This window comes from Streptomyces sp. NPDC045967, from assembly GCF_056430495.1.
The window spans coordinates 55,586-111,430 of record NZ_JBWKLE010000012.1; the positions used below are offsets into that span (position 1 = coordinate 55,586).

Genomic DNA, 55,845 nt, shown 5'->3' on the forward strand with positions numbered 1-55,845 from the left:
TCCTGCTCGGCCGTCCGGCGGTTGCCCCGGCCTCGGCCGTCAGCGCCTCCGGACGGCTTCGACGCGAAGGGACATGTCGTGCGCCGCCCGCACGGCGGGATCACCGGCCTCCAGCAGTTCGGCCACGGTCCCAGCATCGGGGACGGCGAACCTGACCGTCTCAGGGGTCGTCCCCATGCGCAGGAGCTCAAGGCTCTCGTGGCACGCGGCCATCATGGCGTAGAAGCGCACTTCACGGTCGTACGCCACCTGGACGGCGGGCATGCTCCGTGCGTCGTAGTGCAGGGATGACACCGGCACGGCGTTGTAGCCGCGGGACACCCGCCCGAACCTGCCCGTGAGGGTGTCGATGTTCAATCCGTTCAGACCGAACGCGCAGTGAGTTCCGGCAGTTCCAGGAGTTCTGCCAGCCCGTTCCGCAAGTCGCCTTGGTACGGGGATTGCGGTACTGCCGGCCTGGACGCCCGGGCGGGACCCCCCGACGGAGCGAGGCGTCGGTGTCCGGGGCCGGCTGCCGGCGCGGCTTCCCTTCTTCAGTAGATATGCCGTTTACAGCGAATAGGTGACGGTCCGTGGCATTCGAGTGATTTCGGGACGGGCATTGCACGCAGCCGCATGCATACGAGACGACACTCGCCAGCGGGTCCCGTTGATCATCGCAGCGCGGGCGGACACCTTCGCCCCGGGCCCGGCCACAGCTCCAACCAGGCTGACAGAAGAGCCCCGAACCGGAGGTAGAACGCCCGTGGTGGCGAACGGAAACCCCACCGTCAGACGACGCCGGCTGGGTGCGGAACTGCGTCGGCTCCGGTTGGCCCGCGGCCTGACGAGTACACAGGTGGCCGAGCGCCTGATGATCTCCCAGCCCAAGATCAGCCACCTGGAGAACGGCCGTCGCGCCATCAAGCCCCGCGACGTACGGGACCTGTGCAACCTCTACGACGTCGCAGACCCGGAGGTCGTCGACTCACTGATGCGCATGGCCGGGGAAGCGGAGCAGCAGGGGTGGTGGGTCGCCTGCGGCGAAGTCCCGTACGCCGTCTACATCGGCCTGGAGACGGCGGCCTGCTCGATCCGCTCCTACGAGCCGCTGGTGATCCCGGGTCTGCTGCAGACCGCCTCCTACGCCGCGGCGGTCATCGAGGAAACGATCCCTCACGCCAGCCCCGGGGAGATCGCCCTGCGCCACGACATCCGGCTCCGCCGGCAGTCCCGGGCCCACCACCCCGCCCGGCCTTTGCGCTTATGGATCGTCCTGGACGAATCCGCACTGCGCCGCGTTGTCGGCGATTGCGAGGTCATGCGCGGACAACTCGAGCACCTGGCGCGGCTCGCCGCGCAACCGCACATCACCGTGCAGGTGATCCCGCACACCGCGGGAGCCCATCCGGGTGTGGCCGGGCAGTTCGCCATCCTCCACTTCCCGGACTCCCCGCGGACGGGAACGGTGTATCTGGAACGCTTCACCAGCGACCTCTACCTGGAGAAGAGGTCCGACGTCCAGCACTACACCACCCTGTACGAGCACCTCCAGGCACACGCACTGAGCCCGGACCGCAGCCGCCACTTCATCAACGAGACCGCAAAGCTCTATGCCTCGTGAGTCACGGGATCTCCCCCGCCGCCGGGGCGGCCGGGCCGAGGCCAGGCCGCTCCGGCTCTGGCATCAAGCCGGTCTCAGGTCGGCGGGCCCGCGGACCGCAGGAGTGGGCGGCCGGCTCCTCACCCGCCGGATCGGGGGCAGGGAGCCGGCCGCGGTGATCTGTGCCGCCGAGCCGGTCCGCCTCGCGCGCGCGGGGCCGGTTCAGCGGTGGCGGGTCACAGTGCCGGGTGGGCGTTCTTCAGGAGCTCCTGGAACTGGGCCGAGAACCACTGGCCCGAGAGGGGGGCGTTGGGCAGGGCGCCGGACATGCTGTTTCCGTTGCGCGCGTTGCCCGTGTACGTGGGATCGCACATGCGGTCGAAGCCCTTGCCCTCGTCGTTCGGGATCTCGGTGCTCGACCCGTCCGACTCGCCCGGGGGCTTCATCCACACGTACGCGTCGATCCCCGCGGCCGGGGCGGCCTTCGGCCGTTCGCCGAGCCCGGCTCCGGACTGGTTGCACCAGTTGCCGAGGTGGATGCGCCGGTCGTAGCGACCGCCGTTGACGTACGTGTCGACGTTCGTCAGCGCGCCGGGCCCGGTCGGCCGGGCCGTGCCGCCCCAGCCGTTGCGGGAGGTGTCGACCAGCATGCCGAGGTTGGCGTCGAAGCCGAGGGATACCAGCTTGGACCGCATGGCCTGGGCGTACGACAGCTCGTCCGTGTACCGGTTCCAGTCGACCCACTTCGACTGGCGCACGGAGGTCCCGTTGACCGAGTCCTCGATCCTGAAGTGATCCTCCTTCAGGGCGCTGTAGTTGGCGGTGTTCACGATGAACCCGTGCACCTTGGAGAGCGTGGACCCCTCGGCGGTGGCCGCCTGCTTGAACAGCTCCGCGGAGGCACCGAAGTTGTCGTCCCAGCCGAGCCAGCCGTGGTGGCCCGCGTCCACGTAGTTGTAGACGTTGGCGATCGACCCCAGCTTGTTCAGGGCGTAGCCGACGCCCTTGATGTAGTTGCCGTTGGCCTTCATCACGTCGCAGTTGGGGGTGGCCGTCGGGCGCCCGGAGACGTTGGTGACGAGGTTGGGCAGCGAGTCGATCTCCACCGTGGTGACGATGCGGAGCCCCGCGTACTTTGGATCGGCGAGGATCGCGGCGATCGGGTCGATGTACTGCGTCTTGTACCTGTCGATCTCGGTCGGGCCCAGCTCGCCGTTGGAGGCGAGCGCGGCGCAGTCCCGACCGGGCAGGTTGTAGATCACGAGCTGTACGACGAGCTCGCCGCTGCCCTTCTGTACCAGCGCCCGGTCCAAGTGGGCGCGCAGACCCATGCCGCCGTTCACACCCGCGATGGCGGCGGTGCGGTCCAGCCAGACACCGGTGGGCTGGTTGGACACCTTGGTGCCGCCCGGCTCGGCGGCTGCCTTGGCGGACCACTCGGGATTGACGTACACCTTGGCGCCGGCGTACGGGTTGTCGGCCTTGCCGCCCGACGGCGGCGGGGTGGTGGGCGGGGTCGTCGGCGGCTCGGTCGGCGGCGTCGCACCGTTACAGGTGACCCCGTTGAGCTTGAAGGTCGCGGGGACGGAGTTCGTGCCGCTGTAGGAACCGTTGAAGCCTAAGGAGGTGGAACCGCCCGTGGCCAGGTTTCCGTTGTAGGAGAGGCTCTTGGCGGTCACGGCTGTACCCGCCTGGGTGATCGTGGCGTTCCAGCCCTGGGTGACCCTCTGGTCTCCGGCGTAGGACCACTCCAGGGTCCACGCGGCGATCGGGTCGCCGGTGTTGGTGACGACGACGTTGGCGCCGAAGCCGGAGTTCCACTGGTTCGTGATCGTGTACTCGACCTTGCAGCCGGCGGCGGCGGCTCCGGCGGTCGCGGTCATGACGGTGGCGGTGGCGCCGGTCGCGGTGATCAGCCCGAGGGCCGCCAGCAGGGCGGTGCGGCTCGTGGTGCGGGTCGTTGTGCGGCTCATCGTGGGGATGCCTTTCAGTTCAGGGCGCGTAGGCGGTCGCGCAGCCCGGTGCCGAACGGGGTGGGTGTGCCGTCGTACGAGGTGATCAGGGCCGGACCCGAGGAGCAGTTCCAGGTGTTCCAGGTCCAGCCGAGGTAGGAGAGGGCGCGGGCGTCGAACCACGCCATGACCCGGTCGATGAACGCGTGGGCGCAGGTGTTCTCACCGATCTCGCCCGCGACCAGGGGGACCCGGGCGGCGACCGGGGCCAGGGTGCTGTCCCAACAGGTTTCGTTGACACAGGTGTTGAAGTTGTACACGTGCCAGGCCGCGGCCAGGTTCCCCGTCGGGTCGGTGGGGGCGTGGGCGAGCCACTGGCTCAGGTCGTTGGAGTAGGCGATGCCGGGCACGAGCACGACATTGCGTGCCCCGGTCGCCCGGACGGCGTCCACCAGGTCCTGCATGCCGGCGACCTCGTAGCCGATGCCCGGGCAGGTGCCGCCGTCGCGCCAGCAGCTCCACGCCTGCGCGGGGGTGGAGGTCGCCCGGTCGGGATACGGCTCGTTGAACAGGTCGAAGACGACCCGCCGGTCGTTCTTGAAGGTGTTCGCCACCGAGGTCCAGAAGGCCGGGGTGTACTGGGCGTCCGGCATCGGCTTCTGGCAGGAGGCGTGCACGTCGGCGCACCCCGAGGAGTTGCCGGTGTACTGGCCGTACGTCCAGTGCAGTTCGACGATCGGGGTCATGCCGTGGGCCAGGACCCGGTCGACCAAGCCCTTGACGGCCTGGATGTAGTTCGCGCCCCGGTATTCCGGCTTGATGTTGGCGTGGCCGAGCCAGCATTCCTCGTTGAGGGGGATGCGGACGGTATTGGCCTTCCAGTCGGCGATGGCGCGCACCGAGGCGTCGTCGACGGGACCGTCGAAGATGCCGTGCCCCTGGACGCACATGAACTCCGCCCCGGAGCGGTTGACGCCGAGGAGGCGGCGGATCGCGCCGTTCCGGTCGGTGAGCCGGTTGCCGGTGACGCTCAGTTCGGGCGCCCCGGAGACCGGGTCGGGAGGCTCGGTCGGTCCGGTGGGGGTGGGTGTCGGTGAGGTGGGTGTCGGTGTCGGTGAGGTGGATGTCGGGTCCGGTCGCGGGCCGGAGGTGCAGGGTGCTCCGTTGAGCGTGAAAGCGTTGGGCGCGGTGTTGGCTCCCGACCACGAGGCGATGAAGCCGGCCGTGACACCGGCGCCGGTGCCGAGGGTCGCGTTCCACGCCTCGTTCGCGGCCGTGACCGCCGGCCCGGTCTGGGACCACTTGGCGCCCCAGCCCTGACTGATGGCCTGACCCGCGGGGAAGCCGAAGCCGAGGCTCCAGCCGTTCAGCGCTGAACCGTTGTTGGTGACGGTGACCGAACCCTGGAAACCGCCGGCCCACTGGCCGACGACCGAGAACTCCACCGTGCAGACGGGTGCGGCCGCGGCTCCTGAGGCCGTACCGATGGCGGCGAACGTACCGCTCGCCATCACGAGCGCTGCTCCGGTGAGCAGCGCGGACAGACGCGGGGGGTGTCGCATGAGCGACTCCTTGCAGCGAGGGCGCGTCCTGATGACGCGCCGACTGACGGAATCGCTCCCACTGGTTGGGCCAGACCGTAGCGGCAACCGGCGCCAAGCAACAGAGGGGTTGCGGAATTTGCCGTCCGCATGGCTTCGACTCTTCGCACGCCTTGACGGCGTGAAGTCCGCCGAGGAGAGTGGGAGCGCTCCCACTGGTTCAGGACTTGTGCTCGGCTGTCTCGTATGCGCCTTCTGTCTCGCTGACGACCACGGAAACGAGGAACCCCATGAAGCCGGATCCTCCGCCCTGCCCCTCTGCGCAACCCCTGCCCTGGCGGCCGACGCCTTCGCCGCGCTGCCCGGCGGCACGGCCACCGCCCCGGTACACAACCGTCGTTGAGGAGATGGGGCCGTACCCGCGGTTCCCCGATCAGATCCGGGAAGCCCGGGTGGCACAGCGGTGTACCTGGCGCCTGGGCATCGGGCGCGACCGGAGCCGTACCGTCAGTACAGGCCCATGCGTCGGGCGGTGTCCTCCCCGTGCCGCATCCGCTGGTGGGCGTCTTCGCCGAGGGCGGTGAGCACTCCGGCGACGACCGTCTCGATCACGGCGAGGGTGGGAACCAGGCTGTCGTACGGGGAAGGGGCGGCGACCTGGCTGGGCAGGACCACATCGGCGTGGGTGGAAGCAGGCGAAAGCCACATGTCCGTGAAGAGGATCACCCTGCCACCCTCGGCCTTCACGAGTTCGGCCATCGCGGCCTTGTCCTGCTCGTAGCGCCGGTAGTCGAAGACGACGAGGACGTCACGCCGGTGGAGGGCCGCGAACACGGCGGTGCGTTCGACGTCGCGGTCGGGCAGGAATCGCACGTCGTCACGTAGTTGCATGAGGTGCAGGCCGAGGTACTGGGCGAACAGGTTGGTGAAGCGTCCTCCGGCCAGGGTGATGCGGCGTTTGCTGTCGGACAGCAGCCTGATGGCGTGCTCGAGGTCGTGCGGGGGCAGTTCGGCCAGGGTCTGTGCCACGGCGCCGCTGAAGACGTTGCTGCCCCGTTGGAGGAGGGAGAGGTCCTCGTCCGGTCCGCCCTTCCTGTGACCGTAGTCGGTGGCCTCGTACAGGGAGAGGGGGGAAGCGTTGCGCTCGTCGAGCTCGGCGCGCAGCGCGGCCTGGAAGTCGGGGAAGCCCCGGTACCCGAGCCGGTTGACGAAGCGCAGGACGGTCGGGGCGCTGACGGCTGCCCGCTCTGCGAGCACGGCCATGGTCTCGAAGCCCGCGGAGGGATAGCCGGCGAGCAGCACGCGCGCGACCTTGCGTTCGGCTGGGCTGACGTCGCCCAGCTTGTGGCGGATCTCGTCGGCGAGCGTGCCAGGGGCCATGCGCGGGTCTTCCTTCGGGGTTGGGCGGCAGGAGTACGAGGTGGCGGGTCGAGCCTACTGCCGCTGATCGGGGGTGGGGCCGGCCGGATTCCCTCCCGGTGTCCGGCCGGCCCGGTCGTCCGGGCCTGCTCAGGGCGGAGTCACTCCGGAGCGACGGCTATGCGCAGGCCGGTGACGGTGCGCGCGGTGGTTCCATCGGTGGTCCAGGCGACGAATCCGGCCGGCTTGCCGAAGGTCACGGTGTAGCGGGGTCCGTCTTCGAACGTGGTGGCGGTCGCCGTGTGCTGGGAGCTGCTGGCCGCGAGGGCGCGCGCGGTACTCAGGAAGGAGTACGGGACGCCTGTGGGGTTGGCCGCTGAATGGAAGACGTCGGGGTTCGCGGGGACGGGCGGGGCGGCGGTCGGTGTCAGGGGGCCCTTGTCGGGGGCGGGCAGGACGCGCCGGTGGTTCGGGTCGTAGCGGTCCGCGTCCGTGAGGTAGCTGTAGCGCGCTCCGGTGAGGGACCAGGCTCCGGAGGATGCCTTGTGGGTCCGGGCGTGGCGGAGGTCGAGGACGGCAACGCCGCGCGGTCCGAGGACACGCAGTCGCTCGTGCGGTGTGCCGGGAGCGTCGACGACGAGGGCGGTGTTCTCCTCCAGGGCGTACACGCGGTCGTGTCCGGTGTCGGCGGCGAGGCGCAGGGCCCTGCCTTCGCGGCCGTAGGCGCCGGTGTGGGTGTCGATCAGTCCCGAGCGCAGGAAGCCGAATCCGCCCTCGGGCAGGTAGCCGAGCCGGGTCGGGTCGTCGAAGTAGCCCGGGCTGCTGCCGTCGCGCAGTCCTTCGTACGAGTCGCCTCCGGTCACCATGTCGGCTCCGGCGGCGATCTGCGCTCCGGCACTGGAGCCGGATACGACCGCGCCGGCCGCGAGCTTCGCGCGGATCGCGGCGAGGACCTTCGAATCGGTGTGGGCGGAACCGTGGAGCAGCGTGGTGACGTAGCGGTACTGGTCGCCGCCGCCGAAGAAGAAGCCGGTCATGGAGTTGACCTGCCGGACGACGTCGTCGGAGTCGGCGTTGGCGATGTGGTCGAGGTCGACGGGGATCCACTGGGCGTCGGCGGCTCCGTGCCGCTCGAACAGGCCGGCGTAGTGGTTCCCGTTGCACTCCGAGTTGTTGCACGCGTCCGGATCGGCGGCGTGCGGATCCCGGCTGGCGGGGACCGAGGCAGCGGTGATCACTCCGATCTTCGCAGAGGCTCCGCCGGCCCTCTTGATGATCTCGCCGTAGATCTGGGTGTTGTCCGCCTTCAGTCCCCCTCCGACGAGGACGAGGGACCCCCGGTCGCCCGCATGGCGGGTGGTGTCGGCACCGGCCGGCGGGGCGAGGGCGAGGGTGAGCAGGAGCACGGTGCCACCCGCGAGCGAGGTGCGGCGGATTCCGGTCGGGACGTGCATGGGGTGCCTCCTGTGGATGGGGTGGATGGGCCGGGACCGCGGCGGCGCGGGCCTGCCGCGGTCCCGGGCGGGCCGGCAGCCCGCTGCGTGGGGAGGGACCGGGCTGCCGGAGCCGGGTCCCGTACCGGGCAAGGGCGCGATCACACCGGTACGGGACGATTCGGAGTCCTCATCCGGTGCGGCTGTCGCCGAGGTCGGTGATGAGGGACGCCAGGAGCGCGACGCGGACGGGAACGGTGGAGGCGTCCAGCCATTCCTCGGGGGTGTGGTCGGCGCCACCGACCGGGCCGAAGCCGTCCAGGGTCGGCACGCCGATGCCTGCGATGACATTGGCATCCCCCACGCCGCCGGTCACGGCGCCGCCGAGCGCGACCCCGAGGTCAGCGGCGATCTTCCTGGCCCGGTCGAACATGCGGCGCGAGGCGGGAGTGTCCTCCATCGGCGGGCACAGGTCCAGCTGCTCCACCGTGGCGGTCGTACCGGGTACGGCGGGCCGTGCGGCGGCGGCTTCGATCGCGGACCTGGCCGCCCCGATGCCGGCGGCGGTGGCCGAGCGCACCTCGACCCGCATTTCGGCTTCCGGGCAGACGATGTTCGCGCGGGTGCCCGCGCGGACGACGCCGACATTGACGGTGACGTCGTCCCAGCGGCCGTTGAGCGCCTGGAGGGCCACGACCAGGTGGGCGGCCGCCAGGGCGGCGTTCGCGCCGCGCTCCGGCTCGATGCCGGCATGGGCGGCCCGGCCGGTGACCGTCACCCGGAAGTCGGCGACGCCCTTGCGGGCGATGACCACGTCGCCGTTCTCCCGCGCGCACTCCAGGGCCAGTGCGTAATGGGCTCCGCATGCCGCCGCCTCCGTCGCGGGCCGACTCGCGGGTGAGCCGATCTCCTCGTCGGGGGTGGCGAGGAAGACGATTTCGGCGTATTGACGGGCTCCGGTCTCGTGAAGGATGTCCAGGGCGGTGAGTCCCGCGAGGAGGCCCCCCTTGTCGTCGCTGACGCCCGGCCCTCGCGCCATGCGGCCGTCGAGCGCGAAGGGCCTCATCGAGGCGGTGCCGTCCTCGAACACGGTGTCCAGGTGAGCGACGAGCAGGACACGCCGGCCGCCCTCGGCGACGGGCAGGTCGCCGCGCCTGCGGGCGACGACCACGTCGCCGACCGGCTGGCCGTGGAGGGGGGCCGGGGCTATCCGCTCGACGTCGAATCCGAGCCTCAGCAGCCGTTCCCCGGTCCAGTCGGCCATCCGGTTGACGCCTTCCGGGCTGTAGGAGCCCGAGTCGATGGCGACCAGCTGGGCCAGGTCGGCGAGGTAGCCCTCCAGGCGCGCCTCCGCGTACGGGAGCAGCTCGGTGGTGCGCAGCTGCTCCGGCGAGGGGGCGCTCACAGGACCTTGGAGAGGAACGCACGGGTGCGCTCCTGGCTGGGTTCGACGAGAACGTGGCGGGGATCCCCGGATTCGACGAAGACGCCGTCGTCCATGAAGACGGCGGTGTCCCCCACTTCGCGGGCGAAGCCGATCTCGTGGGTCACCACGACCATCGTCATGCCGTCGGCGGCGAGCCGGCGCATCACGTCCAGTACGTCCCCGACGAGCTCAGGGTCGAGCGCCGAGGTGGGTTCGTCGAAGAGCATGAGCTTGGGCTTCATCGCCAGGGCGCGGGCGATGGCGACGCGTTGCTGCTGTCCGCCGGAGAGCTGCGCCGGGTAGTGGCCGGACCGGTCTGCGAGGCCCACGCGTTCCAGCAGTTCGTGGGCGTCTTCCCCGGCCTGGGCCTTGGTGACCCCGAGGACGTTGACCGGTGCCTCCATGATGTTTTCCAGGGCGGTCATGTGGGGGAAGAGGTTGAAGCGCTGGAAGACCATGCCGATGTCGCGGCGTCTCGCGGCGACTTCCCTCTCCCGCAGTTCGTGCAGCCTGGGACCGTTCTGGCGGTAGCCGACGAGGTCGCCGTCGACGGTGAGTCTCCCGCCGTCGACCCGGTCGAGGTGGTTGATGCAGCGCAGGAAGGTGGATTTGCCCGAGCCGGAGGGCCCCAGCAGACAGCACACCTGGCCGCGTTCCACGGTCAGGTCGATTCCCTTGAGGACTTCGAGTTTCCCGAAGTGCTTGCGCACTCCCTGGGCGTCGACCATGGGGACGTTCAACGGACCGCCTCCTTGCTGTCCTGTTCGCCCTGCGCACGAGCGGGTCGGCTGAGCGCTCCGGCGAACATCCGGCGCAGTGGCGAGACGCTGCCGCCGCGCCCCGTGCCGCGGCCGTAGCGGCGCTCCAGCCACGCCTGCGGAACGCTGAGCAGGGTGACCAGCCCGAGGTACCAGAGGCTGGCGACCACGAGCATGGGGATGACCTGGTAGTTCTGCGCGTACACGGCCTGGATGTTGGACATCAGGTCGTGTGCCGAGATGATCGACACCAGGGCGGTCATCTTGAGCATGTTGATCGTCTCGTTGCCCATCGGCGGGATGATCACTCGCATCGCCTGGGGCAGCACGATCCGCCGCATCGTCAGGACCGGCCGCATGCCGAGGGAATGGGCTGCCTCGGTCTGACCGGTGTCCACCGACTGGATGCCGGCGCGGACGATCTCCGAGGTGTACGCGGCCTCGTTGAGGCCGAGGGCCAGCAGTGCGGCGACGGCCGGGGTGAGCAGGGAGTTCGTCTCGATCCGCAAGAACGTGATGTCGGTGAAGGGGACACCGATCAGCACGTACCTGTAGAGGGCGGCGGCGTACCCCCAGAAGATGATCTGCACCAGCAGAGGTGTGCCCCGGAAGAACCAGACGAAGAGCGAGGACATCCCGTACAGCACGGGATTGGTCGACAGCCGCATCACCGCGATCAGCGTTCCGAGGACGAGGCCGAGGGCCATCGACGCCGCGGTGAGCCAGAGGGTGGTGACCAGACCGGAGAAGACCAGGTCGGCGAAGAGGAAGCGGCCGATGATCTCCCAGTGGAGGTTGTCGTTCTGCGCCAGCGATCCGGCCACGCCCACGAGGGCGGCGACCGCCGCGAGAGCCGCGATCCAGCGGCCGTAGTGGCGCAGGGGAACGATGGTCAGCTGCTCGGGCGCCGTGCGGTCGGTGTCCGGGGGCGCCGTGGTGATGGCCAATTCAGTCCACCGCCGCGTTCTTCGTGGCTTCCTTGACGGCGATGGATGCGACACCGTACTTGTCGAAGATCTTGATGACGGTTCCGTCGTCGATCAGGGCCTGCAGCGCCTTCTGGATCGCGTCGCTGAGCTGCGGCAGCTTCTTGGAGACGGCGATCCCGTTGGGCGAGGCGCCGTAACCGCCCGCGGCGGCCGGGTCGTCGACGACTTCGAAGGCGTTGCCGTTGTCGGCGGTCTTGGCGGTCCAGCCGGCTGCGGGCTTCGTCTGGACCTGGGCGACGACCTTGTCGGAGCGCAGGGCGAGCTGGGCGTCGGAGTCCTTGGGGAAGGTCTGGATGTCGATCTCGGCCTTGTTCGCGGCCTTGCACTTCGCCTGGTGTTCCTCGAGCAGGTCCAGTTGGTTGGTCGCCGCCTGCACCGCGGCCTTCTTGCCGCACAGGTCGTCGAGGGTGGCGATCTTCTGCGGGTTGCCCTTGACGACCATGATCCCGGAACCGGAGACGGAGTAGTCGACGAAGTCGACGACCGCCTGCCGCTCCTTGTTGTCGGTCATCGCCGACATCGCCGCGTCGAACTTCCCGGCCTGGATGGCCGGCACGATGCCGTCGAACTTCTGCGGTGTGAAGGCGAAGCGCACACCCAGCTTCGCGCCGAGCGCCTGCCCCAGGTCGTAGTCGAGACCGGTCAGTTCGGGCTTGCCCTCGGTCACGAACATCTCGAAGGGGGCGTAGGGGACATCGGTGGCCACCCGCACCACGCCCGACTTCCTGATCTCCTCCGGCAGGGCGGCGTGGAGCGCCGGGTCCTTGGCGACCACGACTCCGGCGACGGTGGCGGCGGCGGGCGACTCGGCGTCACCGCCAGAGGCATCGTCCCCGCAGGCTGCGACGGTCATGAGGACCGCCACGGAGAGGGCGGAAACCCTCGACACGCGGCGGAGGGAAGGGCTTGGCATCACAGGTGACCCTCTCGGCAGATCGGCCGGCGACGACTTGGGGCGTCACCGTCTGACACGCCAGGAAATTACATGAGCGACTGATGATTGGCTAGATGTAACTCATGTTTCATGAATGCCGCGAGGCCGCGATGCGTCCCGAAGCGCTCCCATGCGGGACCTCTCACCTGCTCACCCACGGCAGCAGGTCGCCATGCCCGACCGAGTGTGGTGTTACATCTTCCGCAGCACACGATCGGCCTGTACTTTCCGTTGCTGCACGCCGCAGTGTCTGCTTCACCGCTTCGCTGCGATCCCCTTCACCGCTGCTCACGGAGGACTCATGCGTCCGCTCCGCCCCCACACCTCCCCCGCGTTCACCTCCGCCTCCCCCGCGCGGCGCCGACCCGCACACCGCATCGCCGCGTGCCTCACCGCCGCTCTGGCGGTCATCGCAGGCGGGTTCGTCCAAGCCGATCAGGCCGACGCCGCAGCCAGCCGCATCCGCCTCGGCAGCTCCGCGGACGCCAGCCGCACCACCTGGTCGGGCCCCGCCTTCACCATGAACGGGTCCGGTGGCATCGTCCCCGCCTCCATGGCCAAGGCCGTCGACGCCATCCGCGGCGGAACCGGCTCGCTCGACGTGGTGGTGCTGGCGGCATCCACACCCGGTTCCGGCAGCAGGACACCCGAGTGCGACGCGGTGATGCGCCTGAGCGGCATCAACTCCTGCACCACGTGGACGCTCACCAGGGCGAGTGACGGCAACAACACACAGGCCAACACCGACATCCGCAACGCGGAGTTCGTCTACTTCGCCGGTGGCGACCAGTGCACGTACGCGGCCTGGAAATCCACATCCCTCCGCGCCTCCGTCCAGTCGGTCGTCGCCAAGGGCGGCGGCTCGGGAGGAGGCAGCGCCGGTCACCACATCAACAGCTCCGTCGTGTACGACGCCTGCCGCGGCAGCATCACCTCCAGCGAGGCCCTCGCCAACCCCTACGACTCGTACGCGACGTTCACCACGGGCATGTTCGACTGGCCGCATTACGGTGCCACCATCAACGACTCCCACTTCGTCACCCGCGACCGCATGGGCCGCACCATGGCCTTCGTCGCACGTGCACTCGAGGACGGACTCACCCCTGGCGGCAAGGCCTGGGGGGTGGGCGTCGAAGAAGGCGGTTCCCTCTTCATCGACAGGAACGGCCTGGCCACCCTCTCCGGCGCCGACACCTACGTCGTCCTCGGCGACCACCAACCCGAGAAGGCCACCGCTGGACAGCCCCTCACCTACTCGAACTTCAAGATCTGGCGCTTGACCTCCGGCCAGACCTTCGACTTCAAGAACCGGCCCACCTGCGGTTACTACCTCAGGAGCGTCACCAACGGCGTCACGGACAGCAACCTCTACAGCGGCGCCCCCGTCACCAGCTGCTGAACACGGGGGGCGGCGGCTCGCCCGGCAAGGGGCGGGCCGCCGGCAGTGGTCAGGCGGCGGCGTTGACCGGCTTGGGCAGCAGGAACCGCCCGCGGCGAGCATGAGGAAGCTCGAGGCGGGCCAGTGCCGCTCGCCGCCGACGGTGAGCGGGTAGGCGATCAGCGGCGGAGAGCGGCATGCCCAGCGGGTCCAGCCGCCGGGCCGGCTTCTCCCGCGACTTCGGGACGTACCGCGGGGCTCACAGCACGGTGGCCAACCCGATGGGCAGGTTGATCAGGAGGGCCGACCGCCCGCCGACGACCGCGCTGCCCTTCGTCATGCGCCAGGAACCGCCCCATGGCACCGGCGGCATGGACCGGGCTCACCTCACGCGAGCTGGGCGGTGACGACCCCGTACGCGGCGAAGGCGGCGGCCGAGAGCACGATCAACCCGAGCCGAACGGCCGAGAGCCACAGGCCGAGGGTGCGCCGGCGCCCGGTGCCGGCCCGCGAGAGGAGGGCCGCAGTTCCTCCAAGTGACGAGACCAGTGCAAGCGCGGCCGTGAAGAAGGCCAGGGCCCTGGGAGACGTGGGCTCGGTGGCGGGGCCGTAGTCCTCCGTGATACCGGGCAGCAGCAGGCCCAGGGCACACAGCACGAGGGCCGTCAGCACCGTGGCGAGGAAGTCGAACGAAAGGGCGACGGCCCAGGCGACGGGCAGCCGTCGGGACGGACTCGGCATCTGGTGTACCGGCATGCGTGTCTCCGTGAGGTGTTGTCTGCGCGGCTGCACCCGTCGCTCATTCAGCTTGTTCGGCGGTTCCCGCGACGGCCGGACCGAGATCGGTGGGGAGGTGGCGTACCGCCTGGGCTACTGCTTCCTCGGCTGTGGCGGCCTCGTCGAGGACGTGGTCAGAGAGAGGATGCCTCCTCACGCGGTATGGGCTGCCGTTGTGTGACGGGACGATGGCCACGTGAGCGCGGAACGGGTGTCCCGTGCACGAGCTGAAGCCGAGCGTCCAGTGGCTGGAGAACACGTAGAGCTGTCGCAGCCGCGGTTCTGCGTGCGCCGCTTCCACGAGTTCGCCGAAACCTGTGAAATCCGGTCGCTCGGCCGCCTGCTCCCGCATCGTGCGCCACTGCCACTCCACCACTGCGGCCGGCCCGCGTTCGTGAGCTTGTGCGCGCTCGCCGGAGTGGAGGAACGGCAGCTCAGCCCGCAGGTCCATCAGGCTCCTGCCCCGCCCCCATGCCGCTCCGGCCCTGACGACATCCGCCAGGTCGGATGTCGCTCCGGTGATGAGTTCGACTCCGTGGCTCCAGCCGGAGACACCGAACCAGCGGCTCTCGGAACCGATGTGAACGGAGAGCGGCTTGCGCTCGGGGACCGACGAGGCGAGACCGGCCGAAGCGAGTGGGCCCCAGTCGCCGGGTACCACTGCGAGATCGACACCCAGTTCGGCCGCCAGCTGTTCCAACGCTGCGGCCAAGCTGCCCGCAGCAGCCAGATCGGGATAGAGGTCGGAGTCCATCTCCGCATTCTGCCGGGGCGGGGGTCAGATCGGAGCGGCGGGTTCTGGCGCACTTCCCGTGAAGCCAGGGTGCTGTTTCAGCCCAAGGTGGCCGGGGCCGGTCAGCGCTGCTCGGACGCAGTGTCCGCCTGGCGCTGTTCACAGTGCGCGCAGCGCTCGCGGCCGTCCCACATGGACCAGCCGAAGTCGGCGGGGGTGAGGGCATGGCCCTCCAACTCGTGGCGGACGGCCTCGCGGTAGGCCCAGACCGCGTCGAGGTAGGGATGGTAGATGTCGTGGAACGCGGGGCTCGAGATGCCGGCGCCCGCGGCGACGGTCCTTCGGAGGGCGCGGAGGCGTTCGAACATGGTCTGGCCCGTTCCCGCGATCCGGGGGCTGGCGTCGAGGAAGAGGCGCTCGCGCACCTCGTAGATGCGGGCGTTCGTCAACGCCAGGCGGCTTGCTTCCTCCAGGTCGGTCGCCTCATCGCCGTGCTGCGCGAGGCGGCGCAGTTCGGTGTGGGCCGCGCCTGCCGCGGAGATGAACTCCGTGTAGACGTCCCGACGCCGTTCCTGAAGGCCGCGGCGGTGTTCCTGGCGTGTGCGCAAGCGGTCGGCCAGCACCGTGCCCGCTATCGCGATGAGACCGCCGCCCAGTGTGGCGACCAGCGTTCCCCACTGCATCCGTGACTCCCCCAGTCGGTGTTCGGGAAGGGCGCGCCCCCGCGCCGTCCCGTCCCGCAGATCATGCCCGACCACCGCCTCCCACCATGCGCCGGCCACCGACATCACTCACCTTGCCGTGCCCGGCTCCGCTCACGCTCATCCGCTGCCGACAGCACATCCCTGCACAGCGCCATACCGGTGAACGGCGGCAGGGACGGATCGCGGGGGGCGTTTGACGGCAAGGATCAAGCACGCCTGGACACGCTCGCAGACACCGGGCAGGCCCCACTGGGATGAGAGAGAAGGAAAGAACGATGCGCCCCTTGAAATACACCGTCTGCATCAGGATCTCCCTGCCGCGGGAGCGGGTGGTCCAGCTGCTCGCCGACCCGGCACACCTGCCGAAATGGCTGCGGGGCCTGGTACTGCACGAGCCGCTGCGTGGGGAGCACGGGCAGCTCGGCGCCACGTCGCGGGTTGTGATGCAAACGGGCCGGCGGAAGATCGAGTGCATCGAGACCATCACACGTCGGGAACCGGCGGACCTGCGCGAGATCCGGCAGACAAGCGTCGTCCACTTCGACCGCGAGATCGTCGGCGAGGGCATGTGGAGCGCCGTGCGCGACCGGCTGACCGAAGCCGGCCCGGGAACGACGCTCTGGGAGAGCGAGAGCGAATACCGGTTCAACGGCTTTCTGATGAAGCTGGTGGGCATTCTGATGCCCGGCGCCTTCCGCAAGCAGTCACACCAGCACATGCGTGACTTCGCGGCGTTCGCCGAACAGGGGAAGGACGTCCGCGAGGCGACGGACTGAGCGGGTCGGGGGGCCGGGGGTCTCGCGCCTCCTACACGATCCGATCCTTCGCCGGACTGCCGGCACACCAGGCACCCGCCAACCGCGGCGCCCCGCCCGGCAGGCGGGCCCTCCTGTCCGCTAGTTGTAGTAACCGTCGACGTAGATGGATACCTTGTCGGTGGTTTCGCGATAGCCGGCGAGAGAGGAATTCCAGTAATCGACCGTGGACTGGGCTGACCACCAGGCTCCGTACGTCTGATTGACCGTACTCGAAACGGTGTTGCACTTGAAGGAGTCGCCGCTCTTCATCCACTTCATCACGACGCAGGTCCAGCCGCCGTAGCCGACTCCGGAGCTACCGGGGCCATAGGTGAGCGAGATATCGCGCACGTAGTGCTGCACAGCCGGGTTCGCGTGAATCATGTACACGGTCACTTGGCCGTTTGCCTGATTCATCAGCCCGTGACCGCAGGTCTGCATGGAGAGGCCGGGAGTGGAACTGGAGACCGCTTTGGTGAGGCACAGGGAAGTGCCGGCCTGGGCGGGGCTGGAGATACCGACGACAGCCACCGCGGTTGCTCCGGAAACTGCAAGGGAGGTGACGCTCTTCGCGAAGCGCATGAAGATCCCCTGATCGTGAGTGCCGTGCACGACGATGGCAATGGGTGCACCGTACCCAAGCGAGGGTGGGCACACCATAGCCCCAACATCCCTTCGTTCTAAGGGATTTGATCCGCCCACCCCCATCCGTGTGGGCGACGGGGCGGTCACGGAAGGTCGCGATCGCCGTGATCTCGGGCGGGCCCCCTCCCCCGCAGACTGCGTCCGGCACGCGAGGGTCACGTCGAGCGCCTGGCGGCGCCGCCGAGTCCGGGCAGCGCCTGGCGTTCTCGGCCGTCGCTGGCGACGTGGAACTCGACCTCGACCGGACGCAGGCGTACCGGTCTCCCGCGGACATTGAGCATCCGCGCCGTCGTGCGGTGATCAGGCTTGCCCCGACCGCAACCGACACCCGTCACACCGGCGTTCCAGCAGGACTTCAGGAGCTGCCGCGAGGAGGTTGCCGGATGCTCACCGAGGGAGACGAGGCCGGTCGCGGTGAGTGCGCCAGGCGGCGAGCACTTCGGCACGGCTGCCAGCCGGATGCCCGGCGTACCAGTCACGCAGAAAGCGGTTGAGCTCGAACTGCGAGCCGATCTCCTGCGGCTGGGCAGCGGCCTGGCGCGTGGCGTGCCAGTGGGCGACGGCATCTGCCAGGGTGCACCCGGCACCGTCGGCCACGAATGCCCGCATGGCGGCGTCGAAGTGGAAGGACCGGCCGATCTCGCGGCGGAAGTACTCACGCAGCACCTGGCTGCACCGCTGGCCCTCGGGAATCACCGTGGATCCGTTCACGGGCGCGGCGAGCTGGCGGCCGGTGCTACGCGTCCGGGGCGGCGCGACCGGCCGGGCGACCCCGTCCAATGCGGCCCGTAGCCGCTCCGTCAGTGCCGCCTTCCCACCGCCCCGCGGCACCCCGAGCTCGCGGGCAAGCCCGGTCAGCTCGGCCAGCGTCCAGTACCAGCGGGACAACTCGTCCCCGCTCAACGCCGCAGTCAGCTCCGGCCGCGCCGCAGCACCCGCATTCGAACTCATGTCCCCATGATAGGACGGCGGCCGCGGCCGGGAACGGGTCGTCGGACGGGCAACTCGGCACACGCCGCACGGAACTCGGGACATGTCTGGTCCGGTTCAGGGCCGTCAGCGGTTGTCCGCACAGTTCCGGCATCGCCGTCATGCACGTACAAGGTGACCAGCACCCACACCCGCACCGCCGGGTCCAACGCGGTGAACGGTCTGCCCTGCTCGTCGGTCCCCGCCAGGCGGCGGTGCATGCGCTCCAGGCGGGCGACCACACGGCGCAGCCCTTCACGGTGGGAGAAGAACAGCCGCTTCGGGAAGCGGCCACGGCGCCGGGTGCACCCGTCCGAGAGCACCCCGGGTCTTTGGAACACCGGCCATCCCATCCCATCCCATCCCATCCCATCCCATCCCATCCCATCCCATCCCATCCCTACACGACACCGGACTGCCGGAGAGGCACCTCAAGGGGCTCCGGGCCGGGTGGCCGGGCCGAGGTAGGCGACCAGCTCCGCCGTGCCGGGCAGTCCCGGCAGGGTGTGGCGCCGCCAGCCGGCGGCGTACCCGGGCGGGGGCGCGGACCCCCGTACGAGCACCGCGACGGGGCGGCTGCGGGCGGCGGCCGTGAGCCCGGCCGGGGTGATACTCGCGTCGTGGCCGCCGGCCTGCCGCGAGGCGCAGCCGGCGCGGAAGGCGATCCGTACGGCCTCCTCACCGGTGAGCAGGCACGGCGGACGGACCCCAAGTCGACCCAGTTCGGCGGCCACCGCGCCGAAGGCCGTCCGGTTCCTGCGGCTGCGCGACGCCGCGCCGTCGAGGATCAGGTACTGCACCCCCAGATGGGCGAGCAACCCCAGGGCGAGGACTCCGGCCGCGAGCGGCCGTGGGCGCGCGGTCCGGGCCAGCCAGGCCAGGCAGACGGCCGCCGGCAGCGAGAGCAGGGCGTAGGCGGGCAGCAGGAAGCGGGGGGCCGCGTATCCGACCAGGAACAGGTACGGCGCCGCCAGGCACAGGCCGGTCAGCGCGGCGAGGACCACGGGCGCGCGGGCGGCAGCGGCCCGGCGGCGCTCCCGCACCGCCGCCATGATTCCGCCGCCGACGAGCAGGGGAAGCAGGAACCACCACAGCGCGGCCAGGGGCCGGCGCAGCGGCACGTCGCAGGGGCGGCACAGGGTCCGCCCGGCCAGCGCCCGCGCGTGGTCGCCGAAGGCCGGGTTCCACCCGAGGTGGCCCTGGATCTCGCTGGCACGTGCGAGCCGGGGGAAGAGCCCGCCGTAGCGTACGTACGCCTCGATGATCCATTCGGCGCTGCCGAGGACCGCTCCCGCGGCGAGCACCAGGAACAGGGCCGGGCGCCGCCACGCGCGGACGGCCGCCGCGGCGAGGGCGAGCGGCAGGACGAGCCAGAAGGCGTCACCGGGCCGCATCAGCGCGACCAGCGCCACTCCCCCACCGAGACCGATCGGCGCCAGCCGGTCGGAGGGGTCACGCGCGGCCCTCAGGAAGCAGCCGACCGAGATCATCGCGCCGTAGGCGACCCAGAGGTTCGGCATGGCCTGCGGGCCGTAGAGCAGGGTGATCCACAGTCCGGCGAACAGCGCGCCGGCCAGGGCGGGGACACCGGCGGGCAGGAGCCGTAGCCACACCCGCATCGACAGGAACAGACCGGCTCCCGACAGCAGGGCGAGCCAGACGCGGAGCGCCTCGACCGATGAGGTCAGGACGGCCACGGGTGCCACCAGGAAGGTGATCCCCCGGGCGCGGGGGGCGCTGAAGAACGCGGCCGGGGCCTGGGGGCTGACCTGGCTTACGTAGACGGTCTCGTCCCAGCCGAGACCCGATCCGGGCACGACGAGGACCAGCTGGAGCACCGTGTACACCGCGGCGACGACGGCCGGCCAGCGCAGTTCCCGGCGGCCCACGGCGTACGGGGAGGGGCGAGGCCGTTCGCCGCGGGGGCCGGGTGCCACGGCGGATGTCTGCGTCATGTGCCGGACCTCGTCGAAGCTCGGGGCAGGGCGGGCGTCCCCGCCCACTGGGCACCACGCTGCCCCGGCGAGGGCGCCCGCGCCATCCGGGCTGCGGCACTCGGACCACGTGCCCGTGCTCACGCGCCGGCGTGCCTGCTGACGCGCTCGACCGGGAGCGTTGGCCGCCTACAGCGGACTGCACTGACCGCGCGGCGGGCCCGGTCCCGGTCCGCGTCGGTACGAGCCGGCTCCCGCCACGAGCACCTCGGCCGACGTGCCGCACCCGGTCGGGCATCCCCGAACCAGGACGCGCAAACGCCTACTCACGCGCCCACGGCCGATGGTGCTGCCCGTCACGGAGCGGCGGGGTCGCCACCCGGGTCGAGGCTCTCGAGGAACCGCCTTTGCCCCTCCAGGAATCCGTCCGCGAAGAGTGAGCGGGGCGCGAAGAGTGCCGTGAGCGTGATCTTGAGCTTCGACTGCTCGATGGACTGCTTGAGCAGTGAATGGGTCGCGTCGGGGTAGTGCTCGACCGTCATCGCGCCGCCTGCGTCCAGCACCCTGCGGTAGACGCGCTCGGTGTCGGCGGTGTCCACGTTCCTGTCGTGGCCGGCGAGGACCAACAGCACCGGTACGCCGCGCAGGGCGCGGAGGTCTTCTGTTGCGTCCGCGGTGTAGTTCTTGGAAATGAAGGCCCACCGGTCGGCGGTCATGCCGTCCGCGTCGCCACCCCTCGCCGTGACGTATTCCTCGAAGGTCGCGCGGCGTTCCAGCAGCCTCCGGGTGGTGTCGCTCCTCGCGATCGCCGCGTCCGTACGGGCATCCGACGCACCGTCGGCGCGCAGCTCGGCGAGGAGGTTGTAGCGGCCCTGCCGGAGCCAGTTGATCGCCGGAGAGACGGCGACGGCGAAGCTGACGGGCGTCTTGGCGGCGATTTTCGGCAGGACCCAGCCGGCCTGGCTGGCACCCCAGAGTCCGATCCGGCCGCCGTCGATGTCCGGGCGGGCGCGCGCCCAGGCGATGGCGGCGGCCGCCTCGTCGGCCCGGTCGTCCATGGACTGGGCGAGCCAGTTCCCGGGGGCGCCCGCCACGCCGGGCTTGTCCCAGGACAAGGAGGCGTAACCGGCCTTGGCGTTCGCCTCCCACAGGGGCTTGTACCCGTCGTCATGGGTGGCGTCGACGGGGCCGTCACCGTGCACGTACACGACCAGGCCGTGGCGGCTGCGGCCGTTCTTGGGCAGGGCCAGTACTCCGTTGAGGGTGTGCCCGCCGTGACGGATCACAACCCGCTGTTCGTCCACGTCGTACGCGTGCTGCCACAGCACCGCACCGGCGAGACCAGCCGCCGCGAGGAGGGCCGTGAGGAGCGACCACACGGTGATGCGGAGGCCGCGTCGGCGGAGGTGGGTCTTCGGATGCATGGATCGGACCGCCTCTGTTGGGATGAGGCGACACAAACTATCATCAGCGGAACGGCCGTCGGAAGAATGATAGATTTAGTGGGAAGGCAGCGAACGAGAGGGCAGGCATGGAACGGGATGGGACGGACCCCGGCACCGGACGGGTGACGCTTCGGCGGGGCCTTCCGGCCGGCGCCGAGCGGCGGGCGGCCGAGCTGTACTGGGAGGCGTTCGGCCGCAAACTCGGCCCCGCGCTGAACCCGCCGGACAAGGCGGTGCCCTTCATCGCCGCCCACCTGAACGCCGATCGCGCGGTGTGCGCCCTCCTCGAAGGGCAGCTCGTCGGCCTCGCCGGCTACCAGCTCGGGGGCCGCGCCCTCACGGGCGGATCGGCGTCCGCGGTGCTCGGGACGTACGGACGCCTGCGTGGGCTCCACCGGCTCCTGCTCCTCGCCCTGTTCGAGCGGCGCCCGGCAGCCGGACAGCTCGTCATGGACGGCATCGCCGTGGACCCGGGCCTCCGCGGCCGCGGGGTCGGCAGCCTGCTCATCGAGGAAGTGGCCGCCGTGGCGGCGGAGCAGCACTGCCGGGAGATCAGGCTGGACGTCATCGACGCCAATCCGCGGGCGAAAGCCCTGTACGAGCGGCGCGGCTTCACGGCCGTGCGGACCGAGCACACGCCCTACCTGCGCGCACTGCTGGGGTTCAGCGCGGTGACCACCATGCGCCGCGCCGTCGGAGCGGCCGGCACTCGAAGCGGTGGCGGAGTGGGGGAACGGTGAGCACCGAGGCGGAGGACCACGTCGAGGTCCCCACGCGCATGCTCGTCCACGCGCTGATCCGCGAGGACGGGAGTGTCAGCGCGGACGAGCTCTACACCGTCGCCACCACGCTGGGGATGAGCGACCAGCAGGTTCGATTGTGCGTCAAACGCCTCGTCGCCGAAGGCCGGTTCACGCACGAGGGCCGTGGCCGCAAGGCGGTACTGCGGGCGACCGAGGACACCACGCGCGCTCTGGCCCCCAACGCGGACTTCCTCCGGCACGCCTTCCGGCAGGACGACGGGCTCGCACCGTGGGACGGTGTCTGGCACCTCGCCGCCTTCGCACTGCCGGAATCGGCGCGCGCCGCGCGGGACGCCCTGCGCGAGACGCTCGTCCACCTCGGCGGCGCCCCACTCCAAGGCGGACTGTACGTCGGCGCCCACGCCTGGGAGCCGTACGTGGAAGAAGCGGCCCAGCGCCTCGGCGCCCACGGCGCACTGACCCTCCTCACCACGACTGACCTGCGCAAGGGCGACGCCCACGAGCCGGCCGAACTCGTCCGCCGCCTCTGGCCCCTCCCCGAGATCGCCGACCGCTACCACCGCCTCGGCCGCATCGCCCAGTCCCGCCTCACCCGGCTCACCGGTCCTGCCGGACTCTCCCCCGCCGCGCTCCTCACCATCGCCGTCGAGTTGGCCGCGGAACTGACCCGCGCCATGGAGCCCGATCCGCTGCTGCCCCCCGAACTCCTGCCCCGACCCTGGCCCGGCACCCAGGCCCGCGAGCTCGTCGCCCGGTGCTGGAAGGTCCTGTACGAACGAGAAGGCGGCGAAGGCCGCCCGGTCCTCTTCCGCCTGTACGCCGACATCACTCGAGAAGCGGCAGATCGGACGACGCGCTGAGGGCGGGGGTTCAGCGCCGTGGGGGCAGACGATGGAGCGTCACCTCGCCCACCGTCCCGGCGTCGACGGTCACTGTCATGAACGTGCAGAAGGGCTGTCGTCGGCGGTCCGTGGGCGAGCCCGGGTTGAGCAGGCGCAGACTCCCGGCGGCGGTGTCCCAGGGGATGTGGCTGTGGCCGAAGACCAACAGGTCCAGGTCGGGGAAGCGTGCGGCGCAGCGCCGCTCTCGTCCCGTGGCCGCTCCCGTCTCGTGCACGACCCCGAGGCGCACTCCCTCCAGCTCGGCGTGGGCGATCTCGGGGAGTCTGCGGCGCAGTCCCGGCCCGTCGTTGTTGCCGTACACGGCGATCAACCGGCGGGACCGGGACTCCAGCAGGTCGAGCGTGGGCTCATCGACCCAGTCCCCCGCGTGGATCACGGCGTCGGCCTCATCGACGGCGGCCAGGAGGGCTTGCGGGAGTGACCTGGCGCGGGTGGGGAGGTGGGTGTCCGAGGTCAAGAGGAGCCGCATGCGTCCCACGGTAGAACGCTGCGGCCGCGAGCGCCCCGATGAGGTACGCGACCAGCGTCCGCAGCAGAACGTTTTTCAGCCAATGGGAGCGGGGGGCGGGGCCTGGGGCGTGGACGTTCCCTGCTCGTTCGCACAGATGGGCGGCACCGCACGGCGCGGAGCGTCGTACGAGGCTTTCGGACGTGTCCGGATTGCGGGTTGTAGCGCCCGAGCGCCGATGTAAGACTTTGCTGAAAGTTTCAGAAAGCTTGCAGTCCGGCATCGAAGGGACGTGGTGAAGGTGAGGCGCGCAACCGGTTGGTACCGGACCGCCGCGGGGTTTCTGCTGCTCATGGGGGTGTTCGCAGCGACTCCTGCCTCGGCTGTGGCAGCGGAGCCGCATCCACGAGTGACAGTCGGCTTCGAAGTGGTGGCCCAGACCGAGTGGGGCGACACCGTCTTCGTGACGGGCAGCGCACCCGAACTCGGCTCCTGGTCGCCGGACGCGGCCGTACCGCTGTCCACCACCTCGTCACCGGTCTGGACGGCTTCCCTGGTCCTCGACGGAGCGGCTTCCCTGTCGTTCAAGTACTTGATCAAGAGGTCGGACGGGAGCGTGGTCTGGGAGCAGGCCAACAACCGTGCGCTGACGACCCCGTCCGACGGCTCCTCATTCACGACGCACGACACGTTCCGCGAGACGGCCGGCACTCCTGCGTCCGGCATCGCACCCGACTGCGCTGTCGCTTACACCTCATGGCGCTACACGGTCGTCGCCAGCCAGTGCGGTGTGCCGCTCCGCCTCCAAGTGGTCCACCAGAGCGGCACGGTCAGCGACTGCCGCTGGGTGGAGGCGGGCTCAACCGCCACCTTCGCCGGCTACGGTCCCGCCCGCGACCACGTGCTGGCCGTGAACCACTGCTGAGACGGCAGGGGCGGGCGGTCTACTCCGGGATGTCGGTATGGAGGCGGACGGTGGTGCCCTGGTCGGGGCTGGAGCGGATCTCGACCAGATCGCAGAGCTGGTGGGCGAGCCACAGGCCGCGGCCACCGATCTGCTCCGCGGTGGGGCGGATGCGGCCCACCATCACGTCCGGGATGTAGCCGCTGTCCCGGAATTCACAGATGAACACCGCCTCCTGTGCCCAGGTGCGCAGGGTGCCACTGCCCCCTCCATGGCGAATGCTGTTGGTGGCGATCTCGGTGACGGCGACGGCGAGCTTCGACAACCGTTCCTGCGGGATGCCGGCATCGGTGGCGCACTGGGCGACCTTGGACCGGACCGCGGCCAGGTCACCGTGGGTGTAGCCGACCTCTTGGTAGGGGTCGCAGGGGCCGGACAGGGCCTGGAAGGGGTACACGTCGCCGCGCAGATAGCCGTCGTTGTGCGAGGCGTGGTGCCCCTCCTGGCGGATCAGGGGGTGGCAGCGAGACAGCGACTGCAGGGCGTCCTGGTCCTCGTCGGTGGCGTCGTAGGGGCAGAGCATCGACCAGGCCGGGCTGTGTGCGAAGGCCCGGTTCAGCAGCCATTCGTGATGCTGCAGCTCCGAGAGGTGCGCGGCGCTGCGCACGGTGCGCCAAGCCGTTTCACCGATGCCTCGGACGGGCCGGCCCCCCTCACCGCGCTCCGCCATCCAGCTCGCCCAGGCGGCGATGTGACGTCCTGGGTTGGGACCGACGGTCGAGGTGTCCACGAAGGCGACGGCGCCCTCAGCGCCCAGCTCCTGCCGCAAGAGCGAAGTCTTCTCCGCGGGAACGGCGACCACCACCGCTTCGTCGGCTTCCAGCGCTTCGTGGATGTAGCCCAGTGCCCCGCTGAGGAACTGCTCCTCGCCGCGATAGGGAAACAACTCGTGCCGGAACTCCGCACTCGGGCGATCGGGCGATGTCGAGGCGGCGGACGGGTTCGAGAGCGGGTTCGTGCTCATGCGGCCATCACCACGGGCAGGTCGGCACCGGCAAAACCGGCCAGTTGCCAGCACAGGCGCACGGTGTCGTTGGCGCCTTCTACGATGATACGGCGATCGGGCAGGTGGCGGGCCGCATCGAGCAGGGCTTGCATGCCCGCGGCGTCGATCATCTCGAGCCGGTCGAACCGCAGCGTCACCGTCGGCGTGGTGCGTACCGCCGCCCGGGCGGCCGCATTGAACGCGAGGGCGCACTGAGAGTCGATCACACCGTCCACACTCCACATGTCAGTACCCGCGCAGTACATCCGGAAGGACGGACGCGCTGCACGTGTGCCCATCCCATGCGGATGCACACTCTCCACGTTCTCCAGCGCGGACGGGTCCCACTGGAGCGGCCTGAACGCGCACACCACCATGGCGCCGCTCTCCGCCGCGAACTCGTCCAGTCCGAGCTCCTGGGCGAGGAGCTCCTCGGCCGCCGCGAGTGAGGTGCGGGGCAGCCGCTCGGTAAGGACGCGGACGGCCCGGAAACCCTCGCGTTCTGCCGTACGCGCCTCGCGGCGCACGGCGGCCAGGACTCTGTCCGTGTCCGCCGGCCGGGAGCAATCGAGGACCACGGCGGCCGAGGGCAGCAGCCCGTCGCTGAAGGGGGAGGCACCGGACGTGGAGCCGATGGTGTCCACCACCACGAGCTTGTCCCCGTACAGCGCGCCATCGGCGAGGTAGGCCCGCGCTCCGTCGGGCAGGGCTGTGGCGGCGGAGCCCATGTGCCAGCAGATGTGATCGCCGAGCTCGACCTCGTCGAACGTCGCCAATTCCCGCGCCGCTCTCACTCCGCCCCCTTCCCACACCATTGCGGACACACAAGGTTACCGAGCCCGTCCGACAGTCACCGACCCGGCTCCACCCCGGCAGCGGCAACCGATCCACTCCACCCCCTGCCCCCGGCGGAGTGCACCAACCTGCCGGCCGACCGCCGGGAGGGGTGGTGTGAGTGATCGCCGACCGGTCGGCACGCACCGCATCGCAGGCTGCGAGGCCCGAGCTGATCTCTGGCCCGCGGTGGTCAGAGATCAGGCGGCGAACGGGTTGGCGTGGCCGGGCAGCTGCTGCCCCGGGCGGAGGAACCGCTGGTCGCCCCGTTCGTCGCGCACCGCGAGGAAGCCTGCGTCCGTCAGGCGCTGCGCGATCTTCTTGCGGCGGTACGCGCCCACGGTGAACGCCACGGTGACGAGCAGCGCGACCGCCCCGCCGGAAGCGACCGCCTCGACCGGCGACCTGTCGATCAGCATGAGGAGGGCCAGGGCCCCGCAGGCGAGATAACTCTTCACCTTCTGGCTCCGGTCAGCGATGTACAGGGCCATGACGTCGAAGGTGATGAGGTCCTTCAGCACGGCCACGGCAGCGACCGCTTCGGGGAGCGGTTTCAGCGAGCCCTGCTCCAGGCCCGGCACTGTCCCGCCGTTGCCCGCCCGTGGATGGGCGGTGATGGTGGCCGCCTCGCGGACCCGCGCTTCGGACTGCGGGTCCCGGTGCATCCGGACCTGGACGAGCGAGTTCTTGAACCCGGTCCTGTAGGCCGTGCCGTACGTGTAACCGTACTGCTCCGCCACGTGCGCCAGGGCGGCCGCCTTGGCAGTGGAGCCCTGGGGGGCGATCTCGACGGTGTCCTGCTGGCGGGCGATCTGCTGGAGCATCCCCGCTATGTGACGTTCTACGGACATCCTGTTTCCCCGCCCTCCGGGACCCTGCGCCCGGGCCCGACCGGCGCACAGCCTAGGGGGTGCGCCGGCCGTCGGAACACGCGAGGTCGCCCGGCGACGCCGCGGTCGCCCGGTGAAGGCCGCGGCGATGGGCCGCACCGGACGCTGTTCGAATCACGGGGCCTGACCGGCAGCATCTCGCGGGCCGTATGCCGTGTCCCCGGCCGGGGAGCGGGCGTTGCACAGGGCACGGTTCTGGAGCTGGGCGCGGGTGCACCTGCGTCTGGGGACAGGGTGCCGTTCTTCCCCTGTGCGGAACCCGAACCCGCACCGCTTGTTCAAAGAGATACGTCTATGTCCACCATGAAGAAGAGCTTCGCCATCGCCGCGACCGCGGCCACCGTTGTCATGGGCGGCGCCGGCATGGCTGCCGCCGACGCCGGCGCTCACGGCGCGGCGATCGGTTCGCCCGGCGTCCTGTCGGGCAACCTGGTCCAGGTCCCCGTCCACATTCCCGTCAACGTGTGCGGCAACAGCGTCAACGTCATCGGCCTGCTGAACCCGGCCTTCGGCAACATCTGCGTCAACGACTGACGCTCCGGGCCCCGCCGAGTAAGCGCCGGCGGCCTTGACTGTCCTCGACGCGTGAGCGCGGCGGCCGGACTCCTCCCCGGCCGTCCCGCTCACCACTGCGCCCGTCCCCGGGGGACCCGGGGGCGGGCGTCCTCATTCGTGGGTTCGCTCCCAACGGGAGCTGTAGTGCGGGAGCATGGAACATGCACCCGGACCCTGAGCCGAGAGCCGGCCCGATCGCTCTGATCACCGAATCCGACCACCACTGCGTCGTCGTGCTGCACGGTGACGTCGACGAGCCGGAGCACATGGAGCTCGTGGCGCTGGCCCTGGGCTCGGGTGAGCGAAGCGGCAAGCAGATCGTCGTCGACCTGTCGCGAGTCGGGTACACGCGCATCGACCTGCTCTACGAACTCCTCAAACCCGGACACCCGGAAGGGCAGTGGCCGTGGCTGTGCGGCCCCTTCAACCCACACCTCCGGCGCCTCCTGGAGGTCACCGGGACCGCCGGCATCTTCCGGATCTTTCCCACACTGGGCGACTGCACGAACGCCACTTGACCGTATCTCGTTCGTTCCGGCAGCCGTCCGGCGAACTGTCACGGCACGCCCGGACAGCAGAACGGCCCCGCCCTCAGAAGAGGGGGAGCCGTTTCAGCCTGCCGTGGGTCGCGTGGTTCAGGCGTGGCGGTGGTGTCGCTTGTTGCCCGTGACCAGTCGGTAGACGGCGAGGAGGATGACCGAGCCGATGATCGCGGCGATCCAGGTGGAGAGGTCGAAGAAGCCGTCGATGGAGTCGACGCCGAAGATGACCTTGCCGAGCCAGCCGCCGAGCAGACCGCCCGCGACGCCGATCAGCATGGTGATGATGATGCCGCCCGGGTCCTTGCCCGGCATGAGTGCCTTGGCGATGAGGCCCGCGAGCAGCCCTATGAGAATCCAAGCGATGATGCCCATGATGCGTCTCCTACCTCGATGTATAAAGTTGGTGTCAACGATCGTCTTCACCGTGGCGGGGATTCCAAACGTGCCGGTCTCCTGAAGTTCACGATGAGAGGCGCCGCCGCTGCGCGCAGTCCCTGCCGGGCCTCGGTCTCAAGCCCGAGGCGGTCGTCTGAGCAGGACGCTTCACGTCCGCCGGGCTGTGCCTCCTGCTGGGAACCCTGATCCTGGACTGCCGTCGCATGACCTGGCACGCAGTTTGCCGGCTGCTGCCGCCGGTTCCTGCTCCGTCGGGAAGCCACTCGCCTCGGAACGGCCCCTCGGTTGATCAGGGGCCCGATGTGATGAGATTTCACCGGTGTCGCCCCGGCCCGCTCCGTCGTCCTCGGCCGCCGAGGCATGCTGTGTGATCAGCTTGTGTCCGCCGGCCCCGTACCGGAGGCCGGTGGACCGGGAGTCCTCGGTGACAGGTGATGGTGATGGCGCCCACCCGCGCGACTGCTCAGATGCTCGTCAACCTGCTTGCCGCCAGTCACGTGGCGACATTGGAGTCGCTGCCAGCTCTGCTGCGCGAGTACACGCCGCAGGCCGGTCTGGAGCACGTGCACATCTACTTGTCCGATCTCCGCGAGGAGACGCTGCGCGAGATGACCGGCGAGGGACTCGACGCCGCCGAGGCGGGAGAGCAGCTGCACATCGAGAGCACGGTGGCGGGGCGTGTCTTCCAGAGCCTGCAGATCCTGCCCGGAGGAGGGGAGAACGGCAGGCGGTACTGGATTCCGCTCCTGGACGGCACCGAGCGCCTCGGCGTCCTGTCCGTCGGCCTGCGGACAGAGCCGGACGACGAGACCCGCACCGCGATGACCGCTCTGGCGTCTCTGGTCGGCTTGCTGATGGTCTCCAAGCGCGCCCACAGCGACTCCTACGCGCGCCTGACCCGTTCACAGCCCATGTCCGTCTCCGCCGAGATGCAGTGGACCCTCATGCCCCCGCGCACGTTCGCCGGGCCCCGGGTGACCGTCGCCGCCGCGATGGAGCCCGCCTACTCCACTGCGGGCGACGCCTTCGACTACGCACTGGCCGAGGACACGGTTCATCTCGCGGTCTTCGACGCGATGGGCCATGACACCGCGGCCGGCCTGACCGCCAACCTCGCGATGGCCACCTGCCGAAACCAGCGCCGTCAGGGCGCCGGTCTCGAGCAGGCCCGCGACGCCATCGAATCCATGCTGCTCGAACAATTCACCCGCGACCGCTATGCGACGGCGATCCTGGCCGACCTCGACCTTGGGAGCGGCCTCCTGTCCTGGATCAACTGCGGCCACCCGCCGCCCATCCTCATCAGGGCCGGCCGTTGGATCACCGCCCTGGAACGCCGCCCGACCCACCCCCTGGGGACGGATCTGGGCCTGCCCGTCGAGATCCACCGCGAGCAGCTCGAACCCGGCGACCGGATCATCTGCTACACCGACGGCATCATCGAAGCCCGCGACCGCTCGGGGCGGGAATTCGGCCTCGACCGGTTCGTTCAGTTCATCATCCGGCACCAGGCCGACGGCTTCCCCGTCCCCGAAACCCTGCGTCGGCTGGTCCACGCCGTCCTGGACCACCACGACGGACGGCTCGGCGACGACGCCACCGTGCTGCTCTGCGAATGGCACGGCCACCACCTGCCGCCCCTGGCCGAGGCCCTCGGCCCGCTGGCCCGCACGTGATCCGGTCGCAGAGGAACCGGAGCTCCTCAGCGCCACCGGACTGCCGGCTGGGGACCGGCCCCTGCGGGCGTCGGCCCGGGGTTCGCCAAGTCCGGTGAAGACGCCCGCTGTTCGTCCCTCTCGTCGTAGCGTTGCGTGGGAAGGGCGGGCGTCGAAGGGCGGGGACACGGTGACGGGTACGAGCGGGGAGGGTCGGCGACCGTACGCTCCGAGCCGGGAGGAGGTGCTGGCGGCCGTGGGCTGCCTGGAGCGGCCTTCGCCTCCGGAAGCGATCGCCGCGGCCGTCGACGCGATACGGCGTACGGAGGACGGGGCCGGCGACGATGCGGACCGGGCGCCCTGCGCCTCGGTGGAGGCGGTGCTCGCGCTGCTGCACGAACTGGAGCAGAACGTGCTGGTCAAGGCGTACGTCGCCGCATTCTGGGCGGCTCTCGGAGTGCGTGCGCAGGAGTCCGCAGATCAGGGCAGATTGTGGTGGCCGGTGGACAAGTGGCGAAGGGCCGCCCTGGCCACGGGGCGGCGGGACCTTCGGAACTGGAGGGACAAAGAGGCCCAGCGGGAGGAGGACCGCGCTCGTCGGGAGAACTCGCTGCGCAGCAACCTGGAGGCGGTGGTGGAAGCGAACCGCAGAATCGAACAAGCATGGAACCGCAACCCCGGCCCGGGGGCGAACTGACCCGCCGCACGCGCGCGGCCCCGCCCGCGCCCTTCGGCGGCCCGGTACCGCCCCCGGATGGGCGTTCGGTTAGGGTACCCTTTCCTTGCCGTGGGTCGGACCGGTGCCGCCGGGCGGAACCCGTAAGGCGGACAGCCGTAGGACCGGACAGGCCAGAGGACGGGGCGCACATGGACGACGGAGGCCGGGCTGGTGCGCCGTCGTGCGCCCGCAGGGATGGGACGCCGAGGGGAGTGACCGGCGCCGGGGCTCGCGGTGCGGAGCTCGGGGCGAGGCGTCGTGGATAGGATCGCGCTCACGGCCGGAGCCCTGTACGTCATCGTGCTGCTCCGCGCCGGGGGGACTTTCGCCGTCGGGTGGCTCGCCGGCGCCGGCGCCCGGCGCAGCAGGTTCGCCGAGCGGATCTCCTCGGCGAAGTTCCGGCGGGCCGAGCTGGCGATCCAGCGGTGGGGTGCGCCGGTGGTGGCCGTCTCCTTCCTGACCGTCGGTTTCCAGACGGCCGCCAACTTCCTCGCGGGCAGCATGCGCATGCCGTTGCCGCGCTACCTCCCCGCCCTGCTCGTGGGCGGCGCCGCCTGGGCGCTGATCTACGCGACTGCGGGGCTCGGCGTGCTCGAAGTGCTGGCAAGGCTCTTCGCGGAGCGGACGGCCCTCGGGGTGTCCGCCGTGGCCGTCCTCCTGCTCGCGGTGGGCGGGGTGGTGGTGTACCGGCGAAGGAGGGCGGCGCTTTCCTCCGGCGACACCGTGGCCGAGAAGTCCTGACCCCGAGCCCGGGCCCGAGCCGGTGCCGCAGTAGGCGAGCCGGGCGCGCGGCCCCAGTCCTCCCGTCGGAGCAGCGCGCCGAGAGCCCCCTCGGCCGCGATCGGCGGACCCGGTCACGCCTGCCGGCCTGAGCCGCCCGGGCCGGAGTTCGTTGCGGTGGACGGCGACCGTGTTGTCCTCGGCGCTGACGATGACCGCCAGTCCCGCACCCTTGCCGCCCACGGACCGGGGCCCGCGAAGGAGCCGCCTCGACTGTTCCGTGACGTCGACGACCCGCCGCCGAACGACCGCTGAGGCGATGTCGCGCGGGACACCGGGTGCTCCGCACGCGGGCCGTGCGACTTCGTCGTCACCCGCGGACGGAGCGCACGGAAACCAGCCGCGTCACACGCCTATCGCGCAGGCGTCGATCACTGCTACAAGTATGACGCTTCAACAACTCCTGATCCCCACAACACTTCAGGGAGTTCTTTGTCATGCGCATGCTAAGACGGGGCCTGCCCGTCCTGCTGACCCTCGCGGCCGCGAGCATCGGTCTGGCCCAGCCCGCGTCCGCCGCCGCGGCGGCCGGGGAGCGGTACGTCGCTCTCGGCGACTCCTACTCCTCCGGCGTGGGGGCGGGCAGCTACCTGTCCGACAGCGGCAGCTGTCAGCGCAGCAGCAAGGCGTACCCGTCCCTGTGGGCGGCGGCCAACGCCCCGGCGTCGTTCTCCTTCACCGCCTGTTCCGGCGCGACGACCAGTACGGTCAAGAGCGGCCAGCTGACGCCCCTCAACAGCACCACCACCCTGGTCAGCGTCACCGCCGGCGGCAACGACGTCGGGTTCGCGAACGTCATGCAGACCTGTGTCCTGCAGAGCGAGGCGACCTGCGTCAGCGCCGTCAACAACGCCATCACCCAGGTGAACAGCACCCTGCCGGGAAGCCTTTCGTCCCTCTACGGCGCCATCCGCACCAAGGCCCCGCAGGCTCGTGTCGTCGTGCTCGGCTATCCGCGCTTCTACCAGTTGAACGGCAGTTGCATCGCCGGGCTGAGCGAAACCGAGCGGGCGGCGATCAACCGGGGCAGCGACGCCCTCAACGGCATGCTCGCCAAGCAGGCCGCCAACGCGGGGTTCGCCTACTCCAGCGTCGTGGACGAGTTCACCGGCCACGAGATCTGCTCGAGCGCCGCCTGGCTCCACAGCGTCTCCGTGCCGGTCTCCAACAGCTACCACCCCACGGCCACGGGCCACTCCGGGGGCTACCTGCCCGCCTTCCGCTCCGCCGTGTGATCTTCACCCCGGCCACGCCCGGGGCCTTCCGCGCTCGGGAGTCGACGCGGGTAGACCCCGCCGTCGACGGCCGACCTCCCACACCCATCCGCCCCCATCCGCACCAGGAGAGAAGCACATGAAGCCTCCGCAGTCGCTCCTCCGCCCCCAGGCCGGCGCCACGACCGCCGGCCGCCCCCGAGGAAACGCCCTCCGCGTGGTGGTCACCGCGCTCGCACTCGTCCTCGGCGCGCTCTTCGCCCCGGGCGTGGGCGTCGTCGGCGGCGCGACCGACGCCCACGCGGCCACCAAGATCAGCCACGCCACCGCGACCTCGATGTTCCGCAGCTCCGGGATCACCTGGTCCTCCTCCGGCGGGTGCTCCGACCGCAACAACCCGACCTGTACGTCCTTCGAGCAGCTCAACCTCGCCTCCGCGAAGGGCGCCCAGACCCTCAAGAGCGCCAGCGGCTGCGCCCTGAACATCACCGGTGGCACCGAGACCGGCCACGCCGGCGGCACGTACTCGCACTGGAACGGCTACAAGCTCGACTTCAGCAAGTACACGTGCGTCGGGAACTACATCAAGAACACGTTCACCTACATCGGGGTGCGCGGTGACGGCGCCCCTCAGTGGAAGTCCGGCGCCGGCAACATCTACGCGGATGAGGGCAACCACTGGGACGTGACGTTCTACAACTGCGGCGGCTGCTGAGCCGGAACCCGCTAGCTGGCACGTGACGGTCTGCCGGTCTGCCCGGACCTCCGGTCCGGGCAGACCGTACGACGGCCGCTCCGCGTGCTCGGCCGGGCACCCTACTCGGCGCTGTGGACCCGAACCCCGCCGACGTACGTCTCCACGGTGCGGACCGCGTGCAGGTCGGTGGGGGCGACGGCGAAGGGGTCTCGATCCAGGACCGCGAGGTCGGCGAGCCGGCCGACGGCTATCACTCCGGCCTGGTCCTGGTGGTTCACCCAGGCCGAGCCCGCCGTGTAGGCGGCGAGGGCATCGGTGAGGGCGAGCCGCTGCTCGGGCAGGAACGGGGGGCGCAGGTCCGGCTCCCCGAGTTCCTCGGCCCACACCTGCCGGTTGACGGCGACATGGATGCCGTGCCAGGGGTCCGGACTCGAGACGAACCAGTCGCTGCCCGCCGCGAGCACCGCACCGGCCGCGTGCAGGGCGCCGAACGGGTACTGGCGCCGGCCCCGTTCCTCGCCGAGGAAGGGCAACGTCAGCTCGTCCATGGCGGGTTCGTGCGCCGCCCACAGCGGCTGCATGTTGGCGGCGGCGCGCAGCGTGCGGAATCGCGGGATGTCGTCGGGGTGGACCACCTGGAGGTGGGCGAGGTGGTGGCGCAGGCCGGTGTGGCCGTGCACGGCCACGGCGGCCTCGAGCGAGTTGAGCGCCTCGCGGACCGCTCGGTCGCCGAGCGCGTGGAAGTGGATCTGGAAGCCGTGCCCGTCGAGGGCGATCACGGCGTCGCGGAGCAAGGCGGGATCGACCATGGAGATCCCGGCGTTGTCGCCCGGGCAGCCGCAGCAGTCCAGGTAGGGCTCCAGCATGGCGGCGGAGAAGTTCTCCACCACCCCGTCCTGCATGATCTTGACGGTGCCGGCGGTGAAGCGTCGGCCCTGAGCGGCCTTCTCACGGCGGGCGAGGAGCGAGTCGAGCTGGCCGAGGTCCTGGTCCCGTTCCCACCAGAGCGCTCCGCGTACGCGCGCGGTCAGCGACCCGTCGGCGTCGCAGGCGAGGTACGTGTCGAGCGGATCGGGGAAGCCCGCGTACGCGCCGACGAGCGCGTCCTGCCAGCCGGTGATCCCGAGCGAGTGCAGCAGCTCCTGGGCGGCCAGGAGCCCGGCGCGGGCCTCTGCCGCCGAGGGCACGGGCGCGAGCGTCCCGACCAGCGACATGGCGCCTTCGTGCAGGACGCCGGTGGGCTCGCCCGCGGCGTCGCGTTCGATGCGGCCGTCCGCGGGGTCGGGTGTGTGCCGGTCGAGTCCGGCCAGGGCGAGGGCGCGTGAGTTGACCCACGCGGAGTGTCCGTCGCGGACCGGGAAGTAGGCGGGCCGGTCGGGGAGGATGTCGTCGAGCTGGTCGCGGTGCGGCAGCCCGCCGGGGAACGCGTCGAAGGACCAGCCGCTGCCCTGGATCCAGGCGGCCTCCGGATGCGCGGCGGCGTGCGCGGTGATCGTGTCGCGGTACTCACGGGCGGTACGGCCCCCGCTCAGGTCGCAGCCGAGCATGCCGATTCCGGCGATCACCGGATGCACGTGCGCGTCGGTGAAGCCGGGTTGCACGAACCGGTCGCCGAGATCGGTCACTTCGGTACGCGGACCGATGTGCTCGCGGATCTCCCGGTCCGTGCCGAGGGCGGTGATCCGATCGCCCGTGACGGCCATCGCCGAGATCCGGTGGCGTACCGGGGAGGCGGTCCAGATGGTGCCGTTGAGGAGGACGAGGTCTGCGTGGCGCATGTGCGGGCTCCGGTGGGTGACGACGAGTGGGTGGCGAGCGGGTGACGGGTGGGTGAGGTACGGGTGGCGGTGCCGGGTGGGGCGGGCGCAAGCGCGGTCCCGCCCCTCCCGGAGCGTGTGGTCAGCCCCCGGCGGGGGCCGGTGCGGGCGCCGGTCCGGGCGCGGGCGCGAGCGGAGCGGGTGGCTGCGTGAAGTAGGCGGCCCTGCGCCGGTAGCGGGTCCACAGGGCTGCGGGGACGCCGAGGCAGATGACGGTCACGGGCAGTACGGTGAGGAAGCGCCCGTTCTCCGCATCGAAGGCCAAGTGGTCGACGGATGTCCACTGTTGGTGGGCGACCAGGCCGCCGAGCAGCAGCAGGGTGATGCCGCCGAGCAGCGGCAGCAGGCCCACGACGAGCATGTCGCGGACGCGGCCGCGCAGTTCGTGCCGGAAGGTGACGACGCAGGCGATGCCGCCGACCCCATACATGATCGAGACCAGGATGCCGACGGAGTTCACGACGGCGACCACCACTTCGGACAGCGAGCCGACCGCGAGCCCCGCGAGCGATACACCGATGGCGAGGGCCGCGATCCGCACGGTGGAGGTGACGGGCGTGCCCCAGGCGGGATGCAGCCGGGTCCAGCTCGTGCCGAGGACACCGTCGCGGCCCATGGCGAGCGTGAGCCTGGCCCCGGCGATGACGCTCGACTGCATGCAGGCAACGGTGGCGAAGAGCATCGCGGCGAGGGCGGCGGCCGCGCCGGTGGTGCCGTAGAAGGTGCGGGCCAGCTCGGTGACACCGGAGAGCGGGTCGGCGAGCTGCTCGGGCTTCAGGGCGTGCAGGAAACCGGTGGCCGAGAAGAGGAAGAATCCGACGGTGACCAGGATGGCGATGATTCCGGCACGGCCCGGTGAGCGGACCGAGGCCGACTCCTCGACCACCGAGAAGGCACTCTCCCAGCCCCAGAACATGTACGCCGCCATCACGGTCGCGCCGAGCAGGCTGAGGGTGTCGGGGAAGGCGAACGGCGAGAACCAGGAGGCGGAGACGGGGGCCGCGTCGCCCCGGGCGAAGGCGGTGATCACGAGGGTGGTGACCACGACCGCGGAGACGCCGAGCAGCAGGCTCTGCACGGCGGTGGCGCCCTTCACCCCGCGCAGCGCGCTCAGCACGATCAGGACGCTCCACGCCAGGCCGGTGGCGGTGACCGCGAGGGGGTTGTCCGGGGAGACGGCCCTGACGCCGGCCTCGGCGAGCAGCCCGAGGGTGAACTGACCGGTGAGCTGGCCCGCGTAGGACAGGAACAGGATGTTGGTGGCGACCGACGTCCATCCGATGAGGTAACCGGTCCACGGACCGAGTGCCCGCCGCACCCAGACGTACGCCGTGCCGCAGTTGGGGTCGCGGGCGGCGAGCCGGGCGTATCCCCCGGACACGGCCAGGATCGGCAGGGCGGCGAGCAGGAAGGCGGCGGGCATCGCCGTGCCGGCGAGCGCGGCGAGGAAGGCGAGGCCGATGCCGACGCTCACCGTGGGGCTGATGTTGGCCAGCGCGATGACCACGCCGTGCCGGGTGCTGAGGGTCTTGCGGAACGTGGCGGCGGGCGCCTCACCGGTAGCGGGTCTTCCCTGGTCCATGAGCAGCACTCCTCGGTTCTGGGTGCCCCGCAGACAACCGCTCGCCGCACTATTTTGTCAACGGTGTGGGAAAAAGATTTCCTCCCGGGCGGCGGGGCTTGCGGAAGCACTCCCCCGCCTGGTCTGATCACCCCATGGCAGTACGAGGAAGGGGCCGTCCCCCCAAGGTCGAGCTGGACCTGCGGATCATCGTGGACGCCGCGCTCGCGCTGACCGACGACGACGGCGCGGCAGGGCTCAGTGTGCGGCGGCTCGCCGCCAGGCTGGGCGTCGACCCGTCCGCCCTGTACCGCCACGTCAAGGACAAGGACGAGCTCCACCTCGCCCTGGCCGACCGCCTCTTCGAGGAGACCCTCGCAGGGTTCGAACCGGCGCCGGACTGGCGCGACACGCTGCGCGACCTCGCGCTGCGCACACGGGAGACCGCCCTGCGCCATCCCGGCGCGGCGGTCCTGGCCACCTACCGCACCACCCGGCGCCCTGCCGAGATGCGGATCGTCGAACACATCCTGGCCGCCTTCGGCCGAGCCGGATGCTCCCCGGCCCTGGCCGCCGTCCTGCACCGGGTCTACGGGGACTTCGCCCTGGCCTGGGCGGGGATGGACGCGGCATTCGAGACCCTGGACGGAGCCGCCCGGACGGGCGACGAACTGGCCTGGACCCGCGAGTACCCGGCGGCCGACCCCGCCGTCTTCCCGGCCATCGCCCGCAGTGTGGCCCACATGTCCCGGCTGGACGGGACGACGGTGTTCCTGGCCGCCCTGGAGACCTTGCTGGACGGGCTCGCCGTGCGCATCGCGGCGGAGTCCGCGGGCGGGCGCCCCGCCTGATCCGGCGAACGGCCGGTACGGCGGCCGGCGTTGCGCGGCCGCGCTGATCACCCGTCGCCGAGGAAGCACCTGTCGGATCGTCCGCCAGGGGGATCCGGGTGTCAGCGTCGCAGTGCCGTACAGAGCGTGAGTCCGTGGTGGTGGCGCAGCCGGTACAGCTCCCAACAGGACAAGGCCGTCACCGTGACGGGGCGCCGAGGATGAACACCGTCCGGATGCCCGCCGGGGCTCGGCCGTAGGTGCCGGTGATCACGTCCAGGAGCGCCATCTCCCACACCAGGACGCCGGCGAGGATCGGCGCCAGGACCTCGTGGATGTCAGCCGTGCGGAAGACGTGCACCAGCGACAGGCCGATGCCGTAGAGGGCGAACGCGATCGACCACAGGCACATCACGACGATGACGGTCTTCCCGGGTAGTCCCACGACGTCCCGCAGTCCCGCCGTCTCCGGGGCCATGGTGAGGGCGCCCGTACTCTTGGACACCATCATGGCCACTACCGAGCCGAGCGGGCGCACGGCCCGGCGCAGGTACACCCGACGCAGCCCGTTCCGCGCGGCCGCCACGAAGGCGCCGACCACCACGGGGAAGGTACGGAGGAGGACCAGGACGGTGGACCGGCCGGCGTTGTAGGTGACCATCAGGCCCACCCCTGTCCCGGTGGGGGGACGGGCGGAGGGTAGGGGTGTCCCGGTGGGGGGTCGCGCCCGCCGCGGCACCGTACCCGCCGCTCATACGCCGCACCCCCGATGTCCTGCCCCGTCCAGTCCAGGCATTCTCTGAGTGCGACGCCGCCGGCATGCCTGGTCGGGCCACGTCGTACCGTCATGCCGCCCGGGCCCGTCGTCATCGTCTCGTCTGGCTGGCGCCACTTGGACGGCACTCCGTGCAGGAGTTCGGTCCTGGGAACCGCGGGTAGCGGGGGCTGGCCCTACTCCCGATCGGCCGGACAGCCGGATGGCCCGGTGGGTCCCGTGTCGGCGACGGTGGGGCGGTACCCGGCAAGTCGCCTACAGAGAAGGCAAGATCGTGCGCATTGTCACGGCCACCGCCGTCGCCCTGGCCCTCGTCGGCGCAGCCGCGCCGGCCGCCACCGCCCACCAGCCGGCCACCGACGGAATCTGGCGCACCGACGGCTACGGCACCGTGCTGTCCATCCGGAACGGAACCCTTCAGGAGTTTCAGACCACCGCCGTCAGCTGCATCGCGGGCGACACCGCGCAACGGACCGGCCCCGGCGCCTACACCACGCCTGGACGCACCGTCCTCACCGTGCGCACCCGCGGGGACCACGACCGCGCTTCCGTACGGCTGGACGGCGACGTCGGCGAACGGAACCTGCGCCGGATGACGGAACTGCCCGACGCCTGCACGCCTTCCGCCCCCGCGGGCCCGCTCGCCTCCTTCGACGTCTTCTGGCAGTCCTTCGAGGAGAACTACCCCTTCTTCGCCGCCAAGGGCATCGACTGGCACGCCGTACGCGACCAGTACCGGCCCACGGTCCACGAAGGGACGACCCCGGACGAACTCTTCGCCGTCTTCGGCAAGATGGTCGAGCCGCTCCACGACGCCCACGTCGCCGTCTTTGACGTCGACGGCGACGGCGACGGTGACCCCGACCGGGCCGTCGCCCAGGTCCGCCCGGGCACCGTCCGGCCCGACAGGAACCTCGACGCCAAGGCCAAGAGTTTCATCGTCGAGCGCGACCTCAGGGACGCCCGGAACCTCCAGGACTTCGCCGCCGGGCGGATCACCTACGCCGACCTCCCTGGTGGGCAGGGCTACCTGCGGATCTCCGGCTTCGGCGGCTACGCCGGCAGCGGGGCCTCCTACGCCGCCGAGCTGGCCGAGCTCGACAAGGCGCTGGACACGGTCCTCAGCCAAAAGCGCACCCGCTACCTGAAGGGCCTGGTCATCGACCTGCGGATCAACGGCGGCGGCTCCGACGCCATGGGGCTCCACATCGCCGGACGGCTGACCGACACCCCCTACCTCGCCTACTCCAAGCGGGCCCGCAACGATCCCGCGGACCCCACCCGGCACACGCGCCCCCAGCCCCTCTACGTCACGCCGGCCCAGGGCCCGCGCTACACCGGGCCGGTCGCCGTGCTGACCGGCGGCTCGACCGTCAGCGCGGGAGAGACCTTCACCCAGGCCCTCATGGACCGGCCCGGCCGGACCGTGCGGATCGGGCAGCCCACGCAGGGCGTCTTCTCGGACGTCATGGTGCGCAAGCTCCCCAACGGCATGTCGTTCTGGTTGCCGAACGAGGAGCTGCTGACCCGGTCGGGCAGGACCTTCGACGGCGCGGGCATCCCGCCGCACCTCACCGAGCCGGTCTTCACCCCGGAGGAGTTCGACCAGAACAAGGACTCGGCCTTCGACCGGGCCGTGAGCGTCCTGCGGGACTAGGACGGCTCCTCCGCGGGCGGCCCGAGCCGTCGCACGCCAGGTGGCTCCTGGTCAGCCCACCTCGGAACCGACCGGGAGCCGGGATCCGGGAGCCCCCTTGGACGCACGTACCCGGGCGCCTGTTCCGCGGGAACGTGCCGTTCAGACGTGGGCGGGGCCTGGCCCCCGCGTGGTGCGTGAGCCAGGCCCCGTCCGGAGATGGGGGTCAGCGCTCGGGCGTATCGGTGCTGCCGTACGAGCGACGGGCCGCGTCCGCGGCCTTGTCGGTCTGCGCGTCGTACTTGTCACCCGTACGCTCATCGATCAGCCGCTCGGCGCGCGAAACACCCTTGTCGGCCTGGTCCGGGTGGCCCTTGGCCATCTCCTTGGCCTTGTTCGCCATGTCTCCGAGCTTGCCCATGAGTACCTCCCACGAATAGCGCGTGCGTCGTACGCTGGCGCCCCTACCCACTGGACTCCCGGCTACCCCCCTCACTGGAGGACTCGCAAGTGAGCGGACGCCTCCCCGGGTCCGCTGTGCGGAACGAAGCGGGCTGATCAGGCGGGGTTTCGCCGGCATCACGGCGGAAACCGGATGGTGCGCGGATCGTGGCGAGGCCGGCCCCGTACGGGCGAAGCAATCGCCGTTTTCGAGACAACCGCGCGGGCTGTCTGGGATCATCACACTTCTCCGAAGCCTGCAGGGCACCCCGATGACGGGCGCCCGGCCCCCGGCCCGGTGTCGGCCATGACCGACACCGGCGCCAGCCGGGCCGCTGACGGAGAGGTGAGGCATGTCAGGAGTGGCGACACCGACCTCCGCCGGTCGGGCGGCGCTCTGAGGGTCTCGTGATGGAATGGGCCTGTCCGGTGCCGGCTCGGCGCGGATCTTCGCATTCCCGGGGCGGGGCCCCGGTCCGCATCGAGCTGTGAGGGGTCGGCGTGACCGCAGGAGAGCTGGACGACGAGTGGGCCCGTCGGCCTTCCGGGCGCGAGGGGCAACCCGCCGGGGCGATGACTTTGACGCATGTCCTGGTGGCGGCGGAGGCCGCGGCGCCCGTGGAGTCGCTGGACGTGGTCGCGCGCATGCTCAAGGACCACCTCGGGGCCGCATCGGTGTCGTTCCTGATCACCGACTTCACCGGCGCTTCGGTCGTTCGGCTGGGGGCCGCGGGCAGCGTCGACACCGGTGAGCCGGCCCGTCGCATCCCGCTGCGGGGCACCCTGTACGACGACGTGATCCGCAGCCAGCGCCCGCGCGTGGAGCAGCGGGGCGGCGGTCAGCTGGTGCGGGTCGTCGCGCCGGTGACCAACCGCGGGGACGCCATCGGGCTCCTGGAGCTGTTCCTGGCCGCGCCACCGGACGCGAACGCGATGCGGGAGATCGGCGAGACGGCGCACGCGCTGGCGTACATCGTCATCGCCAATCGCGCCCACACCGATGTGTACCAGTGGGGCCGCCGTACGAAGCCGTTGAGCCTGGCCGCGGAGATCCAGCACCGGCTGCTCCCGGCATCGCTGGCGTGTGAGGCGGCACAGTTCGCGGTCGCCGGGGCGCTGGAACCTGCCGAGCACGTGGGGGGTGACACGTTCGACTACGTGATCGACCGGGACACGGTCCAGCTCTCGGTGACCGATGCCATGGGCCATGACGTCGATGCCGCGCTGCTGGCGACACTCGTGGTGGGCGCCCTGCGGCGGGCCCGGCGGGCGGGCGCCGACCTGGCGGAACAGGCCCGTCAGGCCGACCAGGCCATGCGCGATCACAACCTCAGGGGATACGTCACCGGTCAGCTGCTGCGCATCAGCCTGCTCGACGGCAGGGCCGAGTTCGTCAACGCCGGGCACCCCTGGCCGCTGCGGATGCGCGACGGGGAGGTGCAGGAGATCGTTCCGAAGATCGATCCGCCGTTCGGTCTCAGCCGCCACTACCCGCACGTCCCGGCCTACCGGACCCAGACCCTGGACCTGCTGCCGGGTGACCGGCTGGTCATGCTGACCGACGGCATGCAGGAACGCAACGCGGAGAGCCTCGACCTGCCGGACCTGATCGTCCGCACCCGCGACTTGCATCCCCGCGAAGCCGCCCGCACCCTCATCGGCGCGATCGTCGACGCCGGCCATGGCCACCTGGACGACGACGCGACCGTCATGTGCCTGGACTGGCACGGCGTCGCCACATCCCGGCGCGACGCCGCCACCGGCGCGGACCTCACCGACGCCTCGGAACCCTCGAGGCGGTAAGGGTCCGCGCCCGTGCGGTGACGGCGGCCGCATGCCGGACCACGCCGTCACCGACGGTTCCACCGCTGCGGCATCAGCGGACGACGAACCTCCGTCCTGGCCACCGGCACGCGTACCGGTGGCCGCCGGGCTCCGTCCCGCGCGCCCGGCGAGCGGGCCGGTCGTGGCCACAGCCGCGCCACGGACCGGTAGAACCGGTCCGGGAGGAACACGGCGTCCGCGGCGATCATCACACACGAGAAGAGCGGCAGTCCCATCAGCACCGCGATCCCCGCATGGAGGCCCAACATCGTAGCCAGCACGGGGTACTTGAGCCTGCCGAAGAGGACGAACGGGAACGCCACCTGGAGCAGCACCGTCAGGTAGCCGGCGACACGGTGACCACCCTGCTCCGCGACCCGTGGAACCGGCGCCGCCGCGCCCCCTGCGCCTGCGTCGCCGTCCGTCTGCGAGCGTCCAGGGACCAGCGGCGGCCGCAGGCGGTGAACGCGAGGTAGACAGACATCAGGAGGATGAGGTTGTCGCCTCCGTCCGTCATGAAGATCGCCCGGGCGTGGAAGGACGCCACCACGACGGCGAACAGCACGGACACGGCCCTGGTCCGCCAGCCCAGCATGAAGAGCACGGAGGTCAGCAGGGCGCCCGCATAGCAGGCTTCGAAATAGGCCCGGCTGTCGGAGAGGGTGAGGAGGCTGATCCATCCGGTCTGGTCGAAGAGCTGCCGGGCCAACGCGGGCGTCCACGGCGAGCCGGGACCCCAGATCTCGTCGCGGTGCGGGAACTCGCGCAGCAGGAACACGCAGTAGAACAGTCCGTAGCCGATACGGAGGACCGCCGCGGCATAGAGGGATACCGGCCGCTCGGTCAGCAGGACGAGGAGGAGACCCGCGCGGTCGGCGAGGCGCGGACCTGCGAAACGGGCCTGACCGCCGGCCGTCGTCGGTTCAGTGGGCTCCACGCGGGGTCACCTTCCACCAGGGCAGGTACCGGATATCGGCGGGTGCGGCGGTCGCGGGGCCCCGGTGGCGGGCGGTCACCGTGCCCGGGGGCCGATGGGCCGTGTCGTCACCCGCAGCTGGAGCGAGTCGAACGGCTCGCGCCGGTGGGCGGCGACGCGTTCCGCCGCGATGTTGCCGAGGTAGGTCCGCATCATCTCGGCCCGTGCCGAACGCGGCCGGTCGTCGGTGCCGAACGCCTCGAGGTAGGAACTCCAGGCCCGGGGCAGCATGTTCTGCGCCGTGTGGCTGGGGAAGGGCTGGTGCTCGACGGCGGCCCAGTCCGCGGCGCTCAGGTCGAACCAGCCGCTGAGCTCCACGGTGCCCTCCGGCGTCGTCCGGCCAACCCGCACCGAAATCTGCCGGTTGACCGACTCCGGGTCGGGGGCGAAAAGACGCCAGTTCTGCTCGAACAGCGGGTAGACCCACGCGTTGATCGGCCGACTGTAGAGCTGGGAGACCGCGTTCGGCGGCGCGACGTGGAGAAAGACGAGGAGTACGTGGGTCAGCGCCGTGGCGAGGCAGAGCACGACGACGGCCATGACACCGGGGTTCAGCGGCCGGCGGGGCTCCGGATCACCGCCGGGCGCGGGCCGTCCGCCGCCGCGGTCCTGAGGTGCCTGACCGGACGCGGAGCGCTCCGGTTCACTCGCGCCTGCTTCCTTGAGATCGCTCAGCACGGCCCCACCCGGCCTTCCCGTCGAGACTCTTCGTGTGTCCGGTTGTCCAGCTCCAGGGGGCGGCGTGCGGTGGATGTGGTTCCGCCGCACGCCGCCGTCCGTCATGCGCAGGGCCCGATGGTCAGCCCGTCAGACTGGGCTGCGCGGTGCGGGGGGTGCGCTCATGCGCCGCGGTGTCCCCCGGGCTCGTCGTGCTCCGCGTGATGGTCGTGCCGACCCTCGTGACCCTGCTCGCCGTGGTGGTGGCCGGGTCCATCGTGCTGCCTCCCCGGACTTTCCCGCCCGCCGGGGACGGGAACGGACCGCGAACACCCACCGCACCACCGGCGTACGCATCGAGCCCGATCCGCGTCCGGTGGCCGCAGAAGGACGCCCCCCACTGACCCGGCTGCAGCACGGCCCCCGACGCGGCTGGACCCCGACCCCACCCCCGGGATCGGGGCCCAGCCGAGTCCACTGCCCCTTCAGGGGGTGCGTCAGCCGCTCAGACCACGCGCGACGACCTGGGTGTGCCGCCGGGCAGGCGGGCGCGGCCCGGGCTCGGCACGGCCGGGCCGCACCCACGGCTCACAGCGTGCGGGTCAGGCGGTCGGTGAGCAGCCGGGTGAAGCGGGCCGGGTCGGGCAGGTCGCCGCCTTCGGCGAGGAGCGCGCCGCCGTACACCAGTTCGGCGATCTCCCCCAGTGCGGGGTCGTCGGCGTTGGCCTCGTGCGCCGTGCGCAGGGCGGTGATCAGCGGATGAGTGGGGTTGAGTTCCAGGATCCGCTTGACGGTGGGCAGTTGCTGTCCCGTCGCCCTGTACATCTTCTCGAGGGTCGGGGTCATGTCGTGGGCGTCGCCGACGATGCAGGCCGCCGAGGTGGTCAGACGCGACGACAGACGGACCTGCTTGACGTGCTCGGACAGGGTGGTGGTCAGCCACGTCAGCAGGGCGGCGTGGTCCTGCTCGCGCTGGGCCTGCTCGGTGTCGGCGCCCTTGTCGCCCTCGCCCGGCTCGTCGAGGTCGACCTGGCCCTTGGCGATGGACTGCAGTCGGTGGCCGTCGAAGGCCGGGACCCGTTCGACCCACACCTCGTCGACGGGGTCGGTGAGGATCAGGACCTCGTAGCCCTTGGCCGCGAAGGCCTCCATGTGGGGAGAGTTCTCCACCATGGCGCGGGACTCGCCGGTCAGGTAGTAGATGGCGTCCTGACCGTCCTTCATGCGCTTGACGTATTCGCGCAGCGTGGTGGTCTTCTCCGGGTCGTGCGTGGACGCGGCCGACACCAGCTCCAGAAGCGCCTCGGTGTTGTCGGTGTCCTCGATCAGACCTTCCTTCAGCACCCTTCCGAACTGCGTCCAGAACTTCTCGTAGCGCTCGGCGTCGCCCGCCTGCATGTCCTTGATCGCGCCGAGGACCTTCTTGACCAGGCGTCGGCGTACGCCGCGGATCTGGCGGTCGTGCTGGAGGTTCTCCCTGGAGATGCTCAGGGACAGGTCGTGGGCGTCGACGACGCCCTTGACGAAGCGCAGGTAGTTCGGCATCAGCGCTTCGCAGTCGTCCATGATGAACACGCGCTTGACGTACAGCTGCACACCGCGTGCGGTTTCGCGGGAGAACAGGTCGAACGGTGCCTGTGAGGGGATGAACAGCAGCGCCTCGTACTCGAAGGTGCCTTCGGCGCGCATGTGGATGGTCTCGGCCGGCTCGAGCCAGTCGTGACTGATCTGCTGGTAGAACTCGTTGTACTCGGTCTGGGTCACCTCGGCGCGCGGTCGGGCCCACAGGGCCTTCATCGAGTTGAGGGTCTCGACGCCCGAGGTGGTGGAGCCGTCGGTGTCGGCACGTTCCGCGGCCATCCGGATCGGCCAGCGGATGAAGTCGGAGTACTGCTTGACGATCTGGCGGATCTTGCCCTCGGACAGGTAGTCGGCCAGCCCGTCCTCGCTGTCGGCGGCCTTGAGGTGCAGGGTGACCGAGGTGCCCACGGGAAGGCCGTCGACCGCCTGAAGGGTGTAGGCGCCCTCGCCGTCGGACTCCCACTGGGTGCCGGACTCGGTGCCGGCTCGCCGGGTTCGCAAGGTGACCTTGTCGGCGACCATGAAGGCGGAGTAGAAGCCGACACCGAACTGCCCGATCAGGGTCTGAGCGGTGGCGGCGTCCTTCGATTCTCTGATCTTCTCGAGCAGGCCGGCGGTGCCGGACTTGGCGATCGTGCCGATCAGCTCCACGAGATCGTCGCGGCTCATCCCGATGCCGTTGTCCCGGACGGTCAGCGTGCGGGCGTCCTTGTCGATCTCCAACACGATGTGGAGGTCGTTGGTGTCGACCTCGAGGCCGGGGTCGGTCAGCGACTGGATCCGCAGCTTGTCGAGTGCGTCGGAGGCGTTGGAGATCAGCTCGCGCAGGAAGATGTCCTTGTTCGAGTAGATCGAGTGAATCACCAGTCTGAGCAACTGGCGGGTCTCGGCCTGGAACTCCAGCGTCTCGACACTGCTAGCCACTGAGGGGCTCCCTTCCTTGCGGAAACAGAAATGAACGGATAGGACCGACTCGACCCGGTCGGTCACGCGGACGCGGCACGGCGGCATCGGGGACCTGCCGCCGGGCGGAGGGTGCGGTGGCCGTCTCGGAGCGGCAGGGCCGTCGCGGCACGGCGAAGCGGTGCAGGGCCCCGTGCGTAGGCACTGGACGAAGCCGGCTGATCGGCCGGGTCCATGGAGCCCTCCCCCGGGATGGTCGTCATCATCGCGACGACGTCGTCATTGTCATCGAACGGATGACATGATACCTCGGGGTTCACGCGGCGTGTCGGCAACCGCTCGAAGCCTGCTGAAGGCCCTTTTCACGGCGCGCCCCTGCCTCCCTTGCCACCTCGGCGTCGGTGTCGAGAAGGGGTCGGACCGTGCCGAAGTCGATCAGCACCCCGCCGTCGGTGGGGGCGAACAGCCTGCCCCGCGCGGACGCGCGGCCCGGCACGCAGGGCGGCGCAGGACCCGGGTGGCAGCGGCGGGAGACGGAAAGGGGCCCCGGCCGACCGGGGGGGGTGGGTCGGCCGGGGCCGCGCCGGTCGGCGGGGGGATGCCGGCCGGCGTCTGTGGACGGAGTCGCACGGGGCGGGCGCTTCGCAGCGGCCCCGCGGACTCCGGCCTGCCGATCCTCGCAGGGGAATGCGAGCCGGGTCCGCTGGACACGCACCTTTGCGGATCCGGTGCGGTCGCTATGCGCTGCCGCCCGCCCCTGCCGGGTCAGCGAACGGACGCCGCGAGGGCGGCGGTGTCCGTCTCGTACGGTGCGAAGCCCGCGTTGTTCTTGCAGCCGAGCTCCTCGTAGGTGTTGACCCTGGTCTCGGGGTCGGTGCGGGTCAGCCGGAACTTGCAGGCGCCCTTGATGTAGCGGCCCTTGACCCCGCCGGGGAAGTCGATCTCCTTGTTCCAGAGGTAGGGCGAGCTGTAGTCGTTCAGGCGGGCGGTGGCGTTCACGTCGATGCCGCCGGGCGCGTGGATCTCGTAGACCCAGCCGACCCGGCCGCTGCCGTAGGTGGCGAACTTCTGGGCGACCCACTTCTCGCAGCTGGTGCTGAGGTGCGCGCTGTTCTGCCCCCCGCCCTTGACGATGTACTCGGCGAGCGGGGTCACCTGCTCGCCCCGGGGCGTGAAGCCGGTCTCGAAGATCTCCTCGACCGTCTCCCGGGTGTCACCGCGCCACAGCGCGTTGACGTCCGTGCGCCACTGCCACCGCTCCTGCGCCGCTGCCGAGGCGACCGGGCGGGCGATGGTCGGGTTGGTCGTCGTGCGCCACCAGTCCCAGGCGCGGTAGTCGATCGTCGGGCCGCAGGGGGTGGTCAGTTCGTCCGAGGCGGAGGCGACAGTCGTGCCGGCCGCGGCCGCGGGGGCGACGGCGGCGGCGGAAAGGAGGGAGAGGGCGGCGAGCACCCGCAGAGCGGCTTGCAGCATGGTGGGGACCCCTCAGTCGATCAACGTGACGGGCCCCATTTATAGGGGCGGGTTCGAGGGCTGCCCGGGCGTGGTGGACCGGGTCCACCCGTGCGGGTGGATCAGTCGTACCGGAGAAAGGATCCGTCACCCCGGCTGCGGTCCGGGGCGGGTTGCGACCGCCGCGACGGCGGCGGTGACCGACACCGCCACCAGTACGGCGAACAAGGCCGGGTGTCCGCCGAGCGGCACGGCGACGGCCGTGCCGGCGAACGGGGCGAGGGCGGCCGCGGTCTGGGCGGGTGCGCCGAGGAGTCCGGACAGGCGGCCGTAGTGGGTGGTTCCCCACCGGCCGGTGACGGCGGTCGCCTGGAGGAGGGTGAGGTTGCCCCGGACCATCCCGGCCAGGACGGCCAGGACGACGAGCAGCGGATGGGGCCCTGGAACGGAGGCGAAGGCGGCCGTCGGGAGACCGACGAGCCCGACGAGGGCCGTGGTGCGGGTGACGGCGCCGGTGTGGCGGGCGAGGGCTGCGTAGAGGGTTCCGAGCGGTGGGACGCCTCGACGTGGTTGCCCCGTGGCGGGACGTACGGGTACGTCCCGCCACGGGGCACGCCTCAGCGGTTCTTCTTCGGTTGCTCCGCGTTGCGCCAGATCGTGAGGTCCAGCGTGATGTAGGTGCTCGGGTCGTTCTCGCCCGACCTGCCGCGGTACGTCGCCACCGCGATGTGGCCCGCGTCGCTGAGCACGCACACCTCCGACCCGTCCGTGAGCTGGTCGAGGCCGATCTTCTCCGTATAACGGGTTTCGGCGCGGCAGGTCTCCAGCGACCCCTTCTGCGAGTTGTTCAGCACCACCAGCCGGCCGTTGTCGGTACCGAGCTTCGTGTCGCCGAAGAGGCTGTCGCGGTAGAAGTAGAGGTCGCCGTGGTTGTACAGCACGCCGGCACTGCCGCCGGAGGCGGGCCGCGGCGGATGGTCGGCCAGCATGAGCTGGTAGTTGGCCGTCAGATCGACGCCCTGGTAGGACGCGGGGGCCGGGTCGGTCCGCTGCCCGCTCTTGCTCTGGGAACCACTGGGGTTCGCGGAGGCCGCGGCGCCCCCGCCCTTGTCGTCGGAGCCGTCCGGCAGCAGGGAACCGATGACCGCGAGGCCGATCACCGCTGCCACGACGGCCCCGGCGATGATCAGCCCCTTCGGCTTGCGCTGCGGCGGGGGCGGCGGGAAGCCGGGGTGGTGGGAGGGCGAGGTGTGGAAGCCGGGCCCGTATCCGGGCGGAGGCGTCTGGTAGCCGGGCTGGGGCCGGTGACCACGCGGAGGCGCCTGGTGGCCGGGCGGCACCGCGCCCGGAGCGGCGGGAGCGGTCGGTGCGTACGCGGGAGCGGCGGGCGCGCTCTGCGTCGGCGCGGTGGCCACGCCGAAAGCGGTCGGCGGGTACGGCGGCGCGCCCTGCGCCGGCGCCGGCGCCGGCGGGGAGACCTCGGTGGGCGAGGGCGCCACGGCGGGCTGCGGCGGCGGGGTCTTCGCCGGTTCGGGCAGCCGGAGCCGCTCGGTGATGGAACCGGCGACCTCCCGGGGCAGCCAGTCCTCGCCCTGCCGGAGCGGGTCGGGAGAGAGGTCGTGGCACATCTGGATGACCTCGGTCAGGGTGGGCCGCTCCGCCGGATCGCGGCGGAGGCACCGCGTCACCAGCGGCCGCAGCTCCGCCGGCAGGGCGCTGAGGTCGGGCTCCTCGTGCACGATGCGGTAGAGCACGGCGTGCGAGGACCCGTCGCCGTAGGCGGGCGCGCCGATCGCCGCGAAGGCCACGATCTGCCCGAGGGCGAAGATGTCGGTACCCGCGGTGATGGTGCCGGCGGAAGCCTGCTCGGGGGCCATGAAAGCGGGCGTACCGATGCTGACGCCGTTGCCGGTCAGTGAAGTGGCGTCCGCCGCGCGGGCGATGCCGAAGTCGATCACGCGAGGGCCGTCGCCGGCCAGGAGTACGTTCGCGGGCTTGAGGTCACGGTGGACGATGCCGGCGCCGTGGATCACGTGCAGCGCCTCGGCGACCCCGACGGTCAGCAGCAGCACGCTGCGCTGCGGCAGCCGCCCGTGCCTGGCCACGGCGTGGGCGAGGGAGGGACCCGGTACGTAGGCCGTCGCCAGCCAGGGCTGGGAGCCCTCGGTGTCGAAGTCGATGACGGGCGCGGTGTAGAGGCCCTGCACCCGCTGAGCCGCCCGTACTTCCTGCTGGAACCGCCGCCGGAACTCCGGGTCCTCGCTGAATTCGGGCCGGATGACCTTGAGGGCGATGGGGCGGCCGCCCGGCGTGTAGGAGAGGTACACCTTCCCCATGCCGCCTGCGCCCAGCACGGCGGTCAGACGGTAACCGCCCACCGTCGCCGGGTCGCCTGGCCCGAGCGGCTGGAAAAGGTCCGCAGAAGGTGCGCTCATGAGAAATCCCCGCTGTCACGGCAGTACAGTCCGCCGATGCCCCGTAACCAACCGCGAGGGTATCCAACTTCGCGGCTGCCGACACGGCGGGGCCGCATCCGGTGACCCGGTCGTCCCCGCGGAGCGGCGGCAAGGTGTCTCGGCGCACGCGTGTGTGCCGTCGCTCGGGGGAACCAAGCCCCGGACCGTCATTCGTCACGTCGATGATGGGCGGTCCCCGAGATGCGCACGCCGGCGCGCGCACCACCCTGTGAACCAGGCCGTGCCTGACGGAGGAACGCCGCAGCGGAACGGACGGCGAGCGGTTCGCCATCTGTCCCACCACCCATTGCCGTCAGGGCCTCGATCCGAAAAACGAACGAGGGAAGGAAGGTGAATGTGCCGGTTCCAGGGGTAGGTGGCGGGCATGGCCGAGACCCTCAAACGCCCCGTTCCACCCGCTGGTGCCAGCACGGAGATCACTTGTGCCTCGGCCCGTCGCTCGGCGGCCAGGGTTCTCGCCGAAGCGGACGTCTCGCCCGAACGCGCCGATGACATCCTGACGGTGGTCTCCGAGCTGGTCACCAACGCCCACCGCCACACGGGCGGCGTCACCGATTTCAGCGTCGGCATCCGTGCCGGGGTCATCGTCGTCGAAGTGTCGGACTCCTCAACGTTGTTGCCTCAGGAACAGCCCTGGGCGCCCGATCAGCCCGGCGGCTTCGGATGGATGCTCACCAAGCGGCTCGCGGACAGCATCTCGATCGATGCCACGCACGACGGCAAGACCATCACCGCCCTGTTCGCCGCCCGAACCTCCTGACGCGACGGCCGGCTCCTCGCGCGGCAGCCTGCCGGCGGAAGAGGCCCGTCAGAGCCGTGGGGACTTCACGTGTTCAGGGTGTGGGACGGGCTCGTGTTGTAGGCCTTGCGGTAGGCCGCTGCGAAGCGGCCCTGGTGGGCGAAGCCCCAGCGCAGGGCGATGTCCTGCACCGTGGCCGTGGTCGGATCCGCGGCTTTGAGGTCGGTGTGCGCACGGGCGAGGCGGACGCGCCTCAGGTAGGCCAGGGGTGTCGTCCCGGTGTGGCGGGCGAAGGCGTACTGAACGGCGCGGGGGGTGACGGGGATCGCGTCGGCGATCTCGCTGAGTCCGATGTCCCGGTGCGCGTTGTCCTCGATGAACGCGACGGCGCGGGCGAGGGTGTCGTTGCCCCCGTCCCGGGAGTCGATGGAATCCGGCACTCCGTGCAGGGTGTTGGGCAGTGCCGTGAGGGTCGCGGCGGCCACGTGGCGGGCGGCGGAGGCCACCAGCAGCGGGGATCCCGCGGCCACCGGATCGGCCAGAACCGTGTCCCGCAGATACGCGACGGTGGTGCCGAGGAGCCGGTTCGCGGCCGGGCTGACGGCCCGCTGTCCCGTGAGCCGCACCGGCTGGGGCGAAGCGGGGCCGGCTTGTCCGAGCAATACCGGGTCGAACATGGTGATCGTGTAGCTCGCGGAGCGAACGGCGCCGGTATAGGGCTGATCGGGCTGGGCGACCAGGAACGTCTCCCCCGGCCCGAAGACCTCCTCGCGCCCGCCGGTGGTGTCCACCAGCGTCCCGGAGTGCATCGTGATCAGGCAGACGCGGTGGAGGCAGCCCGCGTCGTAGGCCATCTCGTAGCCGAAGCGGAGCCGGTCCACGATCACATCGTCCGTGGCGTTGCGCACGATCCTCGCTCGCGTGTCGTCCGGCCGGCCCCCGATCTTCATCGGCGTGTACGCGGCCGACAAGAACTCCTGCGTCGCATCGAGGTCACCACTGCTGAACCGCATGGTCCGCATCGACCCTGCCCCTCCCACTCCGCGCGGGAACGTCCCCGGCCCGATACCACTGCCCCCGACGCTACACACTCCGCGGACCGGACGAGGACCCAGGCCCGAACCGCCTCCACCAGCCCGTGGCAGGCCGCCGCCACCAGCCCGCGGGAGGCCCCGGAAGGTCTTCCCCCACGGGCATCCCCGCACGTGGGCGGCTTTCCGCACGCGGCACGCGCCGAGACCTTCCCGGCGGCGGGCCTCCGCGCGGATCGGCGGCGTTTTGGTACGAGCAGTCGGTTCGCCGGGGCTCGGTCGAGGCGGCAGCGCCAGTTTGATGCAGAACGCCCAGCGAGCCGCGCAGCCGTCCGGGGGAACGCCGCGCCAGGATGGGGAGGCCCCGGGGAACCTCGCCCCGGGCGGGAGGAGAGCGCATTGATCACCACGAACGTCCAGCGTCACGGCACCGTCCTGGTCAGCGTCACCGGGGCCATGGACGCGAGCGTGGGCCCGGCGCTCCAGCGGGCACTGGACGGCGTCACCGCCGACGAGCGGGACCTCATGGTCGACCTGCACGGCGCGCAGCGGATGGACGTCGACGGCCTGCTGCACCTCCTGGCCCTGCACCGGCAAGCGGAGAACCTCGGTCTGCGCGTCCTGGTCGTCGGGTGGCAGCCCCAGCCGCAGCAGCTGATGGCCGACGTCGCAGGGATCCGCGGACGCCACGCGGCCACCGGCGAGCGGTACACCGTGCCGGGGTTTCGCCGGCTGATCGAGGAACGGGCGCAGCGCGCCCGAAACCTCTCCGATCTCGAGGCCGACTGGCGTCAACCGATCGAACCGGGCCCCGCGTCGCACCGGTGATCGCCGACCGACAAGGACACGAAGACCTCCGTGCGGTGCGTTGCCGGACAGCTCCGACGGCAACGGAGGTCTTCGCCGTGTCGGAGACCCGACGAGCGTCAGCCATGCCGTCGACCACGACACCTAGTGCCACATCAGGCACACGCACCCCGTTCTTGCCGGACGAGTGCGGATCTCGCGGGGCGCGCAGTCCGGCGGGGCGCATCCTCACCTGATCTTCGAGAACCCTCCCGCGCTGCCCCATGAGGTCGTGGCCGAGACGTGGGAGCGGGGCCTGGGTGACCGCTCGCGCGAAGGCGAAGCGGCGGGCGTTCTGGTCGGCATCGCCTTGAGCGGCGACGACCGGGAGTTCGTCGAGCGCTGGTGCTTGGAGGTCGGGACGCGCGCCGTGCGGGGCAGCCCGCTTCCGGGGCTGGCCGGCCTGTGCCTGGGCCATACCGCTCGACGTCTGGCGCCGCTGCCGGTCGGATGACGTAGCGGCGGCTCATGCCCGCCCGGCCGTGCGCGCCGTTCGCCGAGCGCCTGGGCGGGTCCGCCCCTGCCTCCCGCCGTCGACGCGAAGCGTGGCGTGCGGGAGCGGCGGGACCGGGTAACGTCTTTGTCATGTTCTTCCCGACACCGATGTACGAGTGAGCCCGTGACGGGCCCCTCTGACATCCCTCGAGGTCGTCCGTCCTCCCACCGGTAAATCCTTGATCACTTCACATCAGCACCGGGAGAACCCGTGACCGACAGCAAGAACATCAACAACCCCGTGGGCCAGGGTGGCGGCCCGCGCAAGAAGCTGTCCCGCGCCGAACGGCAGAACAACGGTCCGCACCGCAACCGCGACCGCCAGGGCGCCGCCGACCAGAAGGCGGAGCTGGTGCGCAAGATGCGTGAGAAGGCAGCCGCAGCAGCGGGCGCCGAGCAGGCGGGCGACGACACAGCACAGAACTGACGCACCCCCGCCGCAGGGCGGGACACACGGCAGGGCCCGGACCGCGACGCGCGGCCCGGGCCCTGCCGTCGTATCGGGGCCCTGCCTCCGTATCGGGCACAGGCCGTCCCGCCCAGCTCCTGCCCGATCACCCCCGAGGCCGCCGGATGCCACCGGGCACCGCAGGGGCGGGCCGCGGCCTCTGCTCTGCAATGCCTCGTAGCGGCAACCGGCCGCTCCGTTCATCAGCCCACCCCTTGCGGGTGAACAGACGCCGACGAGCAGACGACCGGGATGAGCCGACTGGAGACTGTCCGCGGGACACATCGGGAGACTGTACGCAAAGGCGGATGACATGACGGACGGCGTGGTACTGCTGGCCTTGCGTGAGAACCCGCTCGGTGGTGGCGCCGACGGGGAGCAACTGCAGCGGATCGGGAAGGAGCTGGAGAACCGGGGCCTGACGCTTCGGTGGGCGCGCAGCGCGCGGGAAGCGCGTGCCGTCCTGCACACGGAGACGGCGCTTTCGGCGGCGGTGGTCGCCTGGGACCTCCAGCCGGACGCGGCCGGTCAGTCGCCTGAGGGAGGCGGGGCCGCGGTACTGCGGCAGATTGAACGGCGCTTCAAGGACCTTCCGGTGTTCCTGGTGATGGCGGACGACTCGGATCACGATCTCGAGAGGCTGCCCCTGTGGGTGTCGGAGACGGTCGTCGGCTACATCTGGGCCCTGGAGGACACGCCTGCCTTCATCGCCGGCCGGGTGGCCGCCGCCGGCCGCGCCTACCGCAAGGACGTGCTGCCGCCGTTCTTCAAGGCGCTGCGCCAGTTCGACGACGCGCACGAGTACTCCTGGCACACGCCCGCCCACGCGGGCGGTGTCGCGTTCTTGAAGTCCGCGGCCGGGCGGGCGTTCTTCGACTACTACGGCGAGCGCTTGTTCCGCAGCGACCTGTCGATCTCCGTCGGCGAGCTCGGCTCGCTCTTCGAGCACAGTGGCCCCATCGGCGAGGCAGAGCGCAACGCGGCCCGGGTCTTCGGCGCCGACCGGACCTACTTCGTCCTGCACGGGGACTCCACCGCTGACCGCATGGTCGGGCATTACAGCGTCACCCGCGACGAGATCGCCCTGGTGGACCGCAACTGCCACAAGTCGGTCCTGCACGGGCTGGTCATCTCCGGTGCCCGACCGGTGTACCTGGTCCCGACCCGCAACGGCTACGGCCTGGCGGGCCCCCTGCCGCCGACCGAGATCTCCCCGGCGGCGGTGGCGGGCCGGATCGCCGACAACCCGCTTGCGGTCGGGGCGGTGTCACCCGAGGCGAAGTACGCCGTGCTGACCAACTCGACCTATGACGGCCTGTGTTACGACGCCGTGCAGGTGGCCCGCGCTCTCGCGCCCAGCACGCCCCGGCTGCACTTCGACGAGGCGTGGTTCGCGTACGCCCGCTTCCACCCCCTCTACGCCGGCCGCTACGGGATGGCCGTGGGCCCCGACACCTTCGACGGGCCGCTGCGTCCCACGGTCTTCGCCACGCAGTCGACGCACAAACTGCTCGCGGCGTTGTCGCAGACGGCGATGGTGCACGTGAAGTCCGCGCCCAGGGCGCCGGTGGAACACGAGCGGTTCAACGAGGCGTTCATGATGCACGGCACGACCTCACCGCTGTATCCGGCGATCGCCTCCCTGGATGTGGCGAC

The 55,845-nt window shown here is 70.9% G+C and carries 53 protein-coding genes and 1 pseudogene (1 of these 54 running past the window's edge); 21 read left to right on the forward strand and 33 right to left on the reverse strand.

The genetic code is table 11. The features are described from left to right. Positions 1-39: 39 nt before the first annotated feature. Positions 40-357, reverse strand: a complete 318-nt coding sequence (locus AC07FY_RS22410) for a hypothetical protein (protein ID WP_479008836.1) — start codon at positions 355-357, stop codon at positions 40-42. 388 nt (positions 358-745) lie between these two features. Between AC07FY_RS22410 and AC07FY_RS22415 the strand changes: the two genes are divergently transcribed. Beyond that, complete coding sequence (locus AC07FY_RS22415) at positions 746-1,603, forward strand: helix-turn-helix domain-containing protein (RefSeq protein WP_479008837.1); 858 nt, start codon at positions 746-748, stop codon at positions 1,601-1,603. A 215-nt stretch (positions 1,604-1,818) separates the two neighbouring features. On the opposite strand, the gene AC07FY_RS22420 is transcribed toward AC07FY_RS22415, so the two are convergent. The 8 genes from AC07FY_RS22420 to AC07FY_RS22455 all read right to left on the reverse strand — a co-directional run bounded on the left by AC07FY_RS22420 (position 1,819) and on the right by AC07FY_RS22455 (position 11,893). Further along, entirely contained in the window at positions 1,819-3,555 is a 1,737-nt protein-coding gene (locus AC07FY_RS22420; RefSeq protein ID WP_479008839.1) for a glycoside hydrolase family 6 protein, read from the reverse strand. 14 nt (positions 3,556-3,569) lie between these two features. Next, on the reverse strand, positions 3,570-5,096 hold the full coding sequence (locus AC07FY_RS22425) for a cellulase family glycosylhydrolase (RefSeq protein ID WP_479008841.1): 1,527 nt from the start codon (positions 5,094-5,096) through the stop codon (positions 3,570-3,572). 486 nt (positions 5,097-5,582) lie between these two features. After that, positions 5,583-6,455 carry a MurR/RpiR family transcriptional regulator gene (locus AC07FY_RS22430; RefSeq protein WP_479008843.1) on the reverse strand — a complete coding sequence of 291 codons (873 nt, stop codon included), beginning with the start codon at positions 6,453-6,455 and terminating at the stop codon, positions 5,583-5,585. Between the two features lie 140 nt (positions 6,456-6,595). Further along, positions 6,596-7,888: a cyanophycinase gene (locus AC07FY_RS22435; RefSeq protein WP_479008845.1), complete on the reverse strand. Its 1,293-nt coding sequence runs from the start codon at positions 7,886-7,888 to the stop codon at positions 6,596-6,598. A gap of 169 nt (positions 7,889-8,057) precedes the next feature. Then, on the reverse strand, positions 8,058-9,272 hold the full coding sequence (locus AC07FY_RS22440) for a M20 family metallopeptidase (protein ID WP_479008847.1): 1,215 nt from the start codon (positions 9,270-9,272) through the stop codon (positions 8,058-8,060). Then, positions 9,269-10,021: an amino acid ABC transporter ATP-binding protein gene (locus AC07FY_RS22445; protein WP_479009079.1), complete on the reverse strand. Its 753-nt coding sequence runs from the start codon at positions 10,019-10,021 to the stop codon at positions 9,269-9,271. The genes AC07FY_RS22440 and AC07FY_RS22445 overlap by 4 nt, the downstream gene beginning before the upstream one ends. A gap of 8 nt (positions 10,022-10,029) precedes the next feature. Next, positions 10,030-10,998 carry an amino acid ABC transporter permease gene (locus AC07FY_RS22450; protein ID WP_479008849.1) on the reverse strand — a complete coding sequence of 323 codons (969 nt, stop codon included), beginning with the start codon at positions 10,996-10,998 and terminating at the stop codon, positions 10,030-10,032. A 1-nt stretch (position 10,999) separates the two neighbouring features. After that, complete coding sequence (locus tag AC07FY_RS22455; RefSeq protein WP_479008851.1) at positions 11,000-11,893, reverse strand: ABC transporter substrate-binding protein; 894 nt, start codon at positions 11,891-11,893, stop codon at positions 11,000-11,002. A 382-nt stretch (positions 11,894-12,275) separates the two neighbouring features. On the opposite strand from AC07FY_RS22455, the gene AC07FY_RS22460 reads away from it, so the two are divergent. Then, a complete protein-coding gene (locus tag AC07FY_RS22460; protein WP_479008853.1) occupies positions 12,276-13,373 on the forward strand; it encodes a hypothetical protein in 1,098 nt (365 codons plus the stop codon). 366 nt (positions 13,374-13,739) lie between these two features. On the opposite strand, the gene AC07FY_RS22465 is transcribed toward AC07FY_RS22460, so the two are convergent. The 3 genes from AC07FY_RS22465 to AC07FY_RS22475 all read right to left on the reverse strand — a co-directional run bounded on the left by AC07FY_RS22465 (position 13,740) and on the right by AC07FY_RS22475 (position 15,545). After that, positions 13,740-14,108 carry a hypothetical protein gene (locus tag AC07FY_RS22465; RefSeq protein ID WP_479008855.1) on the reverse strand — a complete coding sequence of 123 codons (369 nt, stop codon included), beginning with the start codon at positions 14,106-14,108 and terminating at the stop codon, positions 13,740-13,742. A gap of 43 nt (positions 14,109-14,151) precedes the next feature. Further along, complete coding sequence (locus AC07FY_RS22470; protein WP_479008857.1) at positions 14,152-14,883, reverse strand: DUF6193 family natural product biosynthesis protein; 732 nt, start codon at positions 14,881-14,883, stop codon at positions 14,152-14,154. 101 nt (positions 14,884-14,984) lie between these two features. Continuing rightward, entirely contained in the window at positions 14,985-15,545 is a 561-nt protein-coding gene (locus AC07FY_RS22475; RefSeq protein WP_479008859.1) for a CchlQ, read from the reverse strand. A 296-nt stretch (positions 15,546-15,841) separates the two neighbouring features. Here AC07FY_RS22475 and AC07FY_RS22480 point away from each other — a divergent pair, with 296 nt between their 5' ends. Beyond that, positions 15,842-16,342 (forward strand): SRPBCC family protein, encoded by a 501-nt coding sequence (locus AC07FY_RS22480; protein ID WP_479008861.1) that lies wholly within the window; start codon positions 15,842-15,844, stop codon positions 16,340-16,342. A gap of 120 nt (positions 16,343-16,462) precedes the next feature. On the opposite strand, the gene AC07FY_RS22485 is transcribed toward AC07FY_RS22480, so the two are convergent. The 5 genes from AC07FY_RS22485 to AC07FY_RS22505 all read right to left on the reverse strand — a co-directional run bounded on the left by AC07FY_RS22485 (position 16,463) and on the right by AC07FY_RS22505 (position 21,335). Further along, a complete protein-coding gene (locus tag AC07FY_RS22485; protein WP_479008863.1) occupies positions 16,463-16,945 on the reverse strand; it encodes a hypothetical protein in 483 nt (160 codons plus the stop codon). Between the two features lie 450 nt (positions 16,946-17,395). Next, the gene (locus AC07FY_RS22490; protein WP_479008865.1) at positions 17,396-17,959 is read right to left on the reverse strand and encodes a DUF6434 domain-containing protein; all 564 of its coding nucleotides are present in this window, start codon (positions 17,957-17,959) and stop codon (positions 17,396-17,398) included. Beyond that, complete coding sequence (locus tag AC07FY_RS22495) at positions 17,956-18,375, reverse strand: oxygenase MpaB family protein (RefSeq protein WP_479008867.1); 420 nt, start codon at positions 18,373-18,375, stop codon at positions 17,956-17,958. The genes AC07FY_RS22490 and AC07FY_RS22495 overlap by 4 nt, the downstream gene beginning before the upstream one ends. A gap of 33 nt (positions 18,376-18,408) precedes the next feature. Next, a complete protein-coding gene (locus AC07FY_RS22500; RefSeq protein ID WP_479008868.1) occupies positions 18,409-19,932 on the reverse strand; it encodes a hypothetical protein in 1,524 nt (507 codons plus the stop codon). 335 nt (positions 19,933-20,267) lie between these two features. Continuing rightward, entirely contained in the window at positions 20,268-21,335 is a 1,068-nt protein-coding gene (locus tag AC07FY_RS22505) for an alpha/beta hydrolase family protein (protein WP_479008869.1), read from the reverse strand. A gap of 107 nt (positions 21,336-21,442) precedes the next feature. On the opposite strand from AC07FY_RS22505, the gene AC07FY_RS22510 reads away from it, so the two are divergent. Then, entirely contained in the window at positions 21,443-22,096 is a 654-nt protein-coding gene (locus AC07FY_RS22510; protein WP_479008870.1) for a GNAT family N-acetyltransferase, read from the forward strand. A gap of 38 nt (positions 22,097-22,134) precedes the next feature. Next, on the forward strand, positions 22,135-22,980 hold the full coding sequence (locus AC07FY_RS22515; protein ID WP_479009081.1) for a PaaX family transcriptional regulator C-terminal domain-containing protein: 846 nt from the start codon (positions 22,135-22,137) through the stop codon (positions 22,978-22,980). 10 nt (positions 22,981-22,990) lie between these two features. On the opposite strand, the gene AC07FY_RS22520 is transcribed toward AC07FY_RS22515, so the two are convergent. Next, complete coding sequence (locus tag AC07FY_RS22520) at positions 22,991-23,491, reverse strand: metallophosphoesterase family protein (protein ID WP_479008871.1); 501 nt, start codon at positions 23,489-23,491, stop codon at positions 22,991-22,993. A 388-nt stretch (positions 23,492-23,879) separates the two neighbouring features. Between AC07FY_RS22520 and AC07FY_RS22525 the strand changes: the two genes are divergently transcribed. Then, complete coding sequence (locus tag AC07FY_RS22525) at positions 23,880-24,395, forward strand: carbohydrate-binding module family 20 domain-containing protein (RefSeq protein ID WP_479008873.1); 516 nt, start codon at positions 23,880-23,882, stop codon at positions 24,393-24,395. 19 nt (positions 24,396-24,414) lie between these two features. Here the strand turns inward: AC07FY_RS22525 and AC07FY_RS22530 are convergent, their stop codons facing one another. From AC07FY_RS22530 to AC07FY_RS22540, 3 genes are all read right to left on the reverse strand, one after another. Continuing rightward, positions 24,415-25,398 (reverse strand): anti-sigma factor RsbA family regulatory protein, encoded by a 984-nt coding sequence (locus AC07FY_RS22530; RefSeq protein WP_479008875.1) that lies wholly within the window; start codon positions 25,396-25,398, stop codon positions 24,415-24,417. Next, positions 25,395-26,213: an MEDS domain-containing protein gene (locus AC07FY_RS22535; protein ID WP_479008877.1), complete on the reverse strand. Its 819-nt coding sequence runs from the start codon at positions 26,211-26,213 to the stop codon at positions 25,395-25,397. Before AC07FY_RS22535 ends, AC07FY_RS22530 begins: the two co-directional genes overlap by 4 nt. A 240-nt stretch (positions 26,214-26,453) precedes the next feature. After that, on the reverse strand, positions 26,454-27,104 hold the full coding sequence (locus tag AC07FY_RS22540; RefSeq protein WP_479008879.1) for a hypothetical protein: 651 nt from the start codon (positions 27,102-27,104) through the stop codon (positions 26,454-26,456). Between the two features lie 333 nt (positions 27,105-27,437). Between AC07FY_RS22540 and AC07FY_RS22545 the strand changes: the two genes are divergently transcribed. Both AC07FY_RS22545 and AC07FY_RS22550 read left to right on the forward strand, forming a co-directional pair. Then, on the forward strand, positions 27,438-27,677 hold the full coding sequence (locus AC07FY_RS22545; protein WP_479008881.1) for a chaplin: 240 nt from the start codon (positions 27,438-27,440) through the stop codon (positions 27,675-27,677). 182 nt (positions 27,678-27,859) lie between these two features. Beyond that, positions 27,860-28,216 (forward strand): STAS domain-containing protein, encoded by a 357-nt coding sequence (locus AC07FY_RS22550; protein ID WP_479008883.1) that lies wholly within the window; start codon positions 27,860-27,862, stop codon positions 28,214-28,216. Between the two features lie 117 nt (positions 28,217-28,333). Here the strand turns inward: AC07FY_RS22550 and AC07FY_RS22555 are convergent, their stop codons facing one another. Next, a complete protein-coding gene (locus AC07FY_RS22555; protein WP_479008885.1) occupies positions 28,334-28,612 on the reverse strand; it encodes a GlsB/YeaQ/YmgE family stress response membrane protein in 279 nt (92 codons plus the stop codon). Positions 28,613-29,076: 464 nt separating this feature from the next. Here AC07FY_RS22555 and AC07FY_RS22560 point away from each other — a divergent pair, with 464 nt between their 5' ends. From AC07FY_RS22560 to AC07FY_RS22580, 5 genes are all read left to right on the forward strand, one after another. Next, positions 29,077-30,312: a PP2C family protein-serine/threonine phosphatase gene (locus tag AC07FY_RS22560; protein ID WP_479008887.1), complete on the forward strand. Its 1,236-nt coding sequence runs from the start codon at positions 29,077-29,079 to the stop codon at positions 30,310-30,312. 169 nt (positions 30,313-30,481) lie between these two features. After that, positions 30,482-30,988: a hypothetical protein gene (locus AC07FY_RS22565; protein ID WP_479008889.1), complete on the forward strand. Its 507-nt coding sequence runs from the start codon at positions 30,482-30,484 to the stop codon at positions 30,986-30,988. Positions 30,989-31,267: 279 nt separating this feature from the next. Continuing rightward, positions 31,268-31,750 carry a DedA family protein gene (locus tag AC07FY_RS22570; RefSeq protein ID WP_479008890.1) on the forward strand — a complete coding sequence of 161 codons (483 nt, stop codon included), beginning with the start codon at positions 31,268-31,270 and terminating at the stop codon, positions 31,748-31,750. Positions 31,751-32,232: 482 nt separating this feature from the next. Then, a complete protein-coding gene (locus tag AC07FY_RS22575) occupies positions 32,233-33,024 on the forward strand; it encodes an SGNH/GDSL hydrolase family protein (protein WP_479009083.1) in 792 nt (263 codons plus the stop codon). A gap of 118 nt (positions 33,025-33,142) precedes the next feature. After that, positions 33,143-33,718, forward strand: a complete 576-nt coding sequence (locus AC07FY_RS22580) for a hypothetical protein (protein WP_479008892.1) — start codon at positions 33,143-33,145, stop codon at positions 33,716-33,718. A 101-nt stretch (positions 33,719-33,819) separates the two neighbouring features. On the opposite strand, the gene AC07FY_RS22585 is transcribed toward AC07FY_RS22580, so the two are convergent. Together AC07FY_RS22585 and AC07FY_RS22590 are read right to left on the reverse strand one after the other, a co-directional pair. After that, the gene (locus tag AC07FY_RS22585) at positions 33,820-35,478 is read right to left on the reverse strand and encodes an amidohydrolase (protein ID WP_479008893.1); all 1,659 of its coding nucleotides are present in this window, start codon (positions 35,476-35,478) and stop codon (positions 33,820-33,822) included. 121 nt (positions 35,479-35,599) lie between these two features. After that, on the reverse strand, positions 35,600-37,099 hold the full coding sequence (locus AC07FY_RS22590; protein WP_479008894.1) for an APC family permease: 1,500 nt from the start codon (positions 37,097-37,099) through the stop codon (positions 35,600-35,602). A 134-nt stretch (positions 37,100-37,233) separates the two neighbouring features. On the opposite strand from AC07FY_RS22590, the gene AC07FY_RS22595 reads away from it, so the two are divergent. Then, the gene (locus AC07FY_RS22595; RefSeq protein ID WP_479008896.1) at positions 37,234-37,929 is read left to right on the forward strand and encodes a TetR/AcrR family transcriptional regulator C-terminal domain-containing protein; all 696 of its coding nucleotides are present in this window, start codon (positions 37,234-37,236) and stop codon (positions 37,927-37,929) included. Between the two features lie 178 nt (positions 37,930-38,107). Here AC07FY_RS22595 and AC07FY_RS22600 read toward each other — a convergent pair whose 3' ends face one another. Continuing rightward, on the reverse strand, positions 38,108-38,569 hold the full coding sequence (locus AC07FY_RS22600; protein ID WP_479008898.1) for a hypothetical protein: 462 nt from the start codon (positions 38,567-38,569) through the stop codon (positions 38,108-38,110). Between the two features lie 388 nt (positions 38,570-38,957). Between AC07FY_RS22600 and AC07FY_RS22605 the strand changes: the two genes are divergently transcribed. Then, positions 38,958-40,340: a S41 family peptidase gene (locus AC07FY_RS22605; RefSeq protein ID WP_479008900.1), complete on the forward strand. Its 1,383-nt coding sequence runs from the start codon at positions 38,958-38,960 to the stop codon at positions 40,338-40,340. A gap of 205 nt (positions 40,341-40,545) precedes the next feature. Here the strand turns inward: AC07FY_RS22605 and AC07FY_RS22610 are convergent, their stop codons facing one another. Continuing rightward, a complete protein-coding gene (locus AC07FY_RS22610) occupies positions 40,546-40,740 on the reverse strand; it encodes an antitoxin (RefSeq protein WP_479008901.1) in 195 nt (64 codons plus the stop codon). Positions 40,741-41,333: 593 nt separating this feature from the next. Here AC07FY_RS22610 and AC07FY_RS22615 point away from each other — a divergent pair. Continuing rightward, the gene (locus tag AC07FY_RS22615; protein ID WP_479009085.1) at positions 41,334-42,563 is read left to right on the forward strand and encodes a PP2C family protein-serine/threonine phosphatase; all 1,230 of its coding nucleotides are present in this window, start codon (positions 41,334-41,336) and stop codon (positions 42,561-42,563) included. A gap of 358 nt (positions 42,564-42,921) precedes the next feature. On the opposite strand, the gene AC07FY_RS22620 is transcribed toward AC07FY_RS22615, so the two are convergent. From AC07FY_RS22620 to AC07FY_RS22645, 6 genes and pseudogenes are all read right to left on the reverse strand, one after another. Next, positions 42,922-43,521: a hypothetical protein gene (locus tag AC07FY_RS22620; protein ID WP_479008903.1), complete on the reverse strand. Its 600-nt coding sequence runs from the start codon at positions 43,519-43,521 to the stop codon at positions 42,922-42,924. Between the two features lie 75 nt (positions 43,522-43,596). Beyond that, a complete protein-coding gene (locus AC07FY_RS22625) occupies positions 43,597-44,238 on the reverse strand; it encodes a DUF5819 family protein (RefSeq protein ID WP_479008905.1) in 642 nt (213 codons plus the stop codon). Between the two features lie 567 nt (positions 44,239-44,805). After that, a complete protein-coding gene (gene htpG, locus AC07FY_RS22630) occupies positions 44,806-46,722 on the reverse strand; it encodes a molecular chaperone HtpG (protein ID WP_479008907.1) in 1,917 nt (638 codons plus the stop codon). Positions 46,723-47,466: 744 nt separating this feature from the next. Further along, positions 47,467-48,174: a scabin-related ADP-ribosyltransferase gene (locus AC07FY_RS22635; protein WP_479008909.1), complete on the reverse strand. Its 708-nt coding sequence runs from the start codon at positions 48,172-48,174 to the stop codon at positions 47,467-47,469. 126 nt (positions 48,175-48,300) lie between these two features. Beyond that, positions 48,301-48,696 (reverse strand): annotated as a pseudogene (locus AC07FY_RS22640) (MFS transporter); the annotation flags it as partial. A 74-nt stretch (positions 48,697-48,770) separates the two neighbouring features. Continuing rightward, positions 48,771-50,588, reverse strand: a complete 1,818-nt coding sequence (locus AC07FY_RS22645; RefSeq protein WP_479008911.1) for a serine/threonine-protein kinase — start codon at positions 50,586-50,588, stop codon at positions 48,771-48,773. A 406-nt stretch (positions 50,589-50,994) separates the two neighbouring features. Between AC07FY_RS22645 and AC07FY_RS22650 the strand changes: the two genes are divergently transcribed. Continuing rightward, positions 50,995-51,390 (forward strand): ATP-binding protein, encoded by a 396-nt coding sequence (locus tag AC07FY_RS22650; RefSeq protein WP_479008913.1) that lies wholly within the window; start codon positions 50,995-50,997, stop codon positions 51,388-51,390. Positions 51,391-51,455: 65 nt separating this feature from the next. Here the strand turns inward: AC07FY_RS22650 and AC07FY_RS22655 are convergent, their stop codons facing one another. Beyond that, positions 51,456-52,391: a helix-turn-helix transcriptional regulator gene (locus AC07FY_RS22655; protein WP_479008915.1), complete on the reverse strand. Its 936-nt coding sequence runs from the start codon at positions 52,389-52,391 to the stop codon at positions 51,456-51,458. 408 nt (positions 52,392-52,799) lie between these two features. On the opposite strand from AC07FY_RS22655, the gene AC07FY_RS22660 reads away from it, so the two are divergent. From AC07FY_RS22660 to AC07FY_RS22675, 4 genes are all read left to right on the forward strand, one after another. Further along, a complete protein-coding gene (locus AC07FY_RS22660; protein WP_479008916.1) occupies positions 52,800-53,228 on the forward strand; it encodes an STAS domain-containing protein in 429 nt (142 codons plus the stop codon). Positions 53,229-53,478: 250 nt separating this feature from the next. Further along, positions 53,479-53,700 carry a hypothetical protein gene (locus tag AC07FY_RS22665; protein WP_479008918.1) on the forward strand — a complete coding sequence of 74 codons (222 nt, stop codon included), beginning with the start codon at positions 53,479-53,481 and terminating at the stop codon, positions 53,698-53,700. Positions 53,701-53,952: 252 nt separating this feature from the next. Beyond that, the gene (locus tag AC07FY_RS22670) at positions 53,953-54,168 is read left to right on the forward strand and encodes a DUF6243 family protein (RefSeq protein WP_479008920.1); all 216 of its coding nucleotides are present in this window, start codon (positions 53,953-53,955) and stop codon (positions 54,166-54,168) included. Between the two features lie 334 nt (positions 54,169-54,502). Next, positions 54,503-55,845 carry the 5' portion of an Orn/Lys/Arg family decarboxylase gene (locus AC07FY_RS22675; RefSeq protein ID WP_479008922.1) on the forward strand. 988 nt of this gene lie beyond the right edge of the window, so only the first 1,343 of its 2,331 coding nucleotides appear in the window; it begins with the start codon at positions 54,503-54,505; its stop codon lies beyond the right edge, outside the window.

What these genes read in the sequence shown, in the direction of transcription:
- AC07FY_RS22445 (WP_479009079.1), bottom strand. Translation starts at nt 10,021, where the DNA reads ATGGTCGACGCCCAGGGAGTGCGCAAGCACTTCGGGAAACTCGAAGTC.
- AC07FY_RS22465 (WP_479008855.1), bottom strand. Translation starts at nt 14,108, where the DNA reads ATGCCGGTACACCAGATGCCGAGTCCGTCCCGACGGCTGCCCGTCGCC.
- AC07FY_RS22455 (WP_479008851.1), bottom strand. Translation starts at nt 11,893, where the DNA reads ATGACCGTCGCAGCCTGCGGGGACGATGCCTCTGGCGGTGACGCCGAG.
- AC07FY_RS22510 (WP_479008870.1), top strand. Translation starts at nt 21,443, where the DNA reads ATGGAACGGGATGGGACGGACCCCGGCACCGGACGGGTGACGCTTCGG.
- AC07FY_RS22420 (WP_479008839.1), bottom strand. Translation starts at nt 3,555, where the DNA reads ATGAGCCGCACAACGACCCGCACCACGAGCCGCACCGCCCTGCTGGCG.
- AC07FY_RS22480 (WP_479008861.1), top strand. Translation starts at nt 15,842, where the DNA reads ATGCGCCCCTTGAAATACACCGTCTGCATCAGGATCTCCCTGCCGCGG.
- AC07FY_RS22595 (WP_479008896.1), top strand. Translation starts at nt 37,234, where the DNA reads ATGGCAGTACGAGGAAGGGGCCGTCCCCCCAAGGTCGAGCTGGACCTG.
- AC07FY_RS22615 (WP_479009085.1), top strand. Translation starts at nt 41,334, where the DNA reads ATGACTTTGACGCATGTCCTGGTGGCGGCGGAGGCCGCGGCGCCCGTG.
- AC07FY_RS22550 (WP_479008883.1), top strand. Translation starts at nt 27,860, where the DNA reads ATGCACCCGGACCCTGAGCCGAGAGCCGGCCCGATCGCTCTGATCACC.
- AC07FY_RS22600 (WP_479008898.1), bottom strand. Translation starts at nt 38,569, where the DNA reads ATGGTCACCTACAACGCCGGCCGGTCCACCGTCCTGGTCCTCCTCCGT.
- AC07FY_RS22540 (WP_479008879.1), bottom strand. Translation starts at nt 27,104, where the DNA reads ATGTCCGTAGAACGTCACATAGCGGGGATGCTCCAGCAGATCGCCCGC.
- AC07FY_RS22650 (WP_479008913.1), top strand. Translation starts at nt 50,995, where the DNA reads ATGGCCGAGACCCTCAAACGCCCCGTTCCACCCGCTGGTGCCAGCACG.
- AC07FY_RS22425 (WP_479008841.1), bottom strand. Translation starts at nt 5,096, where the DNA reads ATGCGACACCCCCCGCGTCTGTCCGCGCTGCTCACCGGAGCAGCGCTC.
- AC07FY_RS22460 (WP_479008853.1), top strand. Translation starts at nt 12,276, where the DNA reads ATGCGTCCGCTCCGCCCCCACACCTCCCCCGCGTTCACCTCCGCCTCC.
- AC07FY_RS22555 (WP_479008885.1), bottom strand. Translation starts at nt 28,612, where the DNA reads ATGGGCATCATCGCTTGGATTCTCATAGGGCTGCTCGCGGGCCTCATC.
- AC07FY_RS22485 (WP_479008863.1), bottom strand. Translation starts at nt 16,945, where the DNA reads ATGCGCTTCGCGAAGAGCGTCACCTCCCTTGCAGTTTCCGGAGCAACC.
- AC07FY_RS22655 (WP_479008915.1), bottom strand. Translation starts at nt 52,391, where the DNA reads ATGCGGACCATGCGGTTCAGCAGTGGTGACCTCGATGCGACGCAGGAG.
- AC07FY_RS22590 (WP_479008894.1), bottom strand. Translation starts at nt 37,099, where the DNA reads ATGGACCAGGGAAGACCCGCTACCGGTGAGGCGCCCGCCGCCACGTTC.
- AC07FY_RS22470 (WP_479008857.1), bottom strand. Translation starts at nt 14,883, where the DNA reads ATGGACTCCGACCTCTATCCCGATCTGGCTGCTGCGGGCAGCTTGGCC.
- AC07FY_RS22505 (WP_479008869.1), bottom strand. Translation starts at nt 21,335, where the DNA reads ATGCATCCGAAGACCCACCTCCGCCGACGCGGCCTCCGCATCACCGTG.
- AC07FY_RS22635 (WP_479008909.1), bottom strand. Translation starts at nt 48,174, where the DNA reads ATGCTGCAAGCCGCTCTGCGGGTGCTCGCCGCCCTCTCCCTCCTTTCC.
- AC07FY_RS22530 (WP_479008875.1), bottom strand. Translation starts at nt 25,398, where the DNA reads ATGAGCACGAACCCGCTCTCGAACCCGTCCGCCGCCTCGACATCGCCC.
- AC07FY_RS22515 (WP_479009081.1), top strand. Translation starts at nt 22,135, where the DNA reads ATGCTCGTCCACGCGCTGATCCGCGAGGACGGGAGTGTCAGCGCGGAC.
- AC07FY_RS22475 (WP_479008859.1), bottom strand. Translation starts at nt 15,545, where the DNA reads ATGCAGTGGGGAACGCTGGTCGCCACACTGGGCGGCGGTCTCATCGCG.
- AC07FY_RS22610 (WP_479008901.1), bottom strand. Translation starts at nt 40,740, where the DNA reads ATGGGCAAGCTCGGAGACATGGCGAACAAGGCCAAGGAGATGGCCAAG.
- AC07FY_RS22430 (WP_479008843.1), bottom strand. Translation starts at nt 6,455, where the DNA reads ATGGCCCCTGGCACGCTCGCCGACGAGATCCGCCACAAGCTGGGCGAC.
- AC07FY_RS22520 (WP_479008871.1), bottom strand. Translation starts at nt 23,491, where the DNA reads ATGCGGCTCCTCTTGACCTCGGACACCCACCTCCCCACCCGCGCCAGG.
- AC07FY_RS22545 (WP_479008881.1), top strand. Translation starts at nt 27,438, where the DNA reads ATGTCCACCATGAAGAAGAGCTTCGCCATCGCCGCGACCGCGGCCACC.
- AC07FY_RS22585 (WP_479008893.1), bottom strand. Translation starts at nt 35,478, where the DNA reads ATGCGCCACGCAGACCTCGTCCTCCTCAACGGCACCATCTGGACCGCC.
- AC07FY_RS22490 (WP_479008865.1), bottom strand. Translation starts at nt 17,959, where the DNA reads ATGAGTTCGAATGCGGGTGCTGCGGCGCGGCCGGAGCTGACTGCGGCG.
- AC07FY_RS22580 (WP_479008892.1), top strand. Translation starts at nt 33,143, where the DNA reads ATGAAGCCTCCGCAGTCGCTCCTCCGCCCCCAGGCCGGCGCCACGACC.
- AC07FY_RS22435 (WP_479008845.1), bottom strand. Translation starts at nt 7,888, where the DNA reads ATGCACGTCCCGACCGGAATCCGCCGCACCTCGCTCGCGGGTGGCACC.
- AC07FY_RS22495 (WP_479008867.1), bottom strand. Translation starts at nt 18,375, where the DNA reads ATGGGATGGGATGGGATGGGATGGGATGGGATGGGATGGGATGGGATG.
- AC07FY_RS22560 (WP_479008887.1), top strand. Translation starts at nt 29,077, where the DNA reads ATGGCGCCCACCCGCGCGACTGCTCAGATGCTCGTCAACCTGCTTGCC.
- AC07FY_RS22645 (WP_479008911.1), bottom strand. Translation starts at nt 50,588, where the DNA reads ATGAGCGCACCTTCTGCGGACCTTTTCCAGCCGCTCGGGCCAGGCGAC.
- AC07FY_RS22575 (WP_479009083.1), top strand. Translation starts at nt 32,233, where the DNA reads ATGCTAAGACGGGGCCTGCCCGTCCTGCTGACCCTCGCGGCCGCGAGC.
- AC07FY_RS22500 (WP_479008868.1), bottom strand. Translation starts at nt 19,932, where the DNA reads ATGACGCAGACATCCGCCGTGGCACCCGGCCCCCGCGGCGAACGGCCT.